Here is a 46,264-nt window from a genome sequence, read left to right as displayed (position 1 = left end):
GGCGGGTATTTCATCGGTGCAGCCATGGCAGAGGCTCCCTTCTCATGGCCCATCAGGCCATCTCCGGCGACCTTCCGCACCTCGGGGGAACCTCAGCCCGCCACATCACCCAGTACCTGGCAGGCGGCCCCGCACTCCAGGAGCGGTATGCCAACGCCTCCCCCACTGCCCGCGCGGTCCTCGAGGCCGCAATGGACGCCCGCCGCTTTGGCCACGGTCTCGAACTGGTCGCAGGATTCCTGGAGGACGCGGCCACGGATTACCTCACCGAACTCGAACTCGACCTCGCGCCGGAGGATTGGTTCGCGAAAGCTCTCCACTATCTCTCCGAGCCGTGCCGAGGTGTGCGCGGACCCCTGTCACCCGTCCGCAGGACGAGAGGCGACGGGCTGCGGGTCCGGCTCGCTGACTTCCTCGAACACGATGCACGTCGCACCCGAAACCTCCACTGCCCCGGTGACGCCTTCTGGCGCGCCGCAGAACGGCATGCAGCCACCTCCGACCGATCGACGCTAGCCCTCGCCGCCGCAGCCCGCGACCGGATCTCTGATGCCGAGTCCCTCGCCCGCTCAACGGCCGACACCGACGGCGGTAACGCACTGAACGCCCTAGCCTGGCACCTCGAACAGCGCCACAACGAGCTCGACGCGGCCCCCTACTACGCCCTCGCAGCCGAGGCGGGGCACGCTGGAGCACAGGTCCGACTGGCCTGGCGCCTCGAACAGGACGGGGCCCTAGACGAGGCCGGGGCATGGTACCAACGGGCCGTCAGCTCCGACGTGAACACGGACGCCACCGTGGGTCTCGCATCCATCGCCTGGGAGCGCGGCGATCGGCAGACCGCACTAAATCTCTACAACGAGGCCCTCGCCTCAGGCGGTGCCCGCAGCATCGAGTACCAGGCCCGCTGGCTGGCCGAGAAGGGCCGACATCGGCTGGCCCTCGCCCTAACGAGCTGCGCCTTCCGAGCCGGCAACACTGAGGCATTCACCGGACTCGCCTGGACGTACATGACCCCGGAGGAGAAGCCGAGGGCTATCGCCGTCCTCAAGCACGCGCTCCACGTTGAAGGCGACGTGAACGCTCCTCGGGAACTGGCCTGGATTCTGGCCGATGACGGTGACCGAGCGGGAAGCGAGGAGTACACCAAGATCGCGCTTGAGCTCGGCGAGGCAAAGGTGTTGCGCGGACTGGGGATGAAGCACGCTTCGGAGGGCAACCATCGCGCCGCCGCGGGGCTATACTGGCACGCCTACAACCTGAACATGACCTGGATCCTGCTCGACCTTGCCGACCTCCGGGAGAAGCAGGGTGACCTCCGCCGCGCCGGTCGCCTCTACCAACGAGCACTCCACGAGGGCCAGTCGTATGCCGCCCACGGCCTGGTCCGGGTTCTCGAACTCGCCGGACAGAGACGGGCTGCCGAGGAGCTGGCGAACCGCTCTTACGACACCGTAGAAACGCTCGCCCGCGTCCGTGCGGCACGTGGGCAACGGGAGGGCGCCGAACTGCTGCTCCGCGCCCTGGTCACCAAGGGCCACACCGAAGCTCTCCTCGCCCTGGGGCAGATCCGCCGAGCGGCCGGAGACCATGCCGGGGCCGAGTTGGCCTTCCGTCAGGCGATCGCTGCTGGCGTCGACCGGGCCACGCAGGCGCTCTCCGATCTCCACGCCGGGTCGCAGGACACGGCACACTGAACCCAGCCGTCCTTGCCCGGTATTATCCGGATCCACCACGCCCGGGAACAGTAAGGCCCACAGTGCCGTGTCCAGCCCGATGCCGTTAGTAAGACAGGCCATGTGGTCCAGCTTCGCCAGGACGGTCCGTATCTTCAGAGGGCCGCATCCACATGACCTTGTGCTGGGAACCTTCCGAACCCATGTAGCTCAAAACACACCCCCCACATGAGATATTCGGACTCCCTCACTCCGGGCCGACTGGAATCACTACTCACGAATTAGGAACCACGATCGGTCAGTCCTGGTTCGTACTCTTCTCTCGATCGGGGTGGTGGTGATATCGCTTGGCCCCAAGTGATCAGATGATCACGGAGGTTCGAGACTCGGGGGCTGGGGCAAATGTCTGACGGCGTGGACACCGGGGCGGACAATAGCGATCCACCACCTCCGACCCTCATCGGTCCGTGACTGACTGCGACTGACCGACCTCACCTACGCGGGCTCCCGAAAGCCCACCACCCGCGTGGCCTTCGGCCCCTAGCTGACGGTCATCTACAGTGCTTCGGAAACCAGCCAATCCTTCATCGTCGAGTCCATCGAGTACATGCTCGGCGACGCCCGTCTCCCGCTCATCCCCGAAGCCGAGAGCTACAGCCAGATGTTGCCGGCTGCAACTGCCCGAAGGACCGCCACTCACCCTGGTCCGACGACCGGGCGCCGGCACTGTCCACGTCCACTACGCGGATCTGTGCGACCCGGTCACTCGACGGGCCGAACTGGAGCTGACCGCGGTCCACCGCTCGGGCAGCTCGGGCAGCTCGCGCAGCCTCTCCGCCATGCTCTTTAGGGAACTCGGCTACGCCGACACTCAGGTCCGCAAGAACGACGCCGGCGGCACCTGCAGACTGTCCCTTGTCGACCTCGCGCACCTGTCCCTGGTGACCGAGACCCGCATGGGCGGCCCCTTCTCCCCCGTCCTGCGATCGAATGCGGCTTCCGGCAAGACCGCTGCCGCCTCGGTGATGAAGTACCTCCTGACCGGCAAAGGCGGCCCGATGGCCGCCACCGAGCCGAACTCCGACCAACGCCAGGTCCACAAGGGCCAGATCGGGCTCCTCGACCAAATCGTCCTGGAGCTCTCCGCCAAGCTGACGGCCCAAGAAGACTCCTCCCACCTACGCGAACGGCTGATGCGGATCCAGGCCACCATCGACGCCCAGTCCCGATCCCTGCGAGTAAGCACCGACCGCCACGTCGGCGCGGTCGCAGCCAGCGTGAACGCCACACAAGAGCTCGCCGTCGTCGAGTCCCGCCTGACCGAGATCCACGACCTGCGCACCAGGTTGGTTCGGACTGCTGGGACAGCAGTACCGCTCCGACCTCGACCGACTCGCGATGGTCAGCGAAGCCGACAGCATCCTCGGCTACTTCCGCGTCGGCACCTGCGTCTTCTGCGGCGCCGAACCCGAACGCCACCACCACGGCCACGGAGAGCAGGAGACGACCCAACTGCACGCGGCAGTCCACGCCGACGCCGCCAAGACCAGCTCGCTCCTCACCGACCCTCTCTCGACCATCACCGACCTGCGAACCCAACTGAGCGAGCTCATCGGGCGAAGGGGCGACCTACTCCTGCGTGCCAGAGAACTCGACAACGAGATCTCCAAGGCCGAGGAACGCCTCGCACCCCTGCGGATGCACATGGACGACCTCCTGGCAGCCCGCTCAGCCGCCGAACGAGAACTCGAACTCGACGCCTGCATCGAGGAGCTGGACGATCGACGGTCCAAGCTCCATGGGGCGGGCGCGGTCCGCTCACACGGGCCCGCCAGCCACATCCCCGCCGGGGCACTCTCCAACCTCGATGACGTCCTACGGCGAACGCTGGACGCGTGGTCCGTTCCCTCGGTCGAGTTCGCCGAGTACAACCAGTACGACATGAAAGTGCGGGCCGACAGCCGGCCCCGCTCCGAACGTGGCCAGGGTATGCGCTCGGTCCTACACTCGGCATTCACCACCGCCCTCGCCCGGTACTTGCCTCAGCGGGCGCCTACTCCACCCGGCTTCGTAGTCCTGGATTCCCTCGTGGCCATCTACCGCGAACCGATCGGGGAGGACGTCGACTATCCGCCTGGCTATCTCAAATCCGCCCACTTCAAAGACCAGACGCCCACAACGGACACCGCAGGAGCGGTGGCGTGGAAGGCAGTTCATTCCGCGCCAACCTGGGTTAACGCTGTCGAGCAGCGACCGACGTGCATCATTGCGCCACTCAGGTAGTTGGTGGGTCAATCAGCCAGCAGGCAATCTGCCGAGCGGCCGACCCGCGACAAATAGGACGCTGGTAATGAATAACGTCTAGGTACCGAGCGAGGTAGACATGAGAGAAACCGAACATGGGACCGAACCAGTCATGGAGCAGTGGGCCCGGATCTCCGCTGACCCCAGCCTCCAGACGCCACCGTCCCCCGGGACTCCGGGCAACACGCCACCAGGCGAGGACCTCAACCTGAGAATCGGGTGGGACCGCTTCGAGAAGCTTCTGCTGGCGGTCGTGCAGGGTGCCCGCGGTCTGCGTGAGGTCAGGTTCCGTCGTTACGGCGTACAGGGGCAGGCGCAGCACGGCATCGATCTGGCGGGCCGCGAGCCCGACGGCGAGTACACAGTCGTCCAGTGCAAGGACTATCAGCGATTCACCGCAGCCGATCTTCGTGCGGCAGTCGAGCTGTTCGCCAACGGGGTGCGCCCATTCGGCGCCAATCGCATCATCGTTGCAACCTCCGCCTCGACTCTGACCACACAGGTCGCGGAAGAACTGGCGGCACTTCAGACGGAGCATCCAGATCTCGATCTGGATCTCTGGGGGGCCGAACAGATCAATGAGCACCTTCGCTATCAGGGTGATGTCGTTGCTCGGTTCTGGACCCGTGAAACGGCGGCGGCGTTCTCTACGGGGGCACCTCTTCCTGGTGTTCCAGCGCCTCATCCTGACCGACAGGAGCAGGCCGACCGCATCCTCCTCGGCCCGTTGAACACCGACGACGTGAAGCCGCTTCTTCGGGAAGCCCAGACGAACCAGACAGTTGAGCCGGCTGAGGCCGCCCGGCTGTACGGGCGCTTGGCCTCTCGATTCACCGAGGCCGGTTTCCGGGGTCACGCCACGGTGCTGAGCAGGAGACAGCTCGACGCACTCAGAGCAGCGGGGAGGTGGGAAGAGGCGGCCGGGCTTGCCGCTCGTTTGGCCGCGGCCGCACTCCACCACGCAGACCGGTATGAGGCGAGGCGGCTCGGCCACTTGCTGCAGGAGTTGACCGGTGCGGCGGCCGAGGCGGACCCGGCACAGGCCTCCTCGGTGCGGCGCCACATGCGGCTGGTCGACGCGGCGATCCAGCAGGACGGGCATCCCTTCGGAGAGTTCTCGAGGTTGCGCGCTGTTCTCAACGAGGAGCATCCGGAGGAGGACTACCGGCCGCTCCTCGTCCTGAACCTCGCGGAGGCCGTGCTGGCCGTCGAACCCGACCAGGTCGAGAGTCTGGACGAACTGCTCGGTCGTGTTGTGGACCAGATCCGGGAAGGAGCCGCCACGGAGGCCGGGGACGGCATTGCGATTCGCCTGCGCCTCGTGCGAGCCGAGTACGACGCCGATGAGCGGCGTGCGCTCCTGCGATCGGCCCGGCTCCGTAGGGTCTCAGGCCGTTACCGGGCATTGATCAATGCGCGTGAGGCCCGGCGTCTGGCCCTCGGAGCACGGGCTGAGGAGGCGCTGGAATGCTGGCGCGAGGCGGTTTCCGACGCCATTCTGGCCGGAATGGCGGAGGAAGCCGCCGACTGGCTCTACGCCATTCGTGCTCTCAATGTTCAGTACGGCCCTCTGACCACGGAGATCGACGAGGAGCATCGACTCGCGCAGGCTCTTCGTGGGACCGGGACGGCTCGTCTGCTCGACCGCGTGCGTGACCCTCGGGAACAGGCGATGTCCGCTCTGGTGGCCAACCAACCCGTCGGAGCCGTGCACGCGGGTCGGAGGTGGCTTATCGAGAGTGTGGTGACCGGGAGTTGGGCGGACGAATGCGAGGCCCTCTCGTTCCTCGGTGATCGTTACGCGGAGAACTCCGAGCCGGCTCTCGCCGCGGCGTACTACCAGCGGGCAGGTGACACGGCGAAGGTGAAGGAACTGGCCGTTACAGTCGGGGACCGACTCCTCGCCGTACAGACCCTCGGCCAAGGGCCATGGTGGGAGCTACGCGCCCGTGCTGTCCTCGTCTCGGCCCAAGTGGACCTGGTCGACGACGATTCGGCCGCGGTGCTCCTGGAGGAACTCACCGAAATCGCCTCCTGCGGCCGGCGCGGGGAGCTAACGGAGTCACCGACCTTCGCACTCACGACGCAGGCTACGAAGACCGCCTGTGCCCTCGCCGGACGGGGCACACCAAGACAAGCCCACGCCCTGCTCAACCTGCTGTCTCCAGACGTACCTCGCGAGCCGAACCACTACCGATACACGGATGCCGAGCACGCCACCGCTTGTCTTGAGATCGCGTTGGCTCACCCGGGCGTAGCGATGAGAGCGCTGTCACGGCTTATCGACCTTGCGGATCTCGGGGTGGAGAAAGCTGTGGAGATCATGCTGGACGACCGCGTCCTGCGTTCGCTGGGAGCAGGACGAACTGACGCCGCCACCCATTGGCCGCCGAGCGAATGCATTGCACTGACGGACGAGCAACGAATCGAGCTCCGCGTCCGGGCATGTGGACTGGACGCGCGCGGTCACTACCTCGCAAGCGTCATTCGCCACGAGCTCGATCCGGCGCATCTGTCGGCGCGAGCGCGGGCAGAGCAGGCACGTGATCGAATTTTGAGTCGACCCGCGCCCGATCCGCACCGAACCGAATTCGGTACGGCCATGGTCACCGACTCCTATCTGGTCTGCAGCCTCGCTATCGAGGACCAGCAGGCCTGCCTCACCAAACTGGAGACGATCGCCAAGGACAACCGGGAGACCGCTTCGACGAGGCAGGACGCTCTGACGGCGCTGCGAAATCTGGTGATGGAGCAGAGCGGTCCAGCCAAGCGTGCCGTGTTCCTGGCCAGCAAGAGCTTCGTCGCAGGCGACCGCGATGGAAGCGCTCACGACGAACTCACCGGCGAAGCACACCCTCTCAGCTTCTTCAAGATCAGCCTGGGGTCGGCCTCCCTGCGCGGGCACGGACTCCAACTCGCTGGAGCGGCCGCGGCAACCGACGAAGACCACGGCTGGGTCGCGGAGCAAGCCGTAAGTCTGCTCCGCAGCGACGACCCGGCCGAGGTGCGGGCGGCAGCGTTGGTGTTCGGGCGACTTCCGGGGGAGACCACCCTGCACGTGGACGTCGACCTACTGTCCACACACAGTGACTCCACCGTCCGCGAGGCCAGCGCGGTCCTGTGCATGCGCAGACCGAGGCACCATCGGAATACGGCCGTACGTCTTGCTCACGACAACGATTTCCGGGTACGTCGAACCCTGGCAGCAGCAGCCCGTGCGTCCGCGAGCTCGCCAGACGACGTGCGGTCCGTGCTGGAGCTGCTGGCCACCGATCCGCGTCACAGCGTGCGACGAGCCGCTCGCATTTGACCTCCAGCCGGGGCCAGCGGCCAGCACCGACTCAGCTTGGTCAACCCGGGGTCTGTGCAGTTGCGGCGGCTGGTGTGGGTACGGCGACGCGCGACGGGTAGCTCCGCAGAGTCAGAAATCGATACGCGCGTACGGGCTGCATAGGACGGCTACAAGCCATCCGACTCGCCAACGTTCGCCCTACCTCTGCAAACTCACTTGCGGCCGAAAACCCTGGGTACCGCCGAATGCACGTCGATGGTGGAGCGCCAGTCGAGTTCGGTCATGCGTCCGTGGGTGCCGTCGGGGCCGCTGTCGGCGTAGCAGTGGTCACACCGTTCGTTGCAGAACGCGGTCACCTCCAGAGAACAGGGGAAGAGAGGGCAGGGGAAGTAAGGAATCGACGGTGATCGAGGGGCGGCCGCTCCCCGCCGGAGCGGCGATTTCGGCGGGGAGCGGTGTGGCTCGGCGAGGGTCTGGCGCCAACGTGCCCTCGGAGCCGGCCGGCAGGGGAGGTAGGCCTGCCGGCGCCCGTCCGTGACTGTCCTTCACGGACGGGCGTTGAACCCCGCCGCCGCGCGGGATGAGTACTCGCGGCGCGGTGGCGGGAGCGTGTTGTCAGTCCGGCACGAACGTGCCGCATCTGCACGGGCGTTGAAGCGGCGGCTCGGTGGTCGGCTCGTCACCCGCCTCGACCGCGTTTCGTTGCGTCGTCCCCGCCATAGCGGTGAAGCCGCCGGCCGCCAACGAGCTGAGGTGCAGCCCGGCGAGCAGCATCTCCCCCGAGGTCACGCCGGCTCCGGAAACATCGGCCGACGCTGGGAGTTGCTCCCCGTGCCCGGCGCGATCTCCCTGGGGTCGCACCGTCGCAGCTGATCGGGCCTGGTCGTCCACTCGCACCCCCCGCCGAGCGGCCTCAGAAAGGCCGCCCCGCAGAGGATCTCCATGAAGACCCCCTCCTTCGGCTTGCCGTCGTCGTCTCGGTGCTTCAGGTCCCGCACCACCTCGTTGCGGACGAAGTCGGGCAGCGCGGATTTCGGGTTTTCGGGCATGGGAGTCTCCGTAGCGCTTCGCTCTCGGCGTGTCACTTGGTGTAGCCATGGTGGCGCGACAGCCTCTACGATCGGAAGGGCTTAACCCTTGACCGTTTCGTCGAGTTACAAGGCACGGTGAATCATGGAGTTCGAGGAGACTGATCAACCGTCATCTCCGGCCATCCGCTTCGGAAACGAGCTTCGCAGGTCACGGCGTGCGAGGAACCTCTCCCAGACCAAGCTCGCCAAGATCATGGGCTTCAGTCACGCCCTGGTGTCGTACGTCGAAGGAGCTAAGAAGCCCGTAACCATTAACTTCGCCACGGCAGCCGATCAAGCGCTCGATACAGGGGACAAGTTCCGGGAACTGTTCCGCCAGATCGAGCACGCCAGCCTGCTGGAGGGGTTCGAAGAGTTCGCCAGGGAGGAGGCCCGCTGCCGGAAGATACGGACGTTCGAGCTGAACGTGGTCCCGGGACTCTTCCAGACCGAGGAGTATGCAAGCGCCCTGGCGAACGCCGCAGTTCTCCGAGGCAGCATCACCAAGGAGCAGGCCGCACAACGAGTCGCCTTCCTCATGGATCGGCAGCAAATCATCCGAGCCGAACGCATCCCCGTGCTTCACGCGGTCATGGACGAGAGCTGCCTGCGCCGACCCGTCGGAGGCCCGGCCGTCATGCAGGCACAGCTTCGGCACCTTGAGAGCCTGGCCGAACTCCCGTTTCTCACACTCCAGGTAGCCCCGGTGACGCTTGGCGAGCACATCCCGTTCACGATGCCCATCGTTCTGTTGACCCTGCCGGATCGCTCCACCATCGGCTATGCGGAGTCACAGGCACGTGGCATCCTGGAACGGGACCGCAAGACGGTCGAGGCGTGGAGCCGTGACTACGATCAGCTCCAGGTGGAGTCACTTTCCAAGGTGGCTTCGCTTGCCAAGATCCGCGCTGTTCGGAAGGACTATGAATGACCGGCCCCATCCCCAACCTGGCCAGTGCCGAGTGGCGTAAGTCCGGCTACAGCAACAACGGGGGCAACTGCATCGAGGTGGCTCCTGGCTTCCCGGGTGTACTGCCCGTCCGTGACTCCAAGGACCCCGAGGGTCCTGCTCTCGTCTTCCCCGCCGACGCCTGGTCGTCGTTCGTCGCCGCTGTCCAGGCCGGCGAGTTCGGCGAGGTCTGACGCGCACAACTCTCGCGAGCCCCACTACCCACGATGGGTGGTGGGGCTCGCGCGTTCTGGGTGGTGACAGTGTTTCAACTGCGTTCACCGAATGCTCGTGCGCGGTCTTGTGCACCGTGCGGGCGGCAACGTTGGATGTACAACATCCGCTGACCGTCGCGTTCACGTCATACCCTCACGGAGCCCCAATGCCGCTGTCGTCCCTCCGCAAGGCCGCCGCCGCCTGCGCTGCCGCCGCCGTGCTCGGCGCGCTCGCCACTGCCCCCGCCACGGCTGCCACCGGCGCCACGACCGAGTCCGCCCCGGTCACCGCGCCCGCGCTGGACGTCCTCACGTACAACACGTTCCTGATGAGCACGACCCTCTACCCCAACTGGGGCCAGCAGTACCGGGCGCAGGCGATCGCCTCGGCGGACTTCTTCCAGGGCCACGACGTGGTCGTCCTGGAGGAGGCCTTCGACAACGCGGCCTCCGACGCCCTGACCGCCAAGGCCTCGGCCGCCTACCCGTACCACACCCCGGTCGTCGGCCGCTCCACCAGCGGCTGGGACGCGACCTCCGGCAGCTACAGCGCCGCCACCCCCGAGGACGGCGGCGTGACGCTGCTCAGCAAGTGGCCGATCCTGCGCAAGGAGCAGTACGTCTACAAGGACGCCTGCGGCTCGGACTACTTCTCGAACAAGGGCTTCGTCTACGCCGTGCTGAACGTGAACGGCCAGCGCACCCGCGTGGTCGGCACCCACCTGCAGTCCACCGACTCGGGCTGCTCCAGCGGCCAGCCGGCCGCCATCCGGGCCAAGCAGCTCACGGCCATGCGCGGCTTCCTCGACGCCAAGCAGATCCCGGCGAACGAGCCGATCCTGCTCGCCGGCGACCTCAACATCGACTCGCACGGCTCCGAGTACCAGGCCCTGCTGGACAACGCCAACCTGGCGCCGGCCTCCGCCCGCACGGGCTGGCCGTACTCCTTCGACACCGCCGACAACTCCGTCGCCGCCTACCGCTACCCGGGCGAGCCCAAGGAGGACCTGGACTACGTGCTCTACCGGGCCGACCACGCCCGCCCGCAGCAGTACACCAACCAGGTCCTGCGCACGCACAGCGCGCCGTGGACGGTGAGCAGTTGGGGCAAGAGCTACACCTACACCGACCTCTCCGACCACTACCCGCTCGCCGCGCACTGACCGGAGAAGCGCACTGACCGGGGAAGCACACTGACAGGAGACCAACCCGCACCGACGGGGAACTAAGCAGCCCCGAAGGGCAGTTCCAGCTCCGCCCAGACCACCTTGCCGTCCCTGGTCAGCCGGCTGCCCCAGCGCTGGGCCAGCTCGCTGACCAGGAACATGCCGCGCCCGCCCTCGTCCTGCTCGGCGAAGGGGCGCAGCTGCGGGGTCGCCCCGCCGGCGTCGGAGACCTCCAGGGTGAGCACCCGGTCGCGGAACAGCCGCAGCCGCCGCGGGGCGTCGGCGTGCAGCAAGGCGTTGGTGACCAGTTCGCTGACCAGCAGCTCGGCGTAGTCGGAGAGGGCGGTCAGGCCCCAGGCGTCCAGGGTGGCGCGGGTGAAGCGGCGGGCCTTGCCGGGCAGCCGGCCGCCGCCGGTGAGCGGGAGGGTGGCGATCCGGTCGGCGGGCAGCGGCAGGACCCGTGCCATGATCATCGCGATGTCGTCCTCGGTGCCGTCGGTGACGAGTGCGCCGAGGACGGCGTCGCAGTTCTCCTCCAGGGTGCGGCCGGGCCCGGCGAGGGTGTCGGCCAGCAGGTCGATGCCGTCGTCGAGGTCCTGGCCGCGACGCTCGACCAGGCCGTCGGTGTAGAGGGTGACCATGCCGCCCTCGGGCAGGGTGAACTCGATCGACTCGAAGGCCACCCCGCCGACGCCCAGCGGCACGCCGGGCGGCACCTCGACCCGGCGGGCGGTGCCGTCGGGGGCGACCGAGATCGGCGGCAGGTGGCCGGCCGAGGCGATCTGGACGGTGCGCTCCAGCGGGTCGTAGACGGCGCAGATGCAGGTGGCGAACTGGCCCTCGCCGATGCCCGAGGCGGTCTCGTCCAGGCGTGTGAGGACCTGCTCGGGCGGCATGTCGAGGGTGGCGAGCGTGCGGGCGACGGTGCGCAGCTGGCCCATGGTGGCGGCGGCCCGGATGCCGTGGCCCATCACGTCGCCGACCACCAGGGCGACCCGGCCGCAGGACAGCGGCACGACGTCGAACCAGTCGCCGCCGACCTCGCTGACCACGCTGCTGGGCAGGTAGCGGTAGGCGATCTCCAGGCCCAGGGTGCGGTGGATCTCCTGTGGCAGCAGGCTGCGCTGGAGGGTGAGCGCCGTCTCCCGCTCGCGCCGGTAGAGCCGGGCGTTGTCGATGGCCAGCGCGGTGCGGGCGACCAGTTCCTCGGCGAGCGCCACGTCGGCGTCGCTGAACGGCTCGGAGTTGCGCATCCGGATGAACTCGGAGCCGCCGAGCACCATGCCCCGGGCGGTGAGCGGCACCATCAGGTACGAGTGGATGCCCGCCGCGATGCCGGGCTCGACCCGGTCCTCGCTGGAGACCAGGCCGCGCAGCACCTCGGCGTCCACGTGGGCGCGCAGCAGGGGGCGTCCGCTGCGCAGGCACTGGGTGTAGCTGCGGTCGGGGGCGTACTCGGAGGTCTCGCCGACGGTGTCCACGGCGTGCGCGAGGCCCGACTCGTAGGACTCGCCGACCGCGACGGCACGCAGGGTGACCGTCCGGTCGGAGGGGATGGGGGTGGGTTCGGCGCCGCGCAGCACCGGTTCCAGCAGGTCGACGGTGGCGAAGTCGGCGAACCGGGGGACGACGGCCTCGATCAGCTCCTCGGCGGTGCGCTGGAGGTCGAGGGTGGTGCCGATCCGGGCCGTTGCCTCGGCGATGGTGGCGAGCCGTTCCTGGGCGCGGGCGGCGCGGGCCTCGGCCTGGAATCGCTCGGTGACGTCGATGATCGAGGAGCAGACGCCGAAGACCCGGCCGGTGGAGTCCTCCAGCCGGAAGTAGGAGGCTGACCAGGCGCGGTCGCGCTTCGGGTCGCCTGGCACCCGGCCGTGGGAGCGGGCGTCCACCACGGGCTTGCCGCTCCTGAGCACCTGTCTCATGGTCTGCTCGATCTCGACGCTGTTGATGCCGGGCAGCACCGCGGGTATCCGGCGGCCGAGGTGGGCGGCGACGGGGACGCCGTTCATCCGGGCGAGCGCCTCGTTGAGCCGGACGTAGCGCAGCTCGGTGTCGTAGACGGCCATGCCGATCGGTGAGCGGTCGAAGACGCCGTCCAGGACGGCGAGGTCGGCCTCGACCGCCTGGAGGGCGCGGATGTCGGAGGCGGTGGCGAGCAGCAGCAGGGTGCCGGCCGGGCCGGCGATCGGGTAGGTGCGGAACTCCAGGTCGACCTTGTGGCCGTCGCGGTGGCGGACCGGGAAGACGCCGGACCAGCCGGCGGAGCCGCCCATGATGTGGGCGAACAGGGACAGCACCTCGGGGCGGTCGGTGCCGTCGGTGAGCAGCTGGGCGGCGTAGCTGCCGACGGCCTCCTCGGCGGAGTAGCCGAGCAGCGCCTCGGCGTCCTCGCTCCAGTGCAGGATCAGGCCGTCGCCCTGGAGCAGGGCCGTCGCGAGCGGGACGAGTCGGTGGCCTTCGGGGCGTACGGGGGTGGCGCCCGGTGCGGGGCCGGCGGCGGAGGTCACGTCCCACTCGTTTCCGTGCATGATCAGGCAGCACCCCGGTTCGGCTCGTGCCCGGCCGGGGGCCTCACGGTCCGTGCCGGCCGGGATTCTTCTCCAGACTGCACGGACATCGGCCGCCCGGCGACCCCTTGGTCAGGGGTCGTCCGGCCGTTCCGGTAGTACGGGAGTCATGGGCGTACCGGCCGCAGCGTACTCTCCAGAACGCCGGTCCACTGCCGGATCACCCCGGATCGTCGGACGCTGTCGTCGGTGAGCAGGTTGGCCAGGCCCAGCCCGCGGGCGAGGTCGAGGGTGGCCTGCACGGACTCGCGCACGCCGGGGCGGGCCTCGTCGGCGTCCAGGAACTCGACGGCGGCCCGGTGGGCCTCCCGGCCGACGTGCCCCTCCAGGGCGATGATCCGCTCGCGCAGCGGCTCCTCGGTGGCGGCGGCCGTCCACAGGTGCAGGGCGGCGCGGAACAGCGGGCCGGTGTAGAGGCGCACGATCATGTCGACGACGGCCCGGGTGCGGTCGGGGCCGGCGGCCGGCAGCTCGCCCGTGTGGGCGCGGACGGCGGCCAGCCGCTCGGCGGTGACGTGCTCGACGGCCGCGGTGAACAGGTCCTCGCGGGTCGGGAAGTGGTGCTGGGCGGCGCCCCGGGACACTCCGGCGCGCTCGGCGACCACGGTGACGGTGGAGCCGTGCCAGCCGAGCTCGGCCAGGCAGTCCACGGCCGCCGCGAGCAGCCGGGCCCGGGTGGCGCGGCTGCGGTCCTGCTGGGGGGCGCGGGCGGCGGGGTGGCTGGTCATGGCTGGCGGCGGTTCCTGTTCCGGTGGGGGCTCGGCGGGCCGGTCGTGCCCGACGGGCCCGTCGCTCTCGGCGGGCCCGCCGTGCTCGGCGGGTCGATCCTCACAGACGGGCGCCGGTCTTCGGCCGCCGGGGGCCCGGCCGCTCAGCGGGAGGCCTCGGGGGCGGCGGCGGTCGCATTAGCTACGGTCGCGGACGCGCGGCGCTCGGCCTCGCGGGCCCGCAGCTCGCGCCGGAGGATCTTGCCGGCCGCGGACTTGGGGACGGCCTCGACGAACTCCACCGCGCGGACCTTCTTGTACGGGGCCACCAGCCCGGCCACGAAGCCGGTGACCTCCTCCGCGCTCAGGCCGCTGCCCGGAGCACGGACCACGAAGGCCTTGGGGCACTCGGTGCCGTCGGCGTCCGGAACGCCGATCACGGCGGCGTCGACGATCTGCGGGTGGCCGAGCAGCACGGCCTCCAGCTCGGCCGGGGCCACCTGGTAGCCCTTGTACTTGATCAGCTCCTTCACCCGGTCGACGATGTACAGGTACCCCCGGTCGTCGACGAAGCCGACGTCGCCGGTGTGCAGCCAGCCCTCGGCGTCGACCACCGCGGCGGTGTCGGAGGGGCGGCCGAAGTACCCCTTCATCACCTGCGGGCCCCGGATCAGCAGCTCGCCCGGCTCGCCGGGCCCGAGGTCCTCGCCGGCGCCGTCCAGGGCGGCGACCCGCAGCTCGGTGGACGGGATCAGCCGCCCCACCGAGCCGGGCGAGGGGTCGCGCTCCAGCGGGGAGACCACGTGGGTGACCGGGGACAGCTCGGTCATGCCGTAGCCCTGGAGCAGGTGCGGCAGGCCCAGGCGGCGGGCGCAGGCGGCGGCGAGCTCCGGATCCAGCGGGGCGGCCGCGCACAGCAGGTACTCGACGGAGGAGAGGTCGAAGCGCTCCACGACCGGGTGCCTGGCCAGGGCGAGCGCGATCGGCGGGGCCACCACCAGCGCCTGCACCCGCTGCTCCTCGATGGTGCGGCAGAACTGCTCCAGGTCGAAGCGGGGCAGCACCACCACGGTGGCGCCGCAGCGCAGCGGCTGGTTGAGCAGCGCGGTCAGGCCGTAGATGTGGAAGAAGGGCAGCACGGCGAGCACCCGTTCGCCCACGGCGGGCCGGTAGAGGGCGTCGCACTGGGCGAGGTTGGTGGCGATCGAGCGGTGGGTGAGCATCACCCCCTTGGGCAGTCCGGTGGTGCCGCTGGAGTAGGGCAGCACCGCGACGTCCCGGCCGGGGTCGATGGCGATCCCGGGGGCGGGGCCGGTGGTGGCCAGCAGGTCGGCGAGCGAGCGGTGGCCCTCGGCGCCGTCCAGGACGAGGATCTCGGCCAGTGGGCCGCCCTGCTCGGCGAGCAGGGCGGCGGCCTTGCGGGCGGTCGGCAGGAGTGGGGAGACGGTCACCAGCCAGCGGGCGCCGCTGTCGCCGAGCTGCCCGGCCAGGTCGGCGGGCGTGGCCATCGAGGACACCGTGGTCACGGTGGCGCCGGCCCGGGTGGCGCCGTAGAAGGCCGTCGGGTAGCCGAGCGTGTTGGGGCTGAACAGGGCCACCACGTCGCCCTGGCGCACCCCGGCCGCGGCCAGCCCGGCGGCCACCCGCTCGACGCCGGCGGCGAGCCGCGCGTAGCTGACGCGCTCCCCGGTGACGCCGTCGATCAGGGCCGGCCCGTCGCCGTACGCCGCCGCGCCGCCGAGTACCGCGTCATGGATCGGCAGGTCCACCGTCGGCACGTCCGGGAATTCGCTGCGGAACACCAAAGTAAGCCTCCAGGAAGGTAGTTGACGCATCGACTGGCGCGGCAAAAGGTCGACCGAGGGTACGAACAGGAGCATACGGACCATGACGTCCGCCACTGCAAAGTTCGCCGAGATGTCCCTCTGGTGACCCACCGGGGGCACGCCCGGCGGGTGCGTCCGGTGGGTGCGTCCGCTGGGTGCGGTGCGTCCGGCGCTGCGGACTAATAGGACTTCGGGAGGCCGAGGGTGTGCTGGGCGACGTAGTTGAGCACCATCTCGCGGCTGACCGGGGCGACCCGGCCGACCCGGGTGGCGGCCAGCAGCGCGCCCAGCCCGTACTCCTGGGTGAGGCCGTTGCCGCCCAGCGTCTGCACCGCCTGGTCGACGGTACGGGCGGCGGCCTCGCCGGCCGCGTACTTGGCCATGTTGGCGGCCTCCCCGGCGGCCACGTCCTCCCCCGCGTCGTAGAGCAGCCCGGCCTTCTGGGTCATCAGCCGGGCCAGCTCGATCTCCACCGCGCACTGGGCCAGCGGGTGGGCCAGGCCCTGGTGGGCACCGATCGGGGTGGACCAGACGGTGCGGGTCTTCGCGTACTCGACGGCCTTGCCGAGGGCCTGGCGGGCCAGGCCGAGGGAGAACGCGGCGGTCAGCACGCGCTCGGGGTTGAGGCCGGCGAACAGTTGCAGCAGGCCGGCGTCCTCGTCGCCGACCAGGGCGTCGGCGGGCAGCCGGACGTCGTCCAGGAAGACCTGGAACTGCTTCTCGGGGGCGACGAGTTCCATCGGTATCGCCCGGTACTCGAAGCCGGCGGCGTCGCGCGGGACGATGAACAGGCAGGGCTTGAGCCTGCCGGTGCGGGCGTCTTCGGTGCGGGCGACGAACAGCACGGCGTCGCAGTGGTCGATGCCGGAGACGAACACCTTGCGGCCGGTCAGCAGCCAGTCCCCGCCGTCCCGGCGGGCGACGGTGGAGATCCGGTGCGCGTTGGAACCGGCGTCCGGCTCGGTGATGCCGAAGGCCATCTTGCGGCTGCCGTCGGCGAGTCCGGGCAGCCAGCGCTGCTTCTGCTCCTCGGTGCCGAAGCGGGCGATCACGGTGCCGCAGATCGCCGGGGAGACGATGAGCAGCAGCAGGGGGCAGCCGGCCGTGCCCAACTCCTCCAGCACGATGGCCAGATCGGTGACGCCGCCGCCCCCGCCGCCGTACTCGGCGGGCAGGTTCACGCCGAGGTAGCCGGCCTTGCCGGCGTCCGCCCACAGCTCGTCGGCGGGCTCGCCGGCCCGGGCCTTGGCCATGTAGTAGGCGGAGCCGTAGCGGCGGCCGAGGTCGCCGACGGCCTGGCGCAGGGCCCGGCGTTCGGGGGTCTCGATGAGCTGACTGCCGATGGTGGACATGCGGGGTCCTTCCTCAGGCTTCTGCGGCGGGCTGGACGGCGGCTGTTGCGGCGGGCTCGGCGGCAGGTTCTGCGGCGGACCCGGCGGCAGGTTCTGCGGCGGACCCGGCGGCGGGATCTGCGGCGGACCCGGCGGCGGGATCTGTGGCGGGCCCGGCCTCGGGTACTGCGGCGGGCCTGGCCTCGGGCGGTGCGGCGGGCTGCACGACGGCGAGCAGGGCGCCGAGCTCGACCTGCCGGCCGGGGACGGCGCGGAGTTCGACCAGGACGCCGTCGGCCGGGGCGGTGACGCGATGTTCCATCTTCATCGCCTCCAGGACGAGCAGCGGCTGACCGGCCGTGACGGTGTCGCCGACGGCGGCGGTGGTGCGCACGACGGTGCCGGGCATCGGGGCGAGCAGCGCGCCCGGGTCCGTCCGGGCGGCCGGGGCGGGGAAGCGCGGCAGGGCGGTGAGCGCGATGCCCCCGTTCGGGGTGTCGACGTACACCCGGTCGCCGTAGCGCGCGACGCGGTGGCCGCGCCGGACGCCGCCCTCGCGCAGCGTGACCTGCTCGGGCGAGGCGTCCAGGAGCTCCGCCTGCGGGTGGTCGTCGGCCCGCAGGCCGTCCCGGGTGAGGCGGTAGCGGACCTCCAACTCGGCTCCGTCGTCGGCGCGGTAGCGCTTGGACTGCGGCTGCGAGGGCAGGTTGCGCCAGCCCGACGGCAGTGCGCCGTGCGGGCCGGTCCGCCGGGCGGCGGCGTCGGCGAGGGCGGCGGCCAGGGCGGCGCGCGCAGTCTCCTTGCCGTCCGGGGCGGTGAGCTCGGCCGCGTGCTCGGCCAGGAAGCCGGTGTGCAGGCGTTCGGCCAGGAAGGCCGGGTGCCGCAGCGCCCGGACCAGCAACTCCCGGTTGGTGGCAGGCCCGTGGACCCTGGCGCGGGCGAGCGCGTCGGCCAGGCGGCGGGCGGCGGCGGCGCGGGTCGGCGCCCAGGCGATCACCTTGGCGAGCATCGCGTCGTAGTGCGGGGTGATCTCGTCGCCGGCCGCCACGCCGGAGTCCAGCCGGACGCCCTGCCCGCCGAACTCCTGGTACGGCACGGTGAGTTCGAGGCGGTGCAGGGTGCCGGTGGCGGGCTGCCAGTCCTTCGCCGGGTCCTCCGCGTACAGCCGGGCCTCGATCGCGCAGCCGGTGGCGGGCGGCGGGACCGGCCCGGGCAGCCGCTCCCCCTCGGCGACGGCGAGTTGGAGCGCCACCAGGTCCAGTCCGGTGACCGCCTCGGTGACCGGGTGCTCGACCTGGAGGCGGGTGTTCATCTCCAGGAAGTGGAACCGGCCGTCCTCGCCGAGCATGAACTCCGCCGTACCGGCGCCGGTGTAGCCGATCGCCCGGGCGGCGCTGACGGCCGCCGCGTGCAGCCCGGCGCGCACCGCCTCGGGCAGGCCGGGGGCCGGGGCCTCCTCGATCACCTTCTGGTGCCGCCGCTGCAGCGAGCAGTCGCGGTCGCCGACCGCCCAGACCGTGCCGTGCGCGTCGGCCAGCAGCTGGACCTCGACGTGCCGCCCGGCGGGCAGGTAGCGCTCGCAGAACACCTCGTCCGAGCCGAAGGCCTTCGCCGCCTCGGCGCGGGCGGCGGCCAGTTCGCCGGGGAGCTCCGCGAGCGTGCGCACCACCCGCATGCCGCGTCCGCCGCCGCCCGCCGCCGCCTTGACCAGGAGCGGCAGGTCGGCCTCGGTGGGGTCGGTCAGGGCGTCCAGTACGGGCACCCCGGCCGCGGCCATCAGCCGCTTGGCCGCCGTCTTGGAGCCCATCGCGGCGATCGCGGCTGGCGGCGGGCCGACCCAGACCAGCCCGGCGTCCAGCACGGCCTGCGCGAACTCGGCGCTCTCCGACAGGAATCCGTACCCGGGGTGGACGGCATCCGCGCCCGCCGCCAGCGCGGCGCGGACGATCAGGTCGGCGCGCAGGTAGGTGTCGGCGGGCGCGGCGCCGGGCAGCCGCACGGCCGCGTCGGCCTCACGGACGTGCGCGGCCCCGGCGTCCGGGTCGGAGTGGACGGCGGTGGTCGCGACGCCCAGGGCCCGGCAGGTGCGGAAGACCCGGCGGGCGATCTCGCCACGGTTGGCGACCAGCAGGTTGGTGATCATGTCTCGGGTGCCCCTCACAACTCGGCCTCACAGCTCCGTCGAACAGCTCGGTCTCGCAGCTCCGTCTCGCAGCTCGATCTCGCGGCTCCGTCTCGCAGCTCGGCCTCACATCCGGAAGACGCCGTAGCCGCGCGCGCCCTCGACCGGCGCGTTGTGGATCGCGGACAGGCACAGGCCGAGCACCGTACGGGTGTCGCGCGGATCGATCACGCCGTCGTCGTACAGCCGCCCGGACAGGAAGACCGGCAGCGACTCGGCCTCGATCTGCTGCTCGACCATGGCGCGGATCGCCGCGTCCGCGTCCTCGTCGTACGGCTGCCCCTTCGCGGCGGCCGACTGCCGGGCGACGATCGACAGCACCCCGGCGAGCTGCTGCGGGCCCATCACCGCGGACTTGGCGCTCGGCCAGGCGAACAGGAAGCGCGGCTCGAACGCCCGCCCGCACATGCCGTAGTGGCCGGCGCCGTAGGACGCGCCGATCAGCACCGACAGGTGCGGCACCCGGGAGTTGGCGACGGCGTTGATCATCATCGCGCCGTGCTTGATGATGCCGCCCTGCTCGTACGCCCGGCCGACCATGTAGCCGGTGGTGTTGTGCAGGAACAGCAGCGGGATGTCCCGCTGGTTCGCCAACTGGATGAACTGGGCGGCCTTCTGGGACTCCGCACTGAACAGCACGCCCTGCGCGTTGGCCAGCACGCCGACCGGGTAGCCGTGCAGCCGGGCCCAGCCGGTGGCCAGGCTGGTGCCGTAGAGCGGCTTGAACTCGTCGAAGTCGGAGCCGTCGACGATCCGGGCGATCACCTCGCGCGGGTCGAAGGGCACCTTGAGGTCGCCCGGGACGATGCCCAGCAGCTCCTCCTCGTCGTACTTCGGCGGCTCGGCCAGCCGGTCCGGCGACGGGCCCGGCTTGCGGTGGTCCAGCCGGGCGACGATCCGGCGGGCCAGCCGCAGCGCGTCCGCCTCGTCCGCCGCGAAGTGGTCGGCCAGACCGGAGGTGCGGGCGTGCATCTCGGCGCCGCCGAGCGACTCGTCGTCGGCCTCCTCGCCGGTGGCCATCCTGACCAGCGGCGGGCCGCCGAGGAACACCTTGGCGCGCTCCCTGACCAGCACGGTGTGGTCCGACATGCCGGGCACGTAGGCGCCGCCGGCCGTCGAATTGCCGAACACCACGGCCACGGTGGGGATTCCGGCCGCGGAGAGCCGGGTGAGGTCGCGGAACAGCGCGCCGCCGGGGATGAAGATCTCCTTCTGGCTGGGCAGGTCGGCGCCGCCGGACTCGACCAGGTTCACCACCGGGAGGCGGTTGTCGAACGCGATCTCGTTGGCGCGCAAGGCCTTGCGCAGCGTCCACGGGTTGCTGGCGCCGCCGCGCACGGTCGGGTCGTTGGCGGTGATCAGGCACTCCACGCCCTCGATCACGCCGATGCCGGTGACCAGCGCCGCGCCCACCGGGTAGTCGCTGCCCCAGGCGGCCAGCGGCGACAGCTCCAGGAACGGCGAGTCCGGGTCGACCAGCAGCTCGATCCGCTCGCGCGGCAGCAGCTTGCCGCGGGCGCGGTGCCGGTCCACGTACTTGGGGCCGCCACCGGCCAGCGCCTTGGCGTGCTCGGCGTCCAGCCCGGCCAGCTTGGCGAGCATCGCGGCCCGGTACTCGGCGTGCTCGGGCCCGGCCGGGTCGACGCGGGTGGGCAGCACGGTCACAGCAGGGCCTCCGGGATGTCGAGGTGGCGGGAGCGCAGCCACTCCCCGAGCGCCTTGGCCTGCGGGTCGAAGCGGTGCTGGGCGGCGACGCCCTCGCCGAGCAGGCCGGTGAGGGTGAAGTTGACCGCGCGCAGGTTCGGGAGCAGGTGCCGGGTGACGGGCAAGTCGGCGGTCTCGGGCAGGAGTTCGCGCAGCTTGTCGACGGTGAGGGTGTGGGCGAGCCAGCGCCAGCCCGCCTCGGAGCGGGCCCAGACGCCGAGGTTGGCGTCGCCGCCCTTGTCGCCGCTGCGGGCGCCGGCCACCAGGCCGAGCGGGGCGCGGCGGGTCGGGCCGGTGGGGAGAGCGTCGGGGAGTGCGTCGGGGGGCGCGTCGGGGAGCTTCGGCTCTTCGGAGGTCTCGGCCGGCCGGCTCGTCACCGGGGCCGGCGGGACGGCGAGCCGGCGACCGTCCGGCAGTACGGCGGTGTGCTCGACAACCTTGGCGTCGACGTACGCGGCGGCGAACACCCCGTACGGCGCGCCGGGGCCGGGCGGGGCGGTGAGGTGGAAGCCCGGGTAGCCGGCCAACCCCAACTCCACGGCAGCCTTGCCCAGTTCGCGCCCGACTTTGGCCTGGTCCGGGTCGCGGGCGGTGAGCCGAAGCAGGGCGGAGGCGGCCTCCTCGGTACCGGCGTCCGGGTGGTCGGTCCGGGCGAGCGTCCAGCGCAGCTCGGCGGGCCGGGCGGCGGGCGGCAGGGCGTCCAGGAACTGCCGCCGCACCAGGTCGGCCTTGGCCTCGATGTCGAGGCCGGTGAGGACGAACACCACCTCGTTGCGGTGGCCGCCGAGCCGGTTCAGGCCCACCTTCAGCGTGGGCGGCGGCGCCTCGCCGCGCACCCCGTCGATCCGGACCCGGTCCGGCCCCTCCTCGGCGAGCCGCACGGTGTCCAGCCGGGCGGTGACGTCCGGGCCCAGGTAGCGCGCTCCGCCCGTCTCGTACAGGAGTTGGGCGGTGACGGTGCCCGCGGTGACGGCGCCGCCGGTGCCCGGGTGCTTGGTGATCACGCTGGAGCCGTCGGCGTGCAGTTCGGCGATCGGGAAGCCCGGGCGGGTCACGTCGTGCTCGCGGAAGAACGCGTAGTTCCCGCCCGTCGCCTGGGCACCGCACTCCAGCACGTGCCCGGCGACCACCGCCCCGGCGAGGGCGTCGAGGTCCGCCGCCGTCCAGCCGAAGTGGGCGATCGCGGGCCCGGCGACCAGCGCCGCATCCGTGACCCGCCCGGTGACCACCACCTCGGCGCCCGCGGCCAGACAGGCCGCCACCCCGAAGCCGCCGAGGTAGGCGTTCGCGGCCAACAGCCCTTCAGGCAAGCCGAGTTCGCTCCGACGCGGCAACAGGTCGTCCCCCTCGACGTGGGCGACGGCCACCGCGAGGCCCTGGCGCTGCGCCAGGTTCCGCAGTTCGGCGGCGAGCCGGGCCGGGTTCAGCCCGCCCGCGTTCACCACGATCCTCACCCCGCGCTCCTGCGCCAGGCCGAGGCACTCCTCCATCTGCCGCAGGAACGTCCGGGCGTAGCCGAGGGACGGGTCCTTCAGGCGGTCCCGGGCCAGGATGAGCATGGTCAGCTCCGCCAGGTAGTCCCCGGTGAGCACGTCCAGCGGCCCGCCGGTGAGCATCTCCCGCACCGCCGCGAAGCGGTCCCCGTAGAACCCCGAGGCGTTGCCGACCCGCAGTACCGAGCGTTCGCGCGCCAAAGCGCCTCCCCTGCCGACGGGTTGGCGACGCTCCCACACGAGCGCCGCCGGGCAGCAGCGTGGCACCGGGCGCAGAAAAAAGCAATCACGCCTGCTTGTTTCAGGATGGCTCCGCCGTTCGCGTCGAACCACGCACCCCTGAGCCTCACTGATTCGGCGACAGTTGCCCTGCCTTGCCTCGTCTGACCTGATTCTCCGAAACCCGACTGACACCGGCCCGTCGGTGCGACAGGATGTCCGTCCGTCGTACTGGCGAGTGAAAGGCAGTCCGCATGCCGCAGCCTTCACCGCGACCGACTCCCGAATCGACCGACCTGCTCACCGCGGAACTGGTGGTGGACATGGCCGCCCCCGTGGCCCCGGCCATCTCGTCCGACGGCCGCCTGGTCGCCTACGGCGTGGTCGCGAACAGTGGCAGGGACGGACGGCCGCACAGCTCGGTCTGGGTCGCCGCCGCCGATGGCAGCGCGGCCCCGCGCAGGCTGACCGACGGCACGGCCCGCGACGCCGCCCCGAAGTGGGCGCCGGACTCGGCTTTCCTGTTCTTCACCTCCGACCGCGAGGAACGGGGCACCGCTCAACTCCAGCGGATCCTTCTGGACGGCAGCGAGGACAGCGCCGAGGCGGAGCCCCTGACCAGGTGGCGCGGGGGCATCGGCGACCACTACCCGCTCGCCGACGGCCGCATCGTCGCGCTGCTCGCCGAGGACGAGCCCACTCCGGAGGACGAACACCGGGAGGCCGAGGGTGACGACGCGAAGGTCTGGGGCCGGCACCTCCCCGCCACCCGGCTGCGCCTGCTCGACCTGGCGACCGGCGTGGTCCGCACCGTGGACGGCCTCGGAGACCGCCATGTCGTGGAGGTGGCCCAGCGTCCGGACGGCGGCCCGCTGGCCGTACTGAGCTGGGCCACCCCCGAGCTCGACCCCGGCGTCACGACGGCAGGACTGCACTTGGTCGCCCCGGAGACGGGAGCCGTCCAGGACCTGGGCCCGGTCGGATTCGAGGCCCGGTCCCCGGTCTGGTGGCATCACGACGGTGAATGGCATCTGGCCCACCTGGCGGTGACGCCCGGGCACTTGGTCGGCGCGCTCGCCGTGATCGACACCGTGCCGTCGGCGACCGGCCCGACCGTCGAGCAGCGCAATCTCACGGTCGGCATGCCCGCCTGCCCCACCGAGCTGGTGCAGGTCGCCGACGGGCCGCCGCTGGCGCTGTTCGCCGACGGGCTGGACACCGCGCTGCACCGGCTCGATCCGCAGTCGCTGCGGTTCCACCGACTGTCCTGCGCGCCCGGAACGCCAGGAACGCCAGGCACGTTCGGCACGCTCGCCGGGCTCACTGCGAGTCGCTCCGGACAGACCCTCGCCGTGCTGCTGAGCACCGCGCACGAGCCCAGGAACGTCCACGCGGGACCCACGGGCGGGCCACTGCTCCGGCTCAGCGACACCAGTCCCGAACTGCGCGGGATCCGCTGGGGTATCCAGGAACGGCTCAGCTACCAGGCTTCCGACGGACTCCAGTTGGACGGCCTGATGATCCTGCCGGCCGGCCGGACTCGGGACCAGGGTCCGTTCCCGCTCGTCACCATGGTCCACGGCGGCCCTTACTTCCGCCATGCCGACGAGTTCACGCTCAGTGCGGTCGACTGCGGCCAGTGGCTGGCGACCGCCGGATACGCGGTCTTCCTGCCCAATCCCCGGGGCGGGTCGGGCCACGGCCAGGAATTCGCCGCCGTGGTGGCGGGCGCGGTGGGCGGCGACGAGTGGACCGACATCCTCGCCGGGATCGACCTGCTGGTCGCCGAGGGAGTCGCCGATCCCGAACGCCTGGGCATCTCCGGCTGGAGCCACGGCGGTTTCATGGCGGCCTGGGCCATCGGCCAGACCGAGCGCTTCAAGGCCGCCATGATGGGCGCCGGCATCGCCGACTGGGGCCTGCAGGCCGGAACCGGCGAGTGGGGAGTCATGGACGCGGCGCTCGGCGGCAGCACCGGCTGGAACGGGCCGGGACCGCACCTCCACGACCGGAACAGCCCGATCTCCTACGCGTCCCGGATCCGCACCCCGGTCCTGATCCTGCACGGCGAGCAGGACACCAACGTCCCACTCGGCCAGGCCGTCCACTTCCATCGCGCACTGCGCCACTTCGGCGTCGAGCACGAGTTCGTCGTCTACCCCCGAGAGGGCCACGGGCTGCACGAGCGCGCCCATCAACTCGACGCCCTCCGGCGCATCCGCGCCTGGTACGACCGCTGGCTGTAGGCCCGTCAGCACGGGGACGAACGCCAGCGGTCGGCACCTGCGGTCGGCGACGAGACGGACTTCGCCGGGCTGGCTGCCGGAAGCGGTTGTGCACGGTCGACCAGGCACCGAACTCACACGGCATCTCCCGCCACTACCCCCACGCCCCTCGGGGGACCGTCTCCCAAGTGGCTCGTACTGCGAGCCGCTTGTGCGGGGCCCGGTCAGCGTCGGGCCAACACCGCGACCTCCCAGCCGAAGCCCACCACCAACCGGCCATCCGGTACCACGGCCACCGCCCAGACCCGCAGTGGGAACACCAACTCCGGCCCGACCTGGTCGCCGGTGGTCAGGTCCCAGACCCGCACCGTACAGTCGTCGCCGCCGGTGACCGCCACGGGGCGGCCCTCGACCACCGCCGTCGCCACCGCGTTCACCTCACCGGTGTGGCCGGTGAAGGGTTGGCCGATCCGCTGGACGGTGGTCAGGTCCCAGACCCGCACCGTACAGTCGTCGCCGCCGGTGACCGCCACGGGGCGGCCGTCGACCACCGTCGTCGCCACCGCCAGCACGCAGTCGGTGTGGCCGGTCAGGGGCTCGCCGATCTGCTCGCGCGTGGTCAGGTCCCAGACCAGTACCGTGCCGTCGTCGCCGCCGGTGATCGCCAGGGGGCGGCCCTCGACCACCGCCGTCGCCACCGCGTTCACCTCGCCGGTGTGGCCCGTCAGGGGCTCACCGACCTGCTGACCCGAAGGCAGGTCCCAGACCCGTACGTCATCGAAGCCGCCGGTGATCGCTACAGGGCGGCCGTCGACCACCCCCGTCGCCACCGCGTTCACCCCCTCCTCGTGGCCGGTGGGCGGCTCGCTGATCTGCTCGCGCGTGGTCAGGTCCCATACCCGCAGGGTTTCATCGTGGCTGCCGGTGACCGCCACGGGGCGGCCGTCGACCACCGCCGTCGCCACCGCCCACACCCAGCTGTCCCGGTCGGTGAGGTGACGGCCGATATGGCGACCAGCGGTCAGATCCCAGACCCGCACGGTCTGGTCAGAACTTCCGGTGACCGCGACGGGGCGGCCCTCGACCACCGCCGTCGCCACCGTGCCCACCTCGCCGGTGTGGCCGGTGAGCGGCTCACCCACCTGGCCGCCCGAGGTCAGGTCCCACACCCGCACCATCCCGTCCTGACTGCCGGCGATCACGTGGGGACGGCCGTCCAGCACCGCCGTCGCCATCGCCCGTACCTTGTCGGTATGGCCGCGCACCGGCTCGCCGAGCGGCTTGCCCGTGGCCAGATCCCACACCTGGAGCGTCCAGTCCTCGCCTCCGCTGACGATGCAGAGACGGCCTTCGATCGTGGTCGTGACCACCGACAACACCCATCCGTCGTGACCGGTGAGAGGTCGGCCGAGCTGCCGGCCGGTGGCCAGGTCCCACACCCGCACGGTCTCGTCGTGGCCACCGGTGACCGCCACGGGACGGCCGTCGAGCACCCCCGTCGCCACCGCTCGTACCGCCTCCTCGTGGCCGGTGAGCGGCTCGCCGATCTGCTCGCGGGTGGTCAGGTCCCACACTCGCGCGGTCCCGTCGTGGCTGCCGGTGACCGCGACGGGACGGCCGTCGAGCACCGCCGTCGCCACCGAGTACACAGCAGAGGTGTGGCCGGTGAGCGGCTCGCCGATCTGCTCGCGCGTGGCCAGGTCCCACACCCGCACGTCGCCGCTGCCGGTGACCGCGACGGGACGGCCGTCGAGCACCGCCGTCGCCACAGCCAACACCCCGGCTGTGTGGCCGGTGAGGGGTTGGCCGATCTGCTCGCGCGTGGTCAGGTCCCACACCCGCACGGTCCGGTCAGCACTGCCGGTGAGCGCCACGGGGCGGCCGTCGAGCACCGCCGTCGCCACCGCGCACACCTCGCCGGTGTGGGCAGTGAGGGGTTTGCCGATCTGCTGGCCGGTGGTCAGGTCCCATACCCGCACGGTCCGCTCGGAACTGTTGGTGACTGCCAGGGAACTGTCGGCGACCGCCAAGGAACTGCCGGTGACCGCCACGGGGCGGCCGTCGACCACGGCCGTCGCGACCGCCAGCAACGCATCGGTAGTGTGGACGGTCGGAATACGACGCAGGGACCGGTCGAGCTGGCCGCCGGTAGCCCACTCGACGCCCCACGGTGCGGCGGGTTCGTCCTCCACCGGTACCGCGGTGATCCGTGCCGACAGCTCCCGGTCCCCGTAACGGGCCGCGTCCAGCGCCAGCAGCTGTCGGCGCACCCCCGCAGTGACGTCACGATGCAGGTCTGTCGAGGCCCGGTACACCGACGCGGCCAACCGCGCCGCCGGGCCCGACGCCGCGTCCAGCAACGCCAGTACCGATCCCGGGTCAGCGTTCACCAGGAACCCCGGATCGGCCAACCGCCCAACGGCCACGGCGGATTCAGCACGCGGGCGGATGCCCCGCAGATTATCGGACATGACCGGCACACTAGCCGTACCCAGCAACACGGCACCGCAGAAGGTGCGACCGCCAGACCCCGCCTACAGATAGGCAGGGCGACGCCCCCGACGGGCGTCGCCCTGCCGGGCACCCCGGGGATCAGCGGTGCTTGAACTCCTCGATGGCCTCCCGGACGGTCTCCTTCATCTCCTCGCTGCCGATGTGCCCCGAGTCCTCGGAGATGTGCAGCCGCGCGCCCGGCCACGCCTTCGCCAGCTCCCACGCCGTCTGCACCGGGCCGCCCATGTCGTGCCGGCCGTGCACCAGCACCGCCGGGATCCCGGCCAGTTTGTGGGCGTTGCGCAGCAGTTGGTCCTCCTCCAGCCATGCGCCGTTGCTGAAGAAGTGGGCGCAGATCCGGACGAACGCGATCTGCTCGTCGACCTCCCGGGCGCTGTACATGCCGGGCGAGCCGTTGGGCTCGTTCGAGATGACCGCGTCCTCCCAGGCGATCCAGTCGGCGGCGGCCTTCTCCCGGACCGCCCGGTCGGGGTTCTCCATCAGCCGCGCGTAGGCGGCGAGCAGGTCGCCGTCCCGTTCGTCCTCGGGCACGCCCTCGCGGAACCGGTCCCACGCCTCGGGGTAGAAGGACCCGGCGCCCCGGTAGAGCCAGTCGGTCTCGGCCCGGCGGGTCGTCGTCACCGCCTGGATGATGATCTCGCTGACCCGCTCGGGGTGCTGCTGCGCGTAGGCCAGCAGGAGGGTCGAACCCCAGGAGGCGCCGTTCAGCAACCACCGCTCGATGCCGAGGTGTTCGCGCAGCCGCTCCATGTCGTCGATCAGGTGCTGCGTGGTGTTCAGGCTCATGTCCGCCGCCGGGTCGCTGGCGTGCGGGGTGCTGCGGCCGCAGTTGCGCTGGTCGTAGCGGATCACGCGGTAGCAGTCCGGGTCCCACGCCCGGGTGGGCCGGTCCGGCGTCCCCGCCCCGGGGCCGCCGTGGACGTACAGGACGGGCTTGCCCTCGGGGTTGCCGAGCTGCTCGTAGTAGACCCGGTTGCCGTCTCCGGTGTCGAGGAAACCGTGGCCGTAGGGACTCGTCGGAGGATAGAGATCAACCATGACCGTCGATCCTAGGGCGCGGGCGCGCTCGGGGCCCGCGCTTTTCCGCCCAACCTGCTTCGTGGGAACGGACGTTCGGCCGACCTCGGGGCGTTTCAGTCCAGCGGGAGGGCCATCTCCAGGATGCGGGCCTGCGGGTCGAGCCCGTACGGGGTCTCTCCGCCGGTGTAGGTGAAGCCCCGGCGCAGGTAGAAGGCGGCGGCGCGGGCGTTCGCCTCGTGCACGCCGAGCAACATCCGCTTGGCGCCGCCCTCGGTGCGGGCCCAGTCGGTGGCGGCGTCCAGCAGGGCGTCCGTCACGCCGCGTTCGCGGCCGCGGTGTTGCGGGGCCACCCAGACGCCGATCAGGACGGCGGTCGCGGCCTGGTCCCGGTCGGGGACGGACAGCATCGTGCCGACCCATTCGCCGTCCGGGTCGACGGCCGCCAGGCCGACGCTGCCCGGCTCGTTCAACCGGGCCGCCCGGGCCCGCCAGTCGGCCTCGCCCAGGGCCTGCGCGGCCTCGTGGGTCTCGCCGAACGCCATCGGGAAGTCGAGGAGTTGGGCCAGCCGCACCTTCCGCAGGCGCTGCCAGTCCTCGGCTCCCATCCGCTCGATCCGGTACCGCATGTTCTCCGACCCCCACTGCCGCAGCTGCCTTCGCCGGCGGTGGTCACCTCCGGCGAAGGCAGCATAGCTGCAGGTCAGGGTCCGATGCGGACCGGTCAGGACCTGATGCGGAACGGTCAGGGCTTGATGCGGACCACCTGCGGGTCGTGGTCGCTGGCCTGCTGGGCGAACTCGGCGTTGATGTGCACCACGTCGTACTTGGCGTAGCCGACCTCGGGGCTGACCAGGATGTGGTCCAGCACCTGCGAGTTGCCCTGGTAGACGTACGAGTACTGCTCGGTCTCCGGCAGTTCGTTCACCAGGTCGCGCAGCACGCCGTCCTTGGTGAGCGCGGCCAGCGCGGGCGAGAACTGGTAGTCGTTGAAGTCGCCGAGCGAGACGACGCGCGCCTCCTTGTCGGCGGCCAGCAGCTTGGCGACGAAAGCCTGCTCGATGGTGGCCTGCTTGACCCGCTGCACCTCGGAGCTGCGGGTGGGGGCCTGGAAGCGGCTGTCGATGCCCTGGTCGCCGCCCTTGCTGTTGAAGTGGTTGGCGATGACGAAGACCTTCTTGCCGCGGAAGGAGAACTGCCCGACCAGCGGCTTGCGGCTGTTGGTCCACGCGTCGTCGGCCGGGGCGATCCGGCCGGGCGAGGCGGTCAGCGCGGTGGTGGCGCCGCTGCCGGCGACGTCCACGGCGCTGGTGGCGGCGCCACCGGGGATGTCGGTGAAGGAGACCCGCTGCGGGTTGAACAGGAACACCTGCCGGATGTTGCCGCCCGGCTCGCCGCCGTCCTTGCCGTCCTGCGGGTCGATCGAGCGCCAGTCGTACGCCGGGCCGCCGGCCGCCTTGATCGCGGCGATGAACTTGGCGACGGTCTGGCTCGCGTCGACCGTGCCGTCGTTCTTGGCGCCGTTGTTGTCCTGGATCTCCTCCAGGGCGACGATGTCGGGCGAACGCAGGTTGGTGACGATGCCCTGGGCCAGCTCGGCGAACTTGGCGTCCGGGTTGCCGGGGGCGAGGTTCTCCACGTTGTAGGTGGCGATGGCGAGTTCGCGGTCGGCCGCCTTGGCGGTGACCTCGCGCTGGAGGTGGTTGTCCTGGAGCGTGCCCAGGGTGCCGGCGACGAGGGTGTAGCCGCCGAACTGGTTGTAGTCCAGCGGGCCGGTGGTGGTGCCGGTCAGCACGTCGCCCACGTTGGCCACCGGGAACGGCTGCTGCGGGGTGACCGCCGCCTGCTGCTGCACCATCAGGCGGCCCACGTTGGGCTCCGCGTACGACTCGTACAGCACGCCGCCGCGCTTGCTGCGCTGGTCCTGCCGGTCGGCGGCGACCCACAGCTCGTTGTACTTGTCCGTCGCCTGTATCACCCGGACGTCCTTGACCTGGACGAGCATGCCCTCCAGCGACTCGTAGAAGTCCAGGGCGTACTTCTCCGGGTTGAGCGGCAGCGCGTCGATGCTGCCGCCCGCGGGCGCCGGCGGGGCGTAGGTGCCGGGGATGTTGCGGGTGTCCACGACCACCGGGGCCGGCAGCGGGTTGCCGGAGGACAGCACGGTGACGGCGGGGCCGGTGAGCTCGGTGACGGACTGCGAGCCGCCCGCGAAGGCCGGGTAGTACTCGGTGACCTTGCCGCTGACCAGGACCGAGTCGCCGGCCTTCACGGTCGGGTTGCCGCCGGTGTAGACGAAGACGCCCTCGCTGGTGGCCGGGTCGGCGTCGGGGTTCGGGTCCTGCATCCAGAAGCCCTTGGCGCTGCCGTAGGCGCGCACGCCGGTGACGACGCCGGGCACGCCGGTGACGGGCTTCCCGGCCTGCGGGGAGATCCGGGTGGTGCCCTGGATGTCGTGGATGCGCAGCGGTCCGGCCTCGGTCGGCCCGGCCGGGGCGGCGGCGTTCGCGGCGGTGGGCGCGGCGTTCGCGGCGTTCGCGGCGGCGTTCGTGGCGGCGGGCGCGGCGTTCGCGGCCGGCAGCGGGACGAGCACCAGCGAGGCGGCCAGTCCGGCCGGGAGGATCGCGGCGCGCAGCAGGGCCCGGCGGGGGCGGGGAGCGGGGGCGGTGGTCACCGGGGCATGACTCCTAGCTCCGTCGTGCGGCACGGTCGTGGCACGGCGGTCGAGGGTGGAGCGGGGCACAGGGCGTCGTCCACCCGGCGGGTCTGCGGCCGCCGGGCCGTGACGCATGGTCAGGCGGCGTGCCCATGGCACGCGCTACCCGCGTAGATGAAGCGGAAGCCGGTCACCCGCCCCCCGCAGCGACCCCAAGATACGCGCGTAGAAAATGACGCGACAAGACCCCGTCAGTGAACTTCTGGTTCCGCTCCGACACTCGCCCCGGCCCCTGCTCCTGCCTCCGCTCCCACCCCCGCTCCTTCAGCCCGCCTCGACGCCCCCTCAGCCCGCCTCGATCCGCTCCACGATCAGCTCGCACAGCTCGTGGGTGCGCAGGGCGTCGTGCGCGTCCAGGGTCTTGTCGGCCCGGACGGCGTCCAGGAAGGACTGGACGCACTGCTCGATGCCGCGCTGGCGGGCGACGGACACCCAGTCACCACGCCGGCGGACGGTGGGCTGGCCGCGGTGGTCGATCACCTCGGCGAGGTTGTGCACCGCCCGCTTGGAGTCGGCGCCGGAGACCTCCAGGATCTCCTCGGTCGAGCCGGAGAGCCGGTTCATGATGCCGAGCGCCGTGAAGCCGTCCCCACCGAGGGTCAGCACGACGTGCTCGACCAGCCCGTCCCGGACGCGGGCCCGGACGTCCACCTGCCCGATCTCGCCGGGGGCCAGGAAGCGCAGGGTGTCGACGACGTGGATGAAGTCGTCGAACACCAGGGAGCGGGCGGCCTCGGCGAGACCCTCGCGGTTCTTCTGCAGGACGATCAGGTCGCGGGGGCGCTCCTTGGCCTGGGCGTAGCCGGGCGCGTGCCGACGGTTGAAGCCGACCATCAGCGAGCGGCCCGTCCGGTCGGCGAGGTCGACGAGCCGGCGGGCGCCGTCCACGGTGTAGTCGAGCGGCTTGTCCACGTAGACGTCGACACCGGCCGTCAGCAGCTGCTCCACGATCGGGACGTGCTGGCTGGTCGCGGCGTGCACGAACGCCGCCCGGATCCCGCTCCCGATCAACTCCCCGAGATCGGTGAAGCGGTGCTCGGGCGCGATCCGGTGGACGTCGCCGAGGCGATCGAGCTTGGCCCGGTCCCGGGTCATCAACCGCAGGTCGAGGCCCGGCATCGCTCCGAGGACGGGCAGGTACGCCTTCTGGGCGATGTCACCGAGGCCGATGACCCCGACCGGGAGCAGGGTGTCGGGAACAGCGGTCGAACTCATGAGGTCTCCAGTGGTGCGCTCGGTCATCGGCCGTACCCACCCTATTCACCAGCTCCCGTACGCCACCAACCCGTCGCCAGTGGGGCGGGACGCGAGTACACCTCGTTCAGGATCAGATCCACCCTTCTTCCCAGGCACGGCGAGCCGCCTCGTGGCGGGTGCGGACAGCGAGTTTGGTGATGGCACCGGAGAGGTAGTTGCGGACGGTGCCGGGAGCGAGATGGTGCTGTTCGGCGAGGGCGCTGACGGCGTGGCCGTGGTGGACGGCACGCAGGACATCGAGTTCGCGGGGGGTCAGAGGACAGGGGGTTTCGGTGAGGGCGTGGGTGGCGAGCTGGTGGTCGATGTAGCGGCCGCCGGTGTGGATGTCGCGCAGGATGTCGGCCAGTTGGGTGGCGGGAGTGGTTTTGGGGACAAAGCCCTGGATGCCTGCGGCCAGAGCGCGACGCAGGACGCCGGGCCGGGCGTGACGCGTGACGAGGACAGTGGGGATGGGGCGGTGGCGGCGGATCTCCTGGGCGGCGGAGATGCCGTCGAGGTGGGGCATCTCCAGGTCCAACAGGGCGATGTCGATCGGGTGACGGGCGGCGGCCTGGACTGCCGTGAGGCCGTCAGGAGCCTGGGCGGTGACGGTCAGGTCCGGTTCGAGGTCGAGGAGTGCGGCGAGGGCGCCGCGGGTGAGGTCTTCGTCATCGGCGAGCAGGATGCGAATCACGCGGGGTCTCCCGGTGGGTGTGGCCGACCAGTTCGAAGTGGCCGCCGGGGTGGGTGGCGATGCGAATGTAACCGCCGATGGCGTGGAAGCGTTCCTGCAGTCCGGCCAGGCCGCTGCCGGGGTCCGCAGGGTGCGACGGGGCACCGTCGTTGCGCAGCAGGACGCGGGCCTGACCCGCGGCAGCGGTGATGGTGATCTGGCAGTGGCGGGCACGGCTGTGGCGGAGGATGTTGGTGATGCCTTCGCGGACCAAGGCGGCGAAGGCCGGCTGGAGCTGGTGAGGGATGCGTGCGGCGTCTCCGTCGATCGCGGTGCGGATTCCGGCGGCTTCCAGGATTCCCGCGGCGTTGGCCAGTTCGCTACTCAGGCTGGCGCGCCGGTAGCCGTGGACCACGGCCCGGGACTCCTCGAGTGCGGAGCGAGCCAGTTCGGTGATCTCCCGGACGTGCGCGCGCGCCTCGTGGTCACTGCGGCCGATCAGTCGCTCGGCCAGCTCGCCCTTGAGTGTGATGGCCTGGAGCCGGTGGCCCTGGAGATCGTGCAGATCTGCGGCGAACCGCAGCCTCTCCTCCGCCACGGCCAGGGTGGCCGTGGTCTCGCGGACGTGTTCGGCCTCCAGGACCGCCCGCCACAGCCGGGCCACCATCAACTCCACCCCGGCGATGAACAGCACCATCCCCGCACCGGTCGCCGCCGGCACCCCGGGCAGGTAGGGGTTGTCCTGGCGCCACTGCGCCACTGCCTCACCCAGCACCGCACAGCCCAGCGCGACTGTCGTGAGCAGCCGGCGGCGCGCCCGGGCGGGCAGGGTCAGGGCCATCGCCGCTGCCATGGCCCCCGGCAGCATGGCCCAGTCGAGTGCGGTGTACGGACGGACCGCCATGTCGCCCCACGTCGCGATCGCTGCGGCCAGCAGCAGGAGGCTCCACCGCCCCTCGGCGGTGGCGGAGCCATGGCGGGGGACCTGGCCGGCGAGGCCACCCGGCACCGCCCGGCGGATGAGCCGAGTGTGCTGGACCGCGACGGCGACGAGCACCGGAGCGACCAGTGCCTGGTGTCCGGGGCCGAGGTTGAAGACGAGGTCGTTCGCGGCCAGCAACAACCATAGGGGCCCCAGAGCGAGCAACGTCCAGTGGGTGAGACGGCCCAGCCGCCCCGGATCGACCGTACCGGACCCCATAGGTGAGGTGATCATGTCCGGCCACCCTAGAGTCAGCCTCGGCTCGCTGTCTGCAACCGAACCAACCAAAAGATGACAGTTGTCATAGGCGAACCATGACACGGCCCGCCCGACTCATGTCATCAGCCACTACTGGCGACCGGTGCGTCACGACAAGACTCTTCATCACCGGACCACGGAGGTATCACGGTCCGGGCGCCTACCGGCCCCGGCCAGTGCGAACCCACACCACACGATCTCCGAGGAGCCTCCGGACAAGGGTCCTGCCGCAAGGCCCGAAGCATCCACCAGGACGCATGCGCACCAGCAGTCCGCACGTACCCCTGCACGAGGCGCGCGCACGCACGCCTCGTCCTTGTTTCCGCGCCCGCTGGAGGAGCACAGATGACCACCACCCGCAAGCCGCGCCGGCGCACCCTCGCGGCCTCGGCCACCACCGCCATCGCGGTGGGGCTGTTAAGCCTTGGCGCCGCCCCCGCCGCCCACGCCGACACCCTCCCGACCCTCTGCAACCCCGCTGTGGACCGCGCCACCACGGAGCCCTTCAACGTGCAGATCACCCCCACCGTCACCGACTTCCTCATCTACAACGTCGCCCCGGGCACCACCGGACAGCACACCGACACCCTGACCAGGGTCAGCTCGGTGACCACCACCGTCGACAACAAGACCGAGATCACCGCCACCGCGAGCGCGCTGTTCGCCAAGGTCGAGGTCAAGGTCGGCTTCTCGGTCCAGAAGACCACCTCCAGCACCACCAGCCAGACCGTGAGCGACGTCTGGAACCTCAAGGACCCCGGGCGCTACGGCCTCTACCGCGGCACCAGGGTCGTCACCGGCCAGTACGTCAACCGCATCTGCGCCCAGACCGGCCCCACCACCGGCATCTGGGTCACCACCCAGCCCACCCCCGGGACGTTCACCACCTACGAGTCCCCGGAGATCGGCTCGGTCGGCTGCGCCCCCGCCGAACCGGCCGCCACCGTGCGCCGGGCCGCCCAACTCCTCATCAGCAACTGCTGACCGTGCCCACCGACCTGACGACGGAGGAACCCGTGACAAACCCGCTGCGCCACGCCACCACCCGCCGGGGCACGGCGCTGCGCGCCCTCGGCGCCGGCGCCCTCGCCTCGCTGGCCGGCCTCACCCTGCTCGCCGGCCCCGCGTCGGCCGCGACCCAAGCACTGGCGTCGAGCGAGTGGCACGGCTACGTCTGCGACGACGGCTACTACCGGATCAAGACGCCGTTCGGACAGCTCGTGGAGAAGAACATGGCCAGCTCCTGGGGGCAGGTCATCCAGAACCCCGACACCGGTGGCTACAACCAGCAGTGGAAGCTGTGCCACTACAACTCCGACAACCAGTCCTTCATCTTCCGCAGCCGGCTGAACGAGGACGACTGCCTGGGCCACTGGAAACGGAACCCGAACGACCCGAACGAGGGGAACAGCGACGGCGCCCCCTTCAACGTGTTCGACTGCTCGGGGTGGATCTACGGCAACCAGATCTTCTCGCTGATCCACCCCTCACCCGGCTCCAGCGAGGTGCTGCTCCGGATCGGGCACAGCGGGAGCTTTGGCACCGTCGCCGACCCGGCCGGCTCCGCAGGTTCGGGCGTGAACCAGTACTCCTACCGGGCGACCCTGTTCACGCTGGAGCACCTCGCCGCGTGACGGCCCCCGCCCCACCCCGGGGCCAAGCTGTGCCTGCGGTCGAGAACCGAGGCGGCGCTCGTCTCCGCCCTGCACGCCGAGGAGTTGGCGGGCGGGACGGCCTGGGTTCTGGGCGCCGCCGACTGAGCCCGCACACGCACAACGACGCCGGGCCCGTACGGGATCTCCTCCCCTACGGGCCCGGCGCCGTGCCGTCCGCGGGTCGGCGGGCGGCCGGGCCGGCGGGCGGCCGGGTCGGCGGCTCAGGGGATGAGGGCGCCGACCCCTTCGACCAGCAGCATCCAGGTGGGCGGTGTCGCGGGTACCGATGGCGATCTGCGGGTCCGGCTCGCTGCCCGGGTCGCGCTCCAGGACGGCGGTGGGGATCCGCTCCCCGGAGACGGTCACCCGGTCCTGGCCGTCGACGCGGACGGTGATCTCGCCGAACAGGGTGTCCTCGGTGGTGAAGGGGGCGGGCGTCGGCAGGTCGGTCATCTGCGGTTCCTTTGGCGGGTCGTAACTCCGGTCTTCCGGAAGAGAATTAGCGGGCCGGGGTGATTCTCTCATTCGGCGGAGAGGGATTCACCCTATGGTGGGCGCCAGTTGACTTCCCGCCGGCTCGCGATGGAAAGCACGGCGGTCGAGCAGTTCCCGGTGGGCACGACGATCCCGACAGGCCGGCTCCGCACGCCCCACCAGTCACTGCCGGATCTTCCAACTCTCCTTTAACACTTAATAGTTGTTCCATCCAATGGCAATGGAATCCCCTAGGCTTCGATCCACCCGGTGCCCGGCGCGGCGCACCGGACGACAAGGGGAGGACATGATGAGGACCCCGGCAAGCGCGTTACGGCGCGGATCCCGCTGGACCGTCTCGGCGGCGACGGCGGTGGCCCTGCTGCTCGGTGGGGCGGGTGTCTCGGGGGCCTCGGGGGCGGCCCCCTCCGGCGTTCCCGACGGCCCCGTCTCCGGCGTTCCGGGGGCCGTCCGGCTCGCGGAGTTCACCTGGGAGAAGGTCACCGAGGCGGTCAGTGCGGACGGCCGCACGGTCTACCTCGTGCTGACGGACGTGGTCGGCGGGCGCCAGGGCGTGTACCTGTCCACCGTCGACACGCAGACCGGCACGGTGAGGGCCCGCCTCCCGCTCGGCGACCCGGCACCCTACGGGCGGCCGGCCCTCAGCCCGGACGGCGACCGGCTGTACGTCGGAGTCGGCTCCGCCGTCTACGTCATCGACACCGCGACCAACACGGTCAAGGCCCGCATCGCCGCGCCGGCGCAGCAGCTCCCGGCGGGCTGGACCCCGGGCGCGGCGACCAGTCTGGCCACCGACCCGGACGGCGAGACCCTCTACGTCGGCCAGTCCGGGCCCTCGGGCCCCGCCGGGCAGGAGGAGCCGGGCCGGATCCTGGAATTCTCCACCGGCGACCAGGAGTTCATCGACCAGACGGCGGTCACCGCCCACACGGTCAACGATCTCGCCGTCCTGCCCGACGGGAGCTCCCTCTACGCGGGCACGAACCTCGACCTGCTGCGCCTCGACATCAGGACCGGGCTCGGCACCGCCAAGGTCGTCGACCTCGGTGCCAAGGACGAGCTGGCGCTCTCCCCCGACGGCTCCTTCCTGCTGGCGCTCGGGTCGGTCCGCACCTACTCCGTGGGCATCGGGCTCGACACGGGCACGGACAAGGTGCGCTACCTCATGAAGTACGGCTCCGGCTACTTCGAGTACCACCACCCGGCGATGAACACCGACGGCAGCCGCGTCTACCTGCTCGGCGGCCCCTCCTACACCATCCCCGTCCCGCTGTACACGCTCGTGCCGGGCGAGAACCGGTTCGACCAGAGCGTGCGCCTCTCCGTCCCCGAGACGTACATCCACGCCCTCGCCACCGGGCCGGACGGCCACTCGCTGTACGTCACCGGCTGCGTGTACTCCGACTCGGCGAAGGGCTGCTTCCTGCGAACCCTGCAGATCTGACGCCGCGCCGGTCCGAGCACGCGGGCGGCCCGTACGAGCACCTGCTCGCACGGGCCGCCGCCGTTTCGCGCGGCGGTTGACCTCAAACGGCCCACCACCACCGCCGGTACGACCCAGTCCACCACGGCGATCAACGGGGTGCTGAGCCGGCTCAACGCCGTCGCCCCCGGCTCGTCGACCAGCTTCACCAGTCCCGGCTGGACCTCGCACTCGCTCGGCGGCGTGCCGCTCGGCGTCGCGACGGACTCCGGCGGACAGCTGAAGAACCACCCGAACCTGTTCGTGGTGGACGGCTCGCTGTTCCCCGGCGGCGGGCTCCAGGCGACCCCGCCGGCGCTCACCATCACCGCGCCGGCCGACCGCCTGATATCCGGCATCGCCGCCGCACCCCCTCTTCCTCGGCGGCCGCGACGGACCACCACCCACTCGGGAGACGGACCACCACCACCCACTCGTGAGGGAGCAACAGCCGTGACCAGTGGGCAGGACGCCGAGAACGGGCCGACCGCGAGGGGTTCCGGGCCCGTCCGGCGCAACCGGTAATCCCACGTCCACGGCCTCCCGTCAGCTGGTTCTCCGGCACCGAGTCTGCCCGCCTCGTCTCGCGGCGCGCCAGTGATCCCGCCATGTCCGGATCGTGAAGTTCTCACATTCCCGTCCGGTGGGATCCCGGGTTGTCCGGTCGGCCGCGCCAGGGGACGAACTTGTTCGTTACGAACATGTTCGTTACCGTGGAGGAGCGGGCGGCGAACCCGCGCCGACCGACACGGACCGACACCGACCCAAGGAGTGGCCATGACCGTCCAGCACGTTCCCGTCGCCGTCATCGGAGCCGGGCTCGGGGGCCTCGTGCTCGCCCGGGTCCTGCACGTCCACGGCATCCGGGCCGCCGTCTTCGACCTGGAGCCCTCGCCCGAGGCCCGCACCCAGGGCGGCCTGCTCGACATCCACGACGACTCCGGCCAGCAGGCCCTGCGCGACGCCGGGCTGCACGACCGGTTCCTGGCCCTGGTCCACCCGGGCGGCGAGGCCCTGCGGGTGGTGGGGCCGGACGGAGCCGTCCGGCTGGAGCAGGAGGACGACGGCACCGGCGGCCGCCCCGAGGTCGACCGGGGCCGCCTGCGCGACCTGCTGCTGGACTCCCTGCCCGCCGGCACCGTGCACTGGGGCCGGAAGGTGGTCCGCACCCACCCGCTGGGCGACGGCCGCCACCAGGTCGCCTTCGCCGACGGCACCGCCGTCACCACGGACCTGCTGGTCGGGGCGGACGGCGCATGGTCCCGGATCCGGCCGCTGCTGTCCGACGCCCGGCCCGCCTACACCGGGATCTCCTTCGTCGAGGCCGACCTGCACGACGCGGACACCCGGCACCCCGAGGCGGCCGCCCTGGTCGGCGGCGGGTTCTTCCTCTCCGTGGCCGAGGGTCGCGGCTTCCTCGCCCACCGCGAGGGCGACGGCAGCATCCACGTCTACACCGCCGTCCGGGCCGGCGAGGACTGGCTGGACGGCATCGACACCACCGCCCCCGACACCGCCAAGGCGACCGTGCTGGCCGGCTTCGACGGCTGGGCCGACGGCCTGCGGGCCCTGCTCGCCGACGCCGACGGCGACCTGGTCGCGCGCCGGATCCACGCCCTGCCCGTCGGCCACCGCTGGGACCGCACCCCCGGCGTCACCCTGCTCGGCGACGCCGCCCACCTGATGTCCCCGTTCGCCGGCGAGGGCGCCAACCTCGCCATGCTCGACGGCGCCGAACTCGGCAAGGCCCTCGCCCACCACCCCGGCGACCCCGAGGCCGCCCTGACCGCCTACGAGCGCGCCCTCTTCCCGCGCAGCGAGGCCTCGGCCGCCGCCTCCGCCGCCGGCCTGGAGCTGATGTTCGGCCCCGACGGCCTCCAGGGCCTGCTCGACCAGTTCACCACCCCGGACCAGCCCGCCCCGGACCAGCCCGCCCCGGCGGGCACACCCTCGACGAACTAGTGCCGCATCAGGCAACGTTCGCCCTGGTGACGATGCCGCGTAGGCGTTCGTCGGCGGCGTGCTTGTTCCGCCAGATGATGTAGCGGCGGATCATGCTGCCCTGCTCTTTGTGGCTGGGGTGGTCGGTGCCGTCGAGGGCGAAGTAGCGCAGGGCGGTGAACTGGGCCTCGATCCGGTTGAGCCAGGAGCTGTTGGTCGGGGTGTAGGCGATCTCGACGTTGTTCGCCGCGGCCCACGTTCCGACCCGCTGGCAGCGCTTCGTGGTCAGGTGTGGCGAGTAGTTGTCGCAGACGATCGCAATGCGAACACGGGCTGGGTGTAGCGAGCGCAGGTAGCGGCAGAACTCCAGGAACTTGGAGCGGTTCTTGGTCTTCTTGATGTGGCCGTAGAGCTGGTCTTTGGCGAGGTCGTAGGCGGCGAACAGGTGCCGGACGCCGTGCGGTCGGGTGTAGGTGGCCCGCCTGCGGGGTCTGGGCTCGCGGTCGGGGTCCTTGTGGCGGCCGCCGCGCTCGGCCCACTGCCGGCCGGGGTGTGGTTGGAGGTTGAGCGGCCCGAACTCGTCCATGCAGAAGACGACTTCGGGCTCGCCTTCCTCGGGTATGACTTCGCCGTCGGCGATCGCGTAGAGGTGCTCGACGCGGGCCTTCTTGGCGGCGTAGTCCGGGTCGCGGGAGGTCTTCCAGGTCTTCACGCGTTGAAAGGAGACGCCCTCCTCGCGGAGCAGGACCCGAAGGCCCTCGTGGCTGATGTCGTCGACCACCCCCTCGGCGACCAGGAAGTCGGCCAGCTTGGCCAGGCTCCAGGTCGAGAAGGGCAGGCCGTGCTCGGCCGGCTTGGACTTGGCGGTCTTCTTGATCTCACGGCGCTCGGGCAAGGTGAACGTCCTGGGCCGTCCGCCCTTGTACTTCGGGTAGAGCGAGTCGAAGCCGTCGGCGTTGAAGTTGTGGATCACGTCCCGGACTCGGTCCGGGCTGGTGAACGTCACCTCGGCGATCTTCGCCACGGGCATGTGCTGGGCGGACAGCAGCACCATCTGGGCCCGCCGCCAGGTCGCCACCGACCCGGTGCCCCGGCGGACGATCCGCAGCAGCCGTCTGCCCTCGTCGTCATCGATCTCCCGGACCTGCACGCGTTCAGCCACGTGATCATTCTGACGGTCCGGTGCCGCCCGGCACAGCAACCGGGCGACACATCACGACGGGGCGAACGTTGCCTGATGCGGCACTAGTTCGTCACGAACACGGTCGCTAGGCTGGCCGGCATGACGAGCTCCCCCTCCCGACCCCGCAGCCGCCGCGAGCGGCCGGCGAAGCCCGCGCTGAGCCACGAGGCGATCGTGGCCGCCGCCGTACGGGTGCTGGAGGCGGAGGGCCTGCCACGGGTGACCATGCGGCGGCTGGCCCAGGAGCTGGACACCGGGCCGGCCTCGCTGTACGTGTACGTGGCCAACGCCGCGGAACTGCACGCCGCGATCCTGGAGGAGTTCCTCGGGGAGGTGGACCTGAGCCCGGTGACGGCGGCCGGGGACTGGCGCGAGCGGTTGGCCGCCGTCCTCAACTCCTGCACCGGGGTGCTGTTCCGGCACCCGGCGCTCGCCCACGCCGCACTGGTGGCGAGGCCGTCCGGGCCGCACTACCTGGCCCTGGTGGAGGCGGTCCTGGCACTGCTGCACGAGGGCGGGGTGCCGGACGGGCAGGCGGCCTGGGGCGTGGACGTGCTGCTCCAGGTGGCCACTGCCACCGCCGCCGAGCAGTCCGCCCGGCAGGGCGAGCAGGCGGAGCGGGAACACGGCGCGCTCACCGACGCGCTCCGCGCGGCGCCCGCCGCCGCCTACCCGAGGATCGCCGCACTCGGGGACGACCTGGTGTCCGGGGCGCCGGAGGACCGGCTGTCCTGGATGTTCCGGGTGGTCGTCAACGGCACGCGCACGACGCCCCGACCCGCCTGAGCCCAGGCGCCGGGCTCAAACCGGTCCGGGGTCAGGCGCCCGCCGCGGCCGCCTCGGCGAGGGCGTCCAGGACCGGGCGGATCAGCGGGTGCCCGTCGGCGCCCGCCCGGACGGCGGCGAAGACCCGGCGGGTGGCGAGTTCGCTGTCCACCGGCCGGACGGCGATCCGGCCGAGGTCGACGCCGCGCAGCGCCGAGCGCGGCACGAGGGCGACGCCGGCGCCCGCCGAGGCGAGGGCGACGACGGCCCGGAAGTCGTCGGAGGAGTGCACCAGGCGCGGCTGGAAGCCGGCGTGCTCGCAGGCCAGCAGGACGACGTCGTGGCAGGGGTTGCCCGGGTAGGGGCCGATCCACCGCTCGTCGGCGAGGGCCGCGACGGCGAGCGGACCGCCGTCGGCGGCCAGCGGGTGGCCGAGCGGCAGCACCGCCTCGAACGGCTCGGCGTACAGCGGGACGCGGGTGAGCCGGGCGTCGTCGGCGCGCGGGGCGCCCCGGTACTCGACGGCCACCGCGAGGTCGGCCCGGCCGTCGAGGACCATCGGCAGGCTGGCGTCGCCCTCCGCGTCCAGCACCTTGAGCCGCACCCCGGGCGCCTGCGCGGCCAGCAGCCCGATCGCCGGGGCGAGGACGAGCGCGATGCCGGTGGCGAAGGAGGCGACGGTGACCTCGCCGGAGACGCCCGCGCTGTAGGCGGCGAGGTCGGCCTCGGCGCGCTCCAGCTGGGCGAGGACGGCGTCGGCGTGGCCGAGCAGGATCTCCCCGGCGGCGGTCAGCCGCACCCCGCGGCCCTCGCGGGCGAGCAGGTGGTGGCCGGTCTCCTGTTCCAGGGCGGCCAGCTGCTGGGAGACGGCGGAAGGGGTCAGGTAGAGGGCGGCCGCCGCGGCGGTCACGGTGCGGTGGTCCGCCACGGCCCGCAGGGTCCGCAGCCGTCGGGCGTCGATCACGGACCAATTCTGCCAGCGTGCCGGGGCGGTCCGGACCGGGCCCGGAGTCGGGGCGGGATTCGGGCCGGGGTTCGGGCCGGGGCCGCGTAAGGGGCGATACGACCGGTGGCGTATTTCCGGACGAGATCGCTTCGCCCGGTTGACCACCCGGCCCGGGCGACGATTGGCTCTTCCCGAGCCGGGCCACGGGGGTGACGAGGGCCCGGCGCCGTCATCAGGGGAGGATGTCCATGACCACCGCACGAACCCGCCGTTGGCTGGCCCGTACCGCCGGCGTCCTGGTGGCCGCCGCCGTGGCCGGGGCCGCGATGCCCGCCGCCGAGGCCCGGCCGCTCAAGGGCGACACCTCCCGGGTGAGCGAGGGGCCCAAGGGCGAGCAGCTCGACGGCACCTCGTCCGCGCTCGGGCTGAGCGCCGACGGCCGCTCCGCGCTGTTCAGCTCGACCGCGACCAACCTGCTGCCCGGGGCCGGCACCCCGAACTCGGACGAGGTCTACGTGCGGGACCTGCGCAACGGACATGTCGAGCGGGTCAGCGTCGCCGCCGACGGCTCCAAGCTGGACGCCGCCACCAACCAGGCCGCGATCAGCGGCGACGGCCGGTACGTGGCGTTCAGCACCGCCGCCACCAACGTGCTGCCCGGCCAGCCGAAGCACGGCAGCGATGTCTTCGTCCACGACCGCTGGACCGGCCGCACCGAGCTGATCACCGCCCCCGGTTCGGCGAGCACCGACGACCAGAGCATCCGCACCGCCGACAGCCCCACCCTCAGCTGGGACGGCCGCTTCGTCGCCTACGCCTCCAGCCGCACCGACCTCGCCCCGGGCGTGAAACGCGGTAAGAACAACATCTACGTCACCGACCGCTGGACGCACACCACCCGGCTGGTCACCTCCGGCACGGAGGGCGAGGGCGCCGACAACAACTCCTTCAGTCCGACGATCAGTGCGGACGGCTCGACGGTCGGCTTCGGCTCCCGGGCCGGGAACCTGCTCCCGGGCACTCCGGCCCCGACCCCGACCACCGACCCGACGCCGGGCGCCGGGGCACCCCAGCTGGCCGGGCCCAAGTTCTACCCGTACTACGTCTGGAAGGCCGGCACCGGCAAGATCGCCGGCGCCAGCCTGGACGACACCGGGGCCCTGAGCGACGGCGGCCGCGACGGCCGGCTCAGCCCGGACGGCCGCTACGCGATCTACAGCCTCCCGGTCTTCATCGGCGGGGCCCCCGCCCCGGCCCACGGCATCCGGATGGACGTGTACGTCCACGAGCTGGCCACCGGCAAGATCACCAAGGTCAACACCGACCTGCCGGGCACCACCGCCAAGTGGTCCTCGTCCGGTGGCGTCATGACGCTCGACGACCGCTGGGTCTACTTCGACTCCGCCGCCGAGAACCTCGTCCCCGACGACACCAACTCCGCCAGCGACGTGTTCCGCCGCGACCTGTGGACCGGGCGGATCGAGCGGATCAGCCTCACCCGGAGCGGCGGGCAGAGCACCGCCTCCTCCTACGGCCCGTACGTGGACGCCACCGGCGACACGGTGATCTTCGACGCCTCGGACGGCGACCTGGTGCCGGGTGACACCAACACCTTCCTGGACGTCTTCCTGCGCCGCCTGTGACGTCCTGACTCCCCTGCCGCATACGTCCGTTGACGTATTTTCGGCCGAGATCACCCGTGGGCGTTGACCACCGGCCCTCCCGACGATTGGCTCTCCCGAAAGCCCGTCGCCGGGAGGGAGCCCGGCCGGGCGACCCCCGGGGAGGCAGACGTCATGACACGCAGCACCCGTACCACCCGCAACCGGTGGCTGGCCGGCGGCGGCAGCATTCTCGCGGCCACCGCCGTACTCGCCGTGACCGCCGCACCCGTCCAGGCCGCCCAGGCCGACCGGGCGCCGCGCGGCACCGTCCAGGTCAGCGTCGGGGTGACCGGCGCCGCGCCGGACAACCAGTCGTGGAGCCAGGCGATCAGCGCCAACGGCCGCTACGCCCTGTTCACCTCCTGGGCCACGAACCTGGTGTCCCAGCCCGCGAAGAGCGCCCGCGACGCCTACGTCCGCGACCTGAGGACCGGCCGCACCGAGCGGATCAACCTGGCCGCCGACGGCAGCGCGCTGAACGGCTTCACCGACAACGTCGCGATCAACGCCGACGGCCGCTACGTCACCTTCGACAGCGACGCCGAGAACGTGGTGCCCGGCATGCAGGTCCAGGGGCGCGACGAGGTGTACGTCCGCGACCGGAAGACCGGCCGCACCGAGCTGATCAGCGGCGGACTCACCGGCACCGACACCGACAAGTTCCACGCCTCCTACGCGCCCTCGATCAGCGCGAACGGCCGCTACGTGGTCTTCGGCTCCAGCCGCAAGGACCTCGTCCCCGACCTCCAGGGCGGCGACCCCTCGCTGGCCAGGCCCTACACCTGGGACTACAACATCTACGTCACCGACCGCTGGACGGGGAAGACCAAGCTGGTGACCCGCGGCGTGGACGGCAAGCCGGGCGACGGCATGTCCCTCCACCCGACGATCAGCGCGGACGGCCGCACCATCGGCTTCACCTCCATGGCCGACAACCTGCTGCCCGCCGACCAGACCCCCGCCCCGGCCGCCGGGGGCGCCGCCGCCCCCGCCGACGTGGAGCTGGCCCCGGGCGTCGCCCCGGCCCTGCCCCGCAGCGCCCAGAAGGGCCTGGCCCCGAACCTGGCCCGGCCGGTGACCGCCCCCTACTACACCTACGACGTGGAGTCCGGCCGGATCTCCGCCGCCAGCCTCGACCTCGACGGCAAGCTCGGCGCCCCGAGCTTCGGCGCGACGATCAGCCCCGACGGGCGGCGCGCGATCTACGCCCTGCCCGAGCCCGGCGGGTCGACCGGCGGCCACCGGTTCCACACCGTGCTGTACGTCCGGGACCTCGGGAAGGGCACCGTGACGAAGATCAGCGGCGGCCTGCCCGGCACCACCTCGGTCGGCTCCTCCGACCACGCCCGGATCACCGCCGACAACCGCTGGGTCTACTTCGCCTCCGCCGCCGACAACCTGGTGGCGGGCCCGCAGCACCCGGGCTGGGACGTCTACCGGCACGACCTGCGCACCGGCCGCACCGAGCGGGTCGCCACCGCTGCGGACGGCTCGCTCGGCAACGGCACCTCGGCCGATCCGGTCGTGGACGCCCGCGGCCGCACGGTGGTGTTCAGCTCGACCAGCGGCAACCTGCTCGCCGGCACCGGCGGCCCGGCGAGCACCGACTCCCAGGTCTTCGCCCGCGCCACCGCGCACCACGGCCACGGCGACGTCCAGGGCGACGACCAGGACCAAGGCCAGGACCAGGACAGCGACGACTGACCGTCAACCACCGCTCGCACCGTGAACCGCGTACGGGGGCGGGACGTCGGCCGGGCCGGCGTCCCGCCCCCGAAGCGGGAGGGTGGGGCAGATGGTTGGTGGGCCGTGCGGTGGGGGCGGATCGATG

32 protein-coding genes and 1 pseudogene are annotated in these 46,264 nt (G+C 71.6%); 15 read left to right on the top strand and 18 right to left on the bottom strand.

Annotated elements, in window-relative coordinates:
* From ACFWPT_RS34485 to ACFWPT_RS34475, 3 genes and pseudogenes are all read left to right on the top strand, one after another.
* Positions 1 to 1,697 (top strand): annotated as a pseudogene (locus ACFWPT_RS34485) (hypothetical protein); the annotation flags it as partial.
* Between the two features lie 1,377 nt (positions 1,698 to 3,074).
* Entirely contained in the window at positions 3,075 to 3,959 is an 885-nt protein-coding gene (locus ACFWPT_RS34480) for a hypothetical protein (protein WP_380372019.1), read from the top strand.
* A gap of 133 nt (positions 3,960 to 4,092) precedes the next feature.
* Positions 4,093 to 7,290 carry a restriction endonuclease gene (locus ACFWPT_RS34475; protein WP_380486635.1) on the top strand — a complete coding sequence of 1,066 codons (3,198 nt, stop codon included), beginning with the start codon at positions 4,093 to 4,095 and terminating at the stop codon, positions 7,288 to 7,290.
* Between the two features lie 194 nt (positions 7,291 to 7,484).
* Here the strand turns inward: ACFWPT_RS34475 and ACFWPT_RS34470 are convergent, their stop codons facing one another.
* Both ACFWPT_RS34470 and ACFWPT_RS34465 read right to left on the bottom strand, forming a co-directional pair.
* Positions 7,485 to 7,628, bottom strand: coding sequence for a hypothetical protein (locus ACFWPT_RS34470; RefSeq protein WP_380372013.1), 144 nt, complete (start codon positions 7,626 to 7,628; stop codon positions 7,485 to 7,487).
* 429 nt (positions 7,629 to 8,057) lie between these two features.
* A complete protein-coding gene (locus tag ACFWPT_RS34465; protein WP_063346205.1) occupies positions 8,058 to 8,321 on the bottom strand; it encodes a hypothetical protein in 264 nt (87 codons plus the stop codon).
* Between the two features lie 124 nt (positions 8,322 to 8,445).
* Between ACFWPT_RS34465 and ACFWPT_RS34460 the strand changes: the two genes are divergently transcribed.
* From ACFWPT_RS34460 to sph, 3 genes are all read left to right on the top strand, one after another.
* On the top strand, positions 8,446 to 9,273 hold the full coding sequence (locus ACFWPT_RS34460) for a helix-turn-helix domain-containing protein (RefSeq protein ID WP_380372008.1): 828 nt from the start codon (positions 8,446 to 8,448) through the stop codon (positions 9,271 to 9,273).
* Positions 9,270 to 9,485 (top strand): DUF397 domain-containing protein, encoded by a 216-nt coding sequence (locus tag ACFWPT_RS34455; RefSeq protein ID WP_380372005.1) that lies wholly within the window; start codon positions 9,270 to 9,272, stop codon positions 9,483 to 9,485. Before ACFWPT_RS34460 ends, ACFWPT_RS34455 begins: the two co-directional genes overlap by 4 nt.
* 188 nt (positions 9,486 to 9,673) lie before the next feature.
* Entirely contained in the window at positions 9,674 to 10,669 is a 996-nt protein-coding gene (gene sph / locus ACFWPT_RS34450; protein ID WP_380486633.1) for a sphingomyelin phosphodiesterase, read from the top strand.
* 62 nt (positions 10,670 to 10,731) lie between these two features.
* On the opposite strand, the gene ACFWPT_RS34445 is transcribed toward sph, so the two are convergent.
* The 7 genes from ACFWPT_RS34445 to ACFWPT_RS34415 form a co-directional block, all read right to left on the bottom strand.
* Positions 10,732 to 13,200, bottom strand: a complete 2,469-nt coding sequence (locus ACFWPT_RS34445; RefSeq protein ID WP_380344008.1) for a SpoIIE family protein phosphatase — start codon at positions 13,198 to 13,200, stop codon at positions 10,732 to 10,734.
* 146 nt (positions 13,201 to 13,346) lie between these two features.
* On the bottom strand, positions 13,347 to 13,967 hold the full coding sequence (locus tag ACFWPT_RS34440) for a TetR/AcrR family transcriptional regulator (protein ID WP_380486631.1): 621 nt from the start codon (positions 13,965 to 13,967) through the stop codon (positions 13,347 to 13,349).
* Between the two features lie 143 nt (positions 13,968 to 14,110).
* Entirely contained in the window at positions 14,111 to 15,751 is a 1,641-nt protein-coding gene (locus tag ACFWPT_RS34435) for an AMP-binding protein (RefSeq protein ID WP_380486628.1), read from the bottom strand.
* Between the two features lie 200 nt (positions 15,752 to 15,951).
* On the bottom strand, positions 15,952 to 17,124 hold the full coding sequence (locus ACFWPT_RS34430; RefSeq protein ID WP_063346212.1) for an acyl-CoA dehydrogenase family protein: 1,173 nt from the start codon (positions 17,122 to 17,124) through the stop codon (positions 15,952 to 15,954).
* Between the two features lie 13 nt (positions 17,125 to 17,137).
* Positions 17,138 to 19,246 (bottom strand): acetyl/propionyl/methylcrotonyl-CoA carboxylase subunit alpha, encoded by a 2,109-nt coding sequence (locus tag ACFWPT_RS34425; protein WP_380486626.1) that lies wholly within the window; start codon positions 19,244 to 19,246, stop codon positions 17,138 to 17,140.
* A gap of 105 nt (positions 19,247 to 19,351) precedes the next feature.
* Entirely contained in the window at positions 19,352 to 20,950 is a 1,599-nt protein-coding gene (locus ACFWPT_RS34420; protein ID WP_380371988.1) for an acyl-CoA carboxylase subunit beta, read from the bottom strand.
* A complete protein-coding gene (locus ACFWPT_RS34415; protein ID WP_380371986.1) occupies positions 20,947 to 22,683 on the bottom strand; it encodes an acyclic terpene utilization AtuA family protein in 1,737 nt (578 codons plus the stop codon). The genes ACFWPT_RS34420 and ACFWPT_RS34415 overlap by 4 nt, the downstream gene beginning before the upstream one ends.
* A gap of 272 nt (positions 22,684 to 22,955) precedes the next feature.
* Between ACFWPT_RS34415 and ACFWPT_RS34410 the strand changes: the two genes are divergently transcribed.
* Positions 22,956 to 24,947 carry a S9 family peptidase gene (locus tag ACFWPT_RS34410; protein WP_380486624.1) on the top strand — a complete coding sequence of 664 codons (1,992 nt, stop codon included), beginning with the start codon at positions 22,956 to 22,958 and terminating at the stop codon, positions 24,945 to 24,947.
* A gap of 203 nt (positions 24,948 to 25,150) precedes the next feature.
* Here ACFWPT_RS34410 and ACFWPT_RS34405 read toward each other — a convergent pair whose 3' ends face one another.
* The 7 genes from ACFWPT_RS34405 to ACFWPT_RS34375 all read right to left on the bottom strand — a co-directional run bounded on the left by ACFWPT_RS34405 (position 25,151) and on the right by ACFWPT_RS34375 (position 34,298).
* Entirely contained in the window at positions 25,151 to 27,397 is a 2,247-nt protein-coding gene (locus tag ACFWPT_RS34405) for a hypothetical protein (RefSeq protein WP_380486639.1), read from the bottom strand.
* A gap of 121 nt (positions 27,398 to 27,518) precedes the next feature.
* Positions 27,519 to 28,478 carry a prolyl aminopeptidase gene (pip, locus tag ACFWPT_RS34400; protein ID WP_380486622.1) on the bottom strand — a complete coding sequence of 320 codons (960 nt, stop codon included), beginning with the start codon at positions 28,476 to 28,478 and terminating at the stop codon, positions 27,519 to 27,521.
* Between the two features lie 95 nt (positions 28,479 to 28,573).
* Positions 28,574 to 29,086, bottom strand: a complete 513-nt coding sequence (locus ACFWPT_RS34395) for a GNAT family N-acetyltransferase (protein ID WP_380486619.1) — start codon at positions 29,084 to 29,086, stop codon at positions 28,574 to 28,576.
* A 116-nt stretch (positions 29,087 to 29,202) separates the two neighbouring features.
* Positions 29,203 to 31,248: an endonuclease/exonuclease/phosphatase family protein gene (locus ACFWPT_RS34390; RefSeq protein ID WP_380486637.1), complete on the bottom strand. Its 2,046-nt coding sequence runs from the start codon at positions 31,246 to 31,248 to the stop codon at positions 29,203 to 29,205.
* Positions 31,249 to 31,458: 210 nt separating this feature from the next.
* Positions 31,459 to 32,388 carry a Gfo/Idh/MocA family protein gene (locus ACFWPT_RS34385; RefSeq protein ID WP_380486617.1) on the bottom strand — a complete coding sequence of 310 codons (930 nt, stop codon included), beginning with the start codon at positions 32,386 to 32,388 and terminating at the stop codon, positions 31,459 to 31,461.
* A gap of 112 nt (positions 32,389 to 32,500) precedes the next feature.
* Complete coding sequence (locus ACFWPT_RS34380; protein ID WP_380344036.1) at positions 32,501 to 33,103, bottom strand: response regulator; 603 nt, start codon at positions 33,101 to 33,103, stop codon at positions 32,501 to 32,503.
* Positions 33,078 to 34,298 (bottom strand): sensor histidine kinase, encoded by a 1,221-nt coding sequence (locus ACFWPT_RS34375; RefSeq protein ID WP_063346224.1) that lies wholly within the window; start codon positions 34,296 to 34,298, stop codon positions 33,078 to 33,080. Before ACFWPT_RS34375 ends, ACFWPT_RS34380 begins: the two co-directional genes overlap by 26 nt.
* A 369-nt stretch (positions 34,299 to 34,667) precedes the next feature.
* Between ACFWPT_RS34375 and ACFWPT_RS34370 the strand changes: the two genes are divergently transcribed.
* The 5 genes from ACFWPT_RS34370 (at position 34,668) to ACFWPT_RS34350 (ending at position 39,896) form a co-directional block, all read left to right on the top strand.
* The gene (locus ACFWPT_RS34370; RefSeq protein WP_380371967.1) at positions 34,668 to 35,306 is read left to right on the top strand and encodes a hypothetical protein; all 639 of its coding nucleotides are present in this window, start codon (positions 34,668 to 34,670) and stop codon (positions 35,304 to 35,306) included.
* A 32-nt stretch (positions 35,307 to 35,338) separates the two neighbouring features.
* Positions 35,339 to 35,956, top strand: coding sequence for a hypothetical protein (locus tag ACFWPT_RS34365; RefSeq protein ID WP_380371965.1), 618 nt, complete (start codon positions 35,339 to 35,341; stop codon positions 35,954 to 35,956).
* Between the two features lie 805 nt (positions 35,957 to 36,761).
* Positions 36,762 to 37,916 carry a hypothetical protein gene (locus tag ACFWPT_RS34360; RefSeq protein WP_380486614.1) on the top strand — a complete coding sequence of 385 codons (1,155 nt, stop codon included), beginning with the start codon at positions 36,762 to 36,764 and terminating at the stop codon, positions 37,914 to 37,916.
* Between the two features lie 138 nt (positions 37,917 to 38,054).
* Entirely contained in the window at positions 38,055 to 38,459 is a 405-nt protein-coding gene (locus tag ACFWPT_RS34355) for a GMC oxidoreductase (RefSeq protein ID WP_380486612.1), read from the top strand.
* 252 nt (positions 38,460 to 38,711) lie between these two features.
* Positions 38,712 to 39,896, top strand: coding sequence for an FAD-dependent oxidoreductase (locus tag ACFWPT_RS34350; RefSeq protein ID WP_380486610.1), 1,185 nt, complete (start codon positions 38,712 to 38,714; stop codon positions 39,894 to 39,896).
* 7 nt (positions 39,897 to 39,903) lie between these two features.
* On the opposite strand, the gene ACFWPT_RS34345 is transcribed toward ACFWPT_RS34350, so the two are convergent.
* On the bottom strand, positions 39,904 to 41,037 hold the full coding sequence (locus ACFWPT_RS34345; RefSeq protein WP_380486608.1) for an IS630 family transposase: 1,134 nt from the start codon (positions 41,035 to 41,037) through the stop codon (positions 39,904 to 39,906).
* 120 nt (positions 41,038 to 41,157) lie between these two features.
* Here ACFWPT_RS34345 and ACFWPT_RS34340 point away from each other — a divergent pair, with 120 nt between their 5' ends.
* Positions 41,158 to 41,844, top strand: a complete 687-nt coding sequence (locus ACFWPT_RS34340; protein WP_363376470.1) for a TetR/AcrR family transcriptional regulator C-terminal domain-containing protein — start codon at positions 41,158 to 41,160, stop codon at positions 41,842 to 41,844.
* A gap of 31 nt (positions 41,845 to 41,875) precedes the next feature.
* Here the strand turns inward: ACFWPT_RS34340 and ACFWPT_RS34335 are convergent, their stop codons facing one another.
* A complete protein-coding gene (locus tag ACFWPT_RS34335; protein ID WP_063346233.1) occupies positions 41,876 to 42,787 on the bottom strand; it encodes a LysR family transcriptional regulator in 912 nt (303 codons plus the stop codon).
* Between the two features lie 230 nt (positions 42,788 to 43,017).
* On the opposite strand from ACFWPT_RS34335, the gene ACFWPT_RS34330 reads away from it, so the two are divergent.
* Positions 43,018 to 44,412, top strand: a complete 1,395-nt coding sequence (locus tag ACFWPT_RS34330; protein ID WP_380486606.1) for a TolB family protein — start codon at positions 43,018 to 43,020, stop codon at positions 44,410 to 44,412.
* Between the two features lie 153 nt (positions 44,413 to 44,565).
* On the top strand, positions 44,566 to 46,137 hold the full coding sequence (locus tag ACFWPT_RS34325) for a TolB family protein (RefSeq protein ID WP_380486604.1): 1,572 nt from the start codon (positions 44,566 to 44,568) through the stop codon (positions 46,135 to 46,137).
* Positions 46,138 to 46,264: the final 127 nt, after the last annotated feature.

This window comes from Kitasatospora sp. NPDC058478, assembly GCF_042720345.1.
In the GTDB taxonomy this organism is placed as follows: domain Bacteria; phylum Actinomycetota; class Actinomycetes; order Streptomycetales; family Streptomycetaceae; genus Kitasatospora.
This window is presented reverse-complemented; position numbering and strand designations above follow the sequence as displayed.

Bases quoted from the DNA above. Each gene is read 5' to 3' on its own strand.
- ACFWPT_RS34480 (WP_380372019.1), top strand. From the start codon at position 3,075: ATGGTCAGCGAAGCCGACAGCATCCTCGGCTACTTCCGCGTCGGCACC.
- ACFWPT_RS34475 (WP_380486635.1), top strand. From the start codon at position 4,093: ATGGAGCAGTGGGCCCGGATCTCCGCTGACCCCAGCCTCCAGACGCCA.
- ACFWPT_RS34465 (WP_063346205.1), bottom strand. From the start codon at position 8,321: ATGCCCGAAAACCCGAAATCCGCGCTGCCCGACTTCGTCCGCAACGAG.
- ACFWPT_RS34460 (WP_380372008.1), top strand. From the start codon at position 8,446: ATGGAGTTCGAGGAGACTGATCAACCGTCATCTCCGGCCATCCGCTTC.
- ACFWPT_RS34455 (WP_380372005.1), top strand. From the start codon at position 9,270: ATGACCGGCCCCATCCCCAACCTGGCCAGTGCCGAGTGGCGTAAGTCC.
- sph (WP_380486633.1), top strand. From the start codon at position 9,674: ATGCCGCTGTCGTCCCTCCGCAAGGCCGCCGCCGCCTGCGCTGCCGCC.
- ACFWPT_RS34445 (WP_380344008.1), bottom strand. From the start codon at position 13,200: ATGCACGGAAACGAGTGGGACGTGACCTCCGCCGCCGGCCCCGCACCG.
- ACFWPT_RS34440 (WP_380486631.1), bottom strand. From the start codon at position 13,967: ATGACCAGCCACCCCGCCGCCCGCGCCCCCCAGCAGGACCGCAGCCGC.
- ACFWPT_RS34430 (WP_063346212.1), bottom strand. From the start codon at position 17,124: ATGTCCACCATCGGCAGTCAGCTCATCGAGACCCCCGAACGCCGGGCC.
- ACFWPT_RS34425 (WP_380486626.1), bottom strand. From the start codon at position 19,246: ATGATCACCAACCTGCTGGTCGCCAACCGTGGCGAGATCGCCCGCCGG.
- ACFWPT_RS34410 (WP_380486624.1), top strand. From the start codon at position 22,956: ATGCCGCAGCCTTCACCGCGACCGACTCCCGAATCGACCGACCTGCTC.
- ACFWPT_RS34405 (WP_380486639.1), bottom strand. From the start codon at position 27,397: ATGTCCGATAATCTGCGGGGCATCCGCCCGCGTGCTGAATCCGCCGTG.
- pip (WP_380486622.1), bottom strand. From the start codon at position 28,478: ATGGTTGATCTCTATCCTCCGACGAGTCCCTACGGCCACGGTTTCCTC.
- ACFWPT_RS34395 (WP_380486619.1), bottom strand. From the start codon at position 29,086: ATGCGGTACCGGATCGAGCGGATGGGAGCCGAGGACTGGCAGCGCCTG.
- ACFWPT_RS34390 (WP_380486637.1), bottom strand. From the start codon at position 31,248: ATGCGTCACGGCCCGGCGGCCGCAGACCCGCCGGGTGGACGACGCCCT.
- ACFWPT_RS34385 (WP_380486617.1), bottom strand. From the start codon at position 32,388: ATGAGTTCGACCGCTGTTCCCGACACCCTGCTCCCGGTCGGGGTCATC.
- ACFWPT_RS34375 (WP_063346224.1), bottom strand. From the start codon at position 34,298: ATGATCACCTCACCTATGGGGTCCGGTACGGTCGATCCGGGGCGGCTG.
- ACFWPT_RS34370 (WP_380371967.1), top strand. From the start codon at position 34,668: ATGACCACCACCCGCAAGCCGCGCCGGCGCACCCTCGCGGCCTCGGCC.
- ACFWPT_RS34360 (WP_380486614.1), top strand. From the start codon at position 36,762: ATGAGGACCCCGGCAAGCGCGTTACGGCGCGGATCCCGCTGGACCGTC.
- ACFWPT_RS34350 (WP_380486610.1), top strand. From the start codon at position 38,712: ATGACCGTCCAGCACGTTCCCGTCGCCGTCATCGGAGCCGGGCTCGGG.
- ACFWPT_RS34340 (WP_363376470.1), top strand. From the start codon at position 41,158: ATGACGAGCTCCCCCTCCCGACCCCGCAGCCGCCGCGAGCGGCCGGCG.
- ACFWPT_RS34330 (WP_380486606.1), top strand. From the start codon at position 43,018: ATGACCACCGCACGAACCCGCCGTTGGCTGGCCCGTACCGCCGGCGTC.
- ACFWPT_RS34325 (WP_380486604.1), top strand. From the start codon at position 44,566: ATGACACGCAGCACCCGTACCACCCGCAACCGGTGGCTGGCCGGCGGC.